Here is a 57,671-nt window from a genome sequence, read left to right on the forward strand (position 1 = left end):
GCAGTTGCCTTATTCATAGAACCATCAACAAGAAGTTTACCATTATAAGAAGCATTGGCATTGTCATTGATCTGGTCTATAGCCTGATTCATATAATCCTGAATGGTATTGCGGTCAAAGGTTGTATTGGTATCATTGGCTGCATCAAGAACTTTTTCCTTCAAGGTTTTCAAGATATCAACTGTTGAAGAAACAGCACCTTCTGCTGTTTTTAACATATTCTGACCGTTTTTGGCATTCTGGTTATCCTGATCCAAAGAACGAATCTGAGTACGCATACGTTCGGAAATAGCATAACCTGCTGGATTGTCTGCAGCACTATTGATCTTCATACCAGAAGATACTTTTTGCAAACTTTTTGACAAAGCGTTGCTGTTTGTTCCCATTATGTTCAGCGTGTTAAGAGCTGACATGTTGTTTTTTACTACTAAAGCCATAAGAAATTTCCTCCTTGAGTTAATTGTTTTATTACCGTTATCATCCTCAACGGTTTTATCTAAAAACCAACTATCGCTGCCGATCGCTCAGGACAGCTGGTTTTCGATCCTATAATTATTATCGGCAATGCAAAAAAAAACTTAATACTTTAAGAAAAACTTTTTTTACATTTTTCGATTCAAGATAAAACCAAGTGACATGATATCAGGGTTATCATACGAATGAACCATATGATTTTTATTTCGTGTACGAATAAGCCACGATTGGGCTAAAGATCGGATCTTCATGTTTATGGGATTAATTGAGGCGATGAGGGCTTTGCCCGCATCGGTTTTCTGATAAGTACGGTTGCCAAGTTGCTCAATTTTTTTTTGGATTTGGATTCTTTGCTGCAAAAGGTCGAAAAATGTATCAATATCATTTCTTTTTATGAAACGATACATCTCTTCCGTCAGAGTATAAAACTTTTTCCATAAAGCAGCAACTACTTGATCATCATTAACCATAATTTCGTCACACATCCCTACCCAGTATACCGCTTGCCATTATATATTTCAATACTTCATTAATGGTTATTATCATTTTTTTCCTTGCCGGCTATTTTCATTGCCTCATGCCAAGTATCACGAAGTTCCGTCAATAATGTTTTGGCTTCTTCTAATTTGGCGGTATTATTTTTCATATTTCCTTCTATTAGAATACGGTAGATATAATTATAAAGCGGATATAACTGCCTAGCTATATCGTAATCCATGTTGAGTGTAGCCATGAATTCTATCATTATATCTTGTGCTCGCAGTAATGCTTTATTTGATTTTATACAATTTTTTTCATTGATAAATTTTATACCTTCATTAATAAATCTTATGCCACCATTGTAAAGCATAAGTGTCAGCATTTCTGGGCTTGCAGTAAGTATTTGCTGCCTTTTGTACGCATCCGCCGTATAGGACGCATTTTGCATAAGTTAATGCTCCCTTCAAAAGCATAAATCAAACATAAACCTTGTACTGTCGATTAGACGATAATATCATATAACTGGTTTATATAATTTTAGCTGCCAAGATAGCTGGAAACAAAGCTATATTGTGAGTTGAGGTTTTGAATTGCTGTTTCCATCGCATCAAATTGGCTGTACAAACTGTCTTGGTATTTATCCATTGCATCTTGAAAGTCAGACATTTTGTCCTTCCAGTTTGTTATTTCCTTACCCCAATAGCTTTGGTCTGCATAGTTACCCGAATCGGTAACACCGGCCATCCCTCTTAAGCCAGTGGCAGTTTCAATGCTTCCTGTGCCTATAGCTGCTGACATAGCTGTATTTAGACGTTTTACCACGCCCTGGGTACTGCTGTCATCTTGATTTGCTGCCGGGTTATTCAAAACCTTGTATGCGGCATCAGGGTCTGCGGATAAAGCTTTTCTCAGTTTATCTTCGTCAAGACTGAGCACACCGCTGTTTTCGCTGGTCCAGTCAGCCGAAACCGATATACCGAGATTGCTTAAGCTGTTGTATTGTCCGCTAATGCCAGAGATAGGCTGATTAACAGCGGAGCGCATATCGCTTATGAGATCTGTTAAGGTGCTGTCTTTATATAAAAGCCCTTGTTTCGCCTTCTTTTCCCACGCAGTTACTTGGTCATCACTCATAGCTTTTTTTTCATCATCCGTCAATGGTTGATAATTTTCATCCGGTTCAGTGTTGACAGCTGTCTTGAGACTGCCGAGTAGAGTATTGTAATCATCAACAAACTGTTTCATATTTTTGATCACTGTATCTATATCAGGATTTACCGATACAGTGGAACTGGCATATGTCGTAGTTGTAACACCATCAACAGTCGTTGTTGTACTCGGACTTTGGGAAACAAGGTTATATGTTACGCCGTCAACGGTGAGCTGATTACTGTTTGTTGTATATGTTTTTCCATCTATTTTTACACTGCCGTCAATGCCGCTATAAGCGTTATCACTATATGCTGTATTTAAATTAGCCGGATCTGCGGGTGTGTCACTGAATTTTGTACCGCTTATGGCACTTCCCAAGGTATCCGTCGTGGCATTATATTGCCCAAGCTGTAATGCACCTAATAAATTTCTGGTATTTTCGTTGCTGTTAACAACTCCTTTAGAAGAAAGGTCATCAGGAAGATCAATTTTATCCACTGTAATGTCGATTAGATTATTATTGCCACCTGTTTTATTATAAATACTGAATGAGTCATTGGCAGTATCATACTGCGCATTTATATTTGTCCCTGAGTTGTTTATCTTAGCAGCCAAATCATTGAGTGTGCCTTCAGCAAGATCACGATAACTGAAAGAAACAGTATAAGTATTTTTGGTTTCTATATTAGTATCAGCATTCGTTGTTGTGCCGCCATCCCTAATGGTAAAGCTAAGTGCAGTTTCGTCCATGGCAGTACCGTCAAGTTCATAATCAGTGCCATTGACGGTATAGGTCAGTTTATCCGTTTGGTTTGTTTTTCCGTCAGCTGAAGTGAGCTTAATGTTTGTTACACCTAGAATATCAGACAACTTAATACTAGTGTTATCAACACCAGTAGGTCTGGTTATCTCAGCTGTTGATTTTAAATATGCGTTTGAAGACATGCTGTTGACAGTTATCTGGTGCGAGATTGCAGCAGCACTGCCTCCTGCAGTAGCCGTTACCACATTACTATTTGAGGTTGTTGCGGTTTTGGGTTGCATGCCGCTGGAAAGTGCATATTTATAAAGAGTATTATTTTGGAAATCACTTAACTTTTGATACCATTCGTTATAGGCATCTTTAGTCCATTCAGCAGCCTTTTCTTTTTTGTACATTGAGTCATATTGACTTTGCTTTGCTGACATGGCTTGTGTAACTAACGATTCAACATCCAGTCCTGAAGAAAGTCCGTATATTCCATTTACACCCACATTTATTACCTCCTGTATAATTATGCATTTTCATCAAGAAATTTGCCAACCCATTCTTTGGTTTTCATTAGTGTTTTCATGACATCTTCAGGTGGAAATGATTTGATCGTTTTTTGTGTATTTATATCAATCATTTTTACACCAAGCTGATCAAGTTCCTTATACCATACAAATTTTAGCTGGAGATTCATGTCGTTCATATCAGTATTCAGTTTATCGGTCATTTTTTTTACGTCGTCAGCAGAAAAATTTGGGGTGGTCCCCTTTTTTACATCATCAATAGCTGTGTTTAGTAAATTTTCTACCTTGTTTCTGTCTGACAATGAACTCAAATTGGTCGTTTCAACCGGTGTTTCTGCCGATTCATCCTTTTTTTGCCCGGTGTAAGAAGACAGATCATTTATCACAGCCTTCACATTACCTGAAATAGCATTTAATACATTATCAAGCATAATCCATTCCCTCCATAGAAAATAACATCCCAATTGAGTAAAATGCCACTGCCGGTGCATTTGGCGCAGATAACAAGAGCTTAGAACAGCTAAAAATGTTTTTCCTGTTAGTCGGTTGGCGAATATTACCCTTTTAAACTTTAATCTGTCGCAGGTTATGCGAGATTTATATAGAACAGTAAAACTGATTCATTATTATCAAAATGGATAAATTTTACTGTAAATTAGCCCAATAATAAAATATTCATTTATCTTTCATGATTTTTGATAAATCAGCATCTGGTGTTTGGGCAGCCGATTTTTTATTTTCTTCCAATATTGCTTCGTATATTTCACCACGGTATATCTTTATGTCACGTGGTGCATCTATTGCCAGGCGAACGTTTGCTCCCTGAACGTCAGAAATATGAATAACAATGTTATCACCTATAGTTATATATTGACCCGGGCGGCGTGTTAAAACAAGCATTATTTATTATCCCCCGTATTTTTATCAGCTACCAATTTATGGTGCGTTGTATAATCCGTATTTTCCAGTATCAATTGTACCCCTTGAAGATTGTTTTGATTTATAATAACAGGGGCTAGCAAATTGGCTGTCGTTTTTTTAACGTCTCCATCGTGTACTGTTAAAAATGAGAAGATTAACAGATCTTCCTGTTTTTCTATTTTTAGGGCTTCCATTACATCATCATTTATAGTAATTTCATAGTCTGCAAAAAAAGCAAAGGGATTAACCATTAAAAATGCCAAATCAGGTGTTATAACTGATTGTAAGAATAAAAATGCCGTTTCCTCTCCATACGGAATAATTATAAATTCATGTTCTGTTTCAAAAGCAGGAATTCCCTCCGTAAATTTAATTATCTTATTTTCATCAATATCGATACAGCCGAACCTAGTCGTGTCTATTTTCTTCAATTGAGAACCTCCAATTATGCGTAAGCATCATAATTATTTTGTGTAGTCCACATCTTTACAGATGCATATTGTTTTACAGAGATGTTAACTTTAGCCGGAAGGTATTGTAATGTATACTTTCCTGGTGTGATTTCAATCGTTGAAATTCCTGGATCAATAGTTCCCTCTATCTTAGATGGTGTGACAGTAATTTGGGGAGCTGGCATTGAACTTACCGTTAAACCTACTTGTTTAGGCATCATATTTTCGCGGCTTATATCAGCCAGAACATTTGTCAATGGACCGTTATTTCGAACTTCACGTCCTTCACGCATTCTTCTTGCGATGCCCTCACTGAGCCCTTCGGCACCTTGTGAGGCAAGTTTTTTTCCAAGTGCGGACACCGTATATAAGCCCAGTGATTCTCTTGCAGCCGTAGAATTAATTTTAACACTTACCGGAATAATCTTCAAATTATTTTTTGGAGCTTCATATTTCCCTTTGCTTGTCGGTTCTGGCATATTGGGATCCACTTTTCCCGGGTCAGCTTTCATTCCTAGTATGAAATTTGTCGTTCTTATATTTAATTGCAGCATCCGTGCATCACACTCCAAAATTGTTGAAAAACGAAGTTTATCAGCTCAAATAATCTGCTATAGATTTAGGTAAAATGTTTTTACCCATTGCGATGGAAATATTATATATTGTCTGCGCGGTAAGTAGTTTGGTCATTACTTCTGCGGTATTTACACCATTAACATTATTTATATTATCCTTGATTACCACATTTTGATTCTGCATGGTATCAATTGCATTGGAATAAGCAAGTTGTCTTGAGGCAAGTGCTGTTTGTGACTTTTGAAGTGTTGTGACCGCATTATTTGCCAGGGTGATACCATCACTTGACAACCATGCCTGGTTACCACCGTCCATTTCTGCAACGACAGTTAATAGGTCATTTAAGGTAGCACTTCCATGTGATGTCCCAAAGATGTCACTTTCACCAAAAACATCTGTACCGGTGAGATTGACACTGTCGCGGGTCTCATCTGCATCTCCGCTCAGCTTAACCATGGATATTTTATTGTCATCACCAGTATAGGAAACCACATATTGGCTTATTGTGTTAAAAGAAAAAGTAAGGCTGGAGCCATTAACGGCTTCTGTTATATTGCTACTACCCTTTAAAGCACCATTATTGGCATTGTCAAAATATTGATTAATAAAATCACTGCGTACATTGGTTGTAAGATTATTATAATCAGTTTGGCTGGCATATGTTGTGGCATTTAAATTGCCAGCTGATAATTCACTGGCATTTGCTGGTAAGTCAGCTAAGGCTGATTTTGTGGTCAGAGTAATTCTGCCTACAGCATCAGCGGCGGTAACGCTAGTTTGGCCGGCGTTTATTTTATCCTTATAGCCATTTTGTACAAAATCCTTAGAGAAGATATAACCTGTACTTGGATCAAGATAGTATTCGCCACCATCACTGCCCTTTAGACTAAGCATTTGATTTAAATTACCGACTTGGGTTCCGCCCTTTACTTTTGTATCTACACCATTTATTTTGACTGTTTTGCCAAAAAAGCTTGACTGATTTTCATCAAGGGTTTTTGTTAGTCCCCGTTCTACTTTTGTATCTGATAGCGTAAATGGTTGTGTTTTATCTTTCTGACCAGCAAAAAGATATCTGTTGCCGAGGTCTTGATTACCTTGACTGATGGTTTCCTGCAAAATGGCAAGCAGCTGACTAGCTGTAGCCGGATTGTCAGTTGTACCGTCATTGGTTCCGTTAGCAGCTTGGTTTACCTGTTCTACAAAAGTATCGAATTGACTTTTTATATTTGTCAAAGCATTGTCACTGGCCTTCATCCATGAGACACCATTTTGCGCGTTTTCGATATATTGTTGGTTTTCAACGTCATTATTTGTATATGATAAATATCTGGAATAATCTACGGGATCATCGGACGGTCTATTAAGTCGCTGCTGAGTAGCGTTTTGTTCTGTGAGCTTTGCCTGCTGCTCATAATTCCCGTTAACTGCGTTCATGTAATTTTGAAGCATCATTGTACTACTTACACGCATCTAATCATCACCTTCCCACTGTTCCTGTGCTGTTTATAAGTTTATCTAACATTTCGTCCATAGTTGTTAAAACTCTAGTGCAGGCTGAATACCCCTGCTGAAATTTAATCATGTTCGTGAGTTCTTCGTTCCAGTTAACTCCGGAAATGGATTGTCTGGAATTGTCAACTTGTGTTACGATCGAGGTCATTTTGGTTACATTATCATCAGTAGTGGCTGAGGCAGTACCTAATACAGCCATTGCGTCAGCATAATAGTCATTTAAAGATGAATTTCCGGTAGAACTTTGTTTTATTACATTTCCGTTGGCATCAAGTACTTGTCCTGCAGCGTTCCGTACAGTATCGCTGATAGCAGCCTCATTTAGTGATGTGTTAAAGAGTGTGCTTAAGGTTACAGCATTTGAACCATCTGCTTCATCAGCAGTTCCATTTTTAGTTGGGATCCTATCAGCATAATCAACTTTATTTCCTGATGCATCGGTGTAATAGGTTTTTCCATCAGCATCTGTGGTTTTATTTGCTCCCTTGGCAGCTATGTAATCTGTACCACCCTCAGCTGTTATTTTTTTGTTAACTGATAGTTCATTAATAAGGTTTATACCGCGCAATTTTTCGATACTACCAGTACTGTCAGTTTTTTCAACATAAGCTTTTTCGTAACCTTCAGCCAGACTATTTTTATCGTCTACCCAGTTGTAAGTATTTGTTGTATCCCCAAAAAAATTGATATCAGTTGAGCCAGCACCGTTATTTGCACCGTCAATACCATATCCTTCTTTATGTTGGGCATTGAAGGTTGTAAGGAAGAAAGCAGAATAATCGGCAAGTTTATCAATGTAACTTTTATTTTCAGCAACGTTATCCTGCACAGCTTTCATTTCTCCGTCAGCAGGATTATAAATTGTTCCAGTTTCTTTGAATATCAGATTGTAATCAGTTATTCCATATTCTGAATTGTTTTCTGCTTGAAGACTTAGTGTAATTTTACTTTTACCATCGACTAAGGTACTGCCATTGCTGTTAACAGTATAAGATCCGTCGCTTTGTATAATTACATCTGTTTTTACATATTTTGATAAATCATCAACAAGTTTATCTCTTTGATCACGTAAATCGTTTGCCATGCCACCGTTGGCTTCCAGCTGCACGATATTCTTATTCAAAGACAATATTTGATCAGTAATTTTGTTGACGTCAGTTACATCTGCCTGCAATTGTCCATAGTTAGAAGTAATTTGTGACTGTACTTTAGAAGCCATGTCTTTTATCTTGTCAGTCATGGTTATAGCCATATCACGTACGTTAATACGGGTATCATTATCACTGGCAGCCGTAGATAATTCTTGCCAAGAAGACCAAAAATCATTTATTGAACTTTTTAGTCCGACATCTTCACTATTTATTTGGGAATCATTAAAGATGTCTTCTATTGTCGTATAATTATTTTGTCGTTCTTCATAATACGATTTAGTAGAGTTTTCATTCCAATAATGTTTATCGGCAAAAATGTCACGGGCTCTTGTTATTGAAGCTGCATTTACTCCAGTTCCTACATAACTGGTACCATATAATGTGCTTTGGTCTAATGCCTTTGTTGCCACCAAATTAACACTTTGGCGAGAATAGCCTTCCGTGCTGTCATTGCTTAAATTTTGGCCAACGGTATCAAGTGCGAGCTGATGTGCTTGAATCCCACTGACCATTGTATTTAATCCTGAAAATGTCGATCTCATTATTCATCATCCTTTTTATATGCTCTGATCAAACATCTTTATTTTTCTCGTACTGTTTGCTGTATCGCCATCAGGTTTATATGATGCACCAGCCACAGCTTGGGTCGCTACATTTATGTTAAACCTTATAAAGTCCATTCTATTTTTTAGCAACAGTGTATTAGCCGTATTGATTTTTTGAATATCTGCTGCTAGAGTTTTTATCTGCCCTAAAAACTGGTTAATAACAGCAGTATTTTCTTTGTCGGTATGTTCTTTTTTTATACTGCGGTCCAGTTTTTTTATTTCATTCATTAATGTTTCCATGTTATGGGTTTCTTCCTGGAAACTTTTGTCATTGAGTTCCGTAAGGTATGTCCTTTGCTGGGCAACACAGAGTTGCAATTGTTTATAATTGTCAAGTTGCTGTTGATATTTATTTATTATGTCATCCATATTGTATCCTCAAATTTTAAGTTCAAAATTTTTCTCATGGGGTGAAAAGTTTTGGGTTCCATTTTTCCCATAGCCGGGATCAGCTTTAATGCCTGCCAGAGAATTTATATTCATGTTAACGGCTGTCAAAGCACCTTGCATTAGAAGTTTGTTTGCTTCACTTATGGAAGAAACTTTTTGTACACTTGCTGACAAGTCATTGTTTACTTTTAGAAAACTATCTTTATATTCTTGTGGACAAAAATGCAGTAAATTTTTGACATTTGAATGTTCATTTATTGGCGAATTATTAACGGCCATTGTTTTTAAAATGTTTTTACGTGTTTGTTCTGCTGTAATTATAGAATTAATAATTGCTTGTTCTTCTTTTATAAGACCTTCCAAAGTATGCATATCTATGTCTAAAACAGCTTTACGTTTTTTTTCGTTAAGCACAAAGAGCTGCGCGTATATTTCTACAAGAGTTTGGATGATATCAATTAATTTTTGCCACATGACAGACTCCTTAATTTAATATTTAGACATTAAAATAAAACATTATTTACAATATTATTTGCAAGTTTATCGGCATCTACCTGATAGTTATTATTGTTTATAAGTGTACGGTAATTTTTTACTAGATCATCCCTGACCTCTGGCATAGCCCTGAGTTTATTTAAAAACCCAGCAAAATCTTGTCCTTCATTGGATAGAACGATTTTATCACCGTCGGCATCACTTTCCCTGCTGTTTTCTGTTCTGGGATTAGTTTTGCTGACATTGTTTACATATATATTGTTCACAACAGAGTGAATGTGACCACTGTTTGAAATCATTATATATCCCCTCCTAAAAAAAATTGCCGATACTTTCTTATAAAGTAATATCGGCAATAACTTTGTTTAAATTAAGGGACAATATCGGATAAATATAACTATTTTTCTCATCCAATATACTATTTTCGAAGATTTTCGTATATTTAGACAGCATGTTATTTTATTTCAGATACATGCCCCGGCTTTTTATGGAACCCTTACCTTGGTTTTCTTTTGCCTGTTTCCTTTGGTTCATAGTATCTTTTATTTTTTTTATGTCCGCTTTTAATTCTTGTGCGCATTTATTACAATAACGGCCTTCTTTAATCATTTTGCCGCATCTTTCACAAGGATAATTAATTTCACCTTTACCGACAAATCTTCCGGCCCGCAGCATACGCATAATAGTTTTTTCTTTTACACCGGTGTTTTCGTATATTTGCTTTATTGTACTGCCGGGATTGTCACGCAGATAGCTGCAGACAACCACTTCATATTGCTCTTCCTTGCGCAAGCAGTCGTTGCACATGCCCGCTCCGGTGTCAATAAATATTTTTCCACATTCGGGACAATTCCTCATTTTATTAGCCATGATATTCCCTCCCCATAGCAACTGTCGTTGTTATTATTATAACTTAGCCGGTTAAATTTAACAATCTATATTATGTACGCACAATAATTTTTTAAGCATCACTGGCCAGAACCAATCCGTATACCGTTGTGGCTCCGTTGTTGCGAAGGACAGCAGCACATGATTCGAGGGTTGCACCTGTAGTATAAATGTCGTCGAGGAGTAAAAAAGATTTTCTCTGGGCTGTAAAATTCTCTTTTAGGGAAAATGCTCCCTGTATATTTCGGAACCGTTCGTTTCTATTTAATTTATGCTGACGCTCCGTAAAATGAGTACGCTTGAGGTATTCTTCAAAGTGGCGGTTTTGGGTGTTAAGCCATTTTTTAAATATCAATTCAGTTTGATTGAAACCTCTTTGCCGTAATCTTTTTTTATGCAGGGGGACACAGATTATATTGTCTATATCTGCTGGTAATGACAGCGATAATGATACAGTGTCTATGTATTTATGAATGCTATGCAGGGCACTTTTTTTCCCATTGTATTTTAAATTTATTATTAAGCTGCGCATCGTTCCATGATAGTTAGCCAAAGCCCAGACCTTGTCAAATATGGAATCAGGTGGAAGCGCTACCAAGTGGACATTCGTTTCTTTTTGCAGGCATGGCGTACACCAATCGCCTTCATGCTGTACATAGCTGTGGCATGAAGGGCAGCGCGGTGGGAAAAGTAATTCCATAAATGCGTTTAAGATATCCATAGTTTAATATTACCTCAAATTTAATTTATGTTATGTGCCAGCCGTTCTGCCAGTAAAGTGTATCTTTTTTGTGTCCGGTTATTCTGCACAGCTGTGTATAAAGCTTTTTTGGAACCGAGCAGGATAACTTTTTCTTTTGCTCTTGTAACTGCTGTATATAAAAGATTGCGCTGGAGCATTATAAAATGTCCATTCGTAAGCGGTAATATAATAATTTTATATTCGCTCCCTTGGCTTTTATGGACACTCATGGCATATGCAAGCATTAATTGGTTGGTTTCAGCCTGTTGGTAATCTACACTATTTTCACCAAAAGTGACGGTGATTTTTTGCGGTGTTATTGCTTTTATAAAGCCTATGTCACCATTAAAGACATTTTTTTCGTAATTATTTTTTATTTGCATTATTTTATCGCCGCAACGAAAGGTCTGGGAGGCTGTTTTGTATTCGTTTTTTTCTGCTGAGGTACTATTTAAAGCATCCTGCAATAATTTATTTAGGTTGCTTACACCACAGGGAAGCCGATGCATTGGCGCAAGTACTTGTGCATCTGTAAGAGGATCAAAACCTGCGGCAGGCAGGTCGTTTTTACACAAAGAGACTATTTTTGCGGCTGTAGTTTCGTCATCTTCTATTTCCAAAAAAATAAAATCACTGCTTGAAGTATAGTCTGGCATTCTGCCGGCATTTATGGCATGGGCGTTATGGATTATTATACTTTCCTGTGCCTGACGGAAAATTTCCTCAAGTCTTAATGAAGAAACAGCGCCCGAACGAAGCATGTCCTTTAATACGGCACCTGGGCCGACAGCGGGCAGTTGGTCGACATCACCTACTAAAACAATACGGCAGCCGTTTGGTATTGCATTGAGAAAGTGTTGCATGAGCACTATGTCTACCATTGATACTTCATCAATTATGATGGCATCAGCTTCAAGTGGTTCATCACTGTCTTTGCCGAAGGTTGATTCGTCACCGGCTCTTATTCCTGTCGCTTCAAGCAGGCGATGGATAGTGCTGGCACTTTGTCCTGTCGATTCTGCCAATCTTTTGGCTGCCCGTCCGGTAGGCGCGCCTAATAGTACCTTTAAACCAAAATGCTGCAATACAAAAAGTATGCCTTGGATCACTGTTGTTTTTCCTGTACCAGGCCCACCGGTCAGGATGAACATGCCGTGTCGCAGCACAGCTTCGATAGCTTCCCTTTGTTTTTGCGCCAATTTTAATTGGCTGCCGGCTTCCCATTCGCTGGTCATCTTTGCCGCGTTTTCGAGAGGAAGCGGTTCGACACTGCTGTCAAGTTCTAAAATTCGCTGGGCAGTTTGTTTTTCCGCAAAATAAAGATAGGGCGGATAAATAAGCTGTTCACCGCCTATGTATTCCGTATATAGATGATCCTGGTCAATTTCTTGTTGTAATTTGGTATGGATGCTTTCTCTTCCTATATTTAAAAGCTTTGCTGTTTTAGTTACGATAAGGTTTTCCGGTGCACAGCAATGTCCATTTGTGGCTATTTGCAGTAATGCGAAATTTATGCCGGCAATTATTCTGCTGTCATCGTTTTTTTCTACACCGAGCTGTGCAGCTACCTGATCTGCTGTTAAAAAACCGATACCGTCAATATCGTGTGCGAGCCGATAGGGATCATTTTCCATTATCTCAATGGCAAAAGAGCCATATTCTTCAAAGATGCGTCCGGCATAAGTGGAGGAAAGCCCATGTGTCTCCAGCCAGATCATAATTTCGCGCAGTTCGCCCTGTTCATTATACGATTCAAAAATTTTCTGCGCTGTTTTTTTACCAATACCGCTGACTTCACAGAGTTTGCCTGGTGAGTTTTCTATAATTTGCAATGTTTCTTTGCCGAACATGGCAACAATGCGTTTCGCCATAGCTGGGCCTATACCGGCAAGTGCCCCTGAAGACAAAAAGCGTTCAATGCCGTCAGAGCTGTCCGGTGCTGTTGCTTTCAGTTTAGCAGCTTTAAACTGTTGGCCGAAACGGGGATGGACTACCCAGCTGCCCTCTACACAGACATTCTGTCCTACTAAAGGAGCGGGAAAACTGCAAGTGACTGTTATTGAAGTACTTTGTTGTTCTGGTTTCAAACGAAATACGCTAAAGCTGCCGGTAGCGTTGGTAAAAATCACCGCTTGGATACTGCCTTCAATCTTTTCCATAATTTTACCCTGCCCACATCATGATATAGTTATTGCATAAGCTTGTCCCACTCTTCGTATTTTGCATCGATTTCAGCCTGTTTGGCGGCATAGGCATTGGCTATTTTGGCGCTTTCCTGTGGATCTTGCTGGAGGCTGGGATCGTTCATCTGCATTTCTAAGGCTTTCAGTTCTGCTTCCAGCATAGCTATTTCCGCTTCACAGCGTTTCAAAACAAGTTGTTTTTTATCTTCACTAAATAAATTTTCTTTTTTATTTTTACTTTTATCTAGCTTATCTTTTACATAAGGTTTCTTTTCTTTTATTGCAGCGGGTTTAGCAGCAGTTTTATCTTTTTTGGCAGAAGGTTGTTTTTCTATAGGTGCAGATGCTTCGTCCAATTTTTTTTGCCGGTAATAGCTGTAATTGCCATCATATTGTTTAAGCTGTCCGTCTGTCATTTCATAAGTACAGTTGGTAACCTTGTCTAAAAAGTACCGATCATGGGATACAACAAGGAAAGTTCCCGGAAAGGTCATCAAGGCTTTTTCTACGGCCTCGCGGGCAGGAATATCCAAATGGTTTGTCGGTTCATCTAAAATTATAAAATTAGCACCGTCCATCATCAGCTTTAGTAGTGCTAAACGTGCTTTTTCTCCGCCGGACAACTCAGCCACTATTTTGTAGACACTGTCACCTTTAAATAAGAATGCCCCTAGATAATTTCGTGCCTGTTCATCTGCAATACCGTAATTATAGGTTATTTCTGCCAATACCGTATTCTGCCCGTTCAGTTCTTCATGGTGCTGGGAGAAATAACCTGTTTTTACACGATTGCCAAGCTTTATTCGTCCTTTATCTGCTTCAAGCTCACCACAAATTAACCTGAGCAATGTTGTTTTACCTGTTCCGTTAGGCCCAATCAGGGCAATGCCATCTCCCTTATGCACTGTCATCGTCAGATGGTTGCAGATTGGAACCGTATCAAAGGAAAAAGATAAATCTTCTATTTCCAACACTTTTTGCGCACATTCCAAGGGTGGATTAAATAGAAAATAATTAAAACCTGCCGGATCGGGGGGAAGTATTATCCTTTTTAATCTTTTTAGCTGTTTTTCCCTGCCGCGTGCCTGTTTTGATTTTATACCGGCTTTATATTTACGAATATATTCTTCCGTTTTTTTTATGTGTTCTTGTTGTTTAACGAAAGCGGACTCTAAAGCAGCGCGTCTATCGGCACGTACACGCATTGCCCTTGAATAATTGCCTTCATAAATGTCTATTTTTTTATCAATTAGCTCTATTATAGAGGTTGTCACTTTATCAAGGAAAAAACGGTCATGCGATATCATTAAGATACCGCCTTTGTAGTTTTGCAAGAAATCTTCCAACCATTCTATCATTGTGACATCTAAATGGTTTGTCGGTTCATCGAGAAATAAAAAATCAGGTTCGCGCAAAAGTGCCTTCGCAAGACAAATACGTGTCTTTTGTCCGCCTGAAAAATGCAAGGGTGATTTTTGCAGGTCGGCATCACTGAAACCCAGGCCAAAAGCTATACGACGAATTTGGTTTTCATATTCGTAACCGCCCAGCCGTTCAAATTCCTCAGAAATTTTTGCATATTCATGCATCATAGCATCTATTTTTGACCGTTGTGTTTCTTGTGCCGTTTCTTTTTCAAGGGCAGTTTTTTTAGCGGCTAATTCCAGCAAATCAGCAAAAACGGTAAGCAATTCTTCATACAGCGTATTCCCAGTAAAACTAGCCTGCTGTTCGACATAACCGATTCTGTCCGCTGCATCCATTTTTACCGTACCACTGTCATAGTCCTCTTTTTCCATAATGCAGTTCATCAGAGTAGTCTTACCTGCACCGTTGGCACCAATAAGGCCAATCTTATCACCCTTAGTTATTTCGAAAGAAACATTGCTGAATAGTTCTCTGATACCATATGATTTTGCTATATTTTCAATACGCAGCAAGCTCAATTTTTCACATCCCAATTTTGTAATTTAGCTGATAATCTGTCTAATACGCACTAATATTTTATATCGTCTTGTTTGTATATTCATGCAAAATAGCGGAAATTCAATTTCCGCTATTTTACAGCTTACTTCTTAAAATCTTTGCCAATATTCAATACAGCCTGTTTTTCTCCGCTGCCGGTCATTATTACACAAGGGAAAGGCATGCCGTAGAAAAGGCCAACTGCATTTTCATTTGTCATTATACGTGTTTTTTCGTTGGCAGAGGTGCGGCCTGTTTCCACGCTGGATATTTTAAAACCCTTATTCATTAATATATCTGCCGCTGCAGCTCCCGCTCCATTTATACCACTCGAATTGATAACCATAACGGTAATATCCTGTGGTTTTACAGGTGCGGCTTTTTTCTCAACCGTCTTCGTTTCACTGTCGCTGTTCTGGTTGGTTTCTGTGGCATCTTCATTTAGCAGTTTCAAACCTTTAGGCAGGTCTTTGGCATATTCTGCTGCTGTTTTATCAGTATCTTGCTGCATCTGTGTTGTGACATTTAGGGACAGCATTTCAGCAATGTCCTGACGCAGTGCTTTTATATCAGGCAGCCAGTAACTGATATCGTCTATATAGGCTGCTTGGCCGGGAAGCATAGAAGAGGTTATTGTGCCGTCTTTTATTTTTGGAATCATTCCCGCGAATTTAAGCATGTCAGTAAACGGCATGTCAGTTTTTACTGTCGCACTCACTTCTTTTATTATCTCAGGTAATTTTGGTAGAACAGACGGCGTTAATACTTTTTCCAAAACAGCCTTTAAAAAATGCTGCTGTCTTGCAACTCTGCCAATATCTCCTTCACCGTCACGAAAGCGGACATACTCTATTGCTTTTTTACCATCCATATGCTGCATTCCCGGATAAAGGTCGATATGCAGCCCGCCGTTATCGTCCCAAGGATCATCGTAATACATCCTTTTTTCGACATCAATGTCTATGCCACCGATAGCGTCAATAATATTTTCAAAAGATTTTATATCTATTAGTACATAATAATTGATTGGCACATCCAACAGGTTTTGCACTGTGTCCTTGCTCAGTTCATGGCCGCCGTAAGCGTAGGCATGATTTATCTTATCATAGCCGTGTCCCTTCATTTGCACTCTGGTATCACGTGGTATTGACATTACGGAAACATCGTCAGTCTTGGTGTCGACGTTAAACAACATCATTGTGTCGCTTCGCCCTACATCGTCGCTGCGACTGTCTATCCCCATGACCATAATAGTGTATTTATCATCTAAGGAAACAGTTGGCTTTGCCGACGTGGCAGCAATACGTTTTGAAAAATTATATGCCAGTACTGTAGCGATAAAGACAAAAAAAACCAACCCTATAATTATTATACGATGATAGCTTCTCTTATATTTTACTTTTTTTTGCTCCAATTTTATTCTCCATAAGTTATTTGCACAAAACATGGGCATAGCTACGCTGCATATGGCTTTTAGTATAACAAAAAACTTTATTATTTTCAATTTTATTAGTATGGATAGCATTAAACATACAAAAGAACTGTAAGGGCAGGCGGTAGTCCAAATGCGGGAGATACACCGGAAATACAGTGTTATTGCTAATCAATCTATTTTATTGTAGAATATTACATATATTTATATTTATTTGTGAAAGGATTAAATAATAATGGCAGTAAAGTTGATCGCTCTGGATATGGACGGCACTACGCTCAACGACGGACATATGGTATCTGACCAAAATCGCGCAGCAATAGATGAGGCTTTAAGAAGAAATATAGTAGTAACGGTTTGTACTGGAAGAAGCAACACTGAGTTAGCACCAATAATAGCAGTTCTTCCTGAAGTGCGATATTTTATAAATGGCAATGGGTGCAAGATTTATGACAAAAAAATGGATAAGGTGATATTATCTGAACCGTTGTCCTTTTCTGCTGCCAATACTATTTACAGGATAGTGCGCGAGTATCCTGTTATGCTTGAAGTATATACAGATAATCAGATTTATACTTCAAAGTCCTGTTATGACCATGCGAATAAATACGTTCCTGCACAATTTCTCCAGCTTATTCTTGATACACGTACGCCGCTGGAAAATTTAAAAGCTCTTTTTCGGCCTGATTGGCAAAAATTAATTTATAAAATAAATATTTTTTATAATAATGTAGAAAATTTTGAAGCCATTCGCGAAAGATGCAAAGATCTACCAGCGGAGATGACAGGTTCCACTGAGGCGAACTTGGAGTTTAACAGTTTGACAGCAAGTAAAGGACGCGCATTATCTAAACTTGCCAGTATTTTAAAAATTGATGCCAGCGAAGTCATGGCTATCGGCGATGGCAGTAATGATATATCAATGCTTAAATATGCCGGTTATTCCATAGCTATGGAAAATGCCATCCCCGAGGCAAAAGCAGCGGCCAAATACCAGACCTTGAATAATAATGAAAATGGTGTAGCCGCGGCTATTAAAAAGTATGCCCTCTGCTGATTTATTCATGACAGATGGCCAATGGGAATTTTGCACCGTGGTTCGTCTGGCTGTAAAGGAAGATATTTTATGAAATACACTATCATACTCGTAGTATTAATCAATATTTTTATTTTATCTGGTGATGCTTATAGTTATAAACAGCTTTATCCTGCTCTTGAGGTAACAACTCATTATACTACCAGTAATCCGGCTTCCGATGCACCACTTCTACGCTGGAGTGAAAATACGAAAGCCGTTTATTATGAGCTGGAAGTTTTTGATAAAATCCCAGATAAATTAAGCAACAATGCTATATCACCAGCGCATGTTTATTTTACAAACCAAGTATTTGTAAATGCATTTAACCTGCCAATGGCTGATATTGCCGGCAATAAAGCAAAAACGCTGTATTGGCGTGTACGGGCAATGGATTTTGACAATAAACCCATTACCAATTTTTCTTCTTTGGAATCACTTTATACTGATGGGCATCCGTCTTCAATTACTTCGCCTGTGCCCAATGCTGAATATAACAGTGGCAATGGTTCAGTTCTTTTGTATCCTGTTTACCAGTGGATTCCCAATGCAGGTGCAACGAAGTTTGAGGTAGAGGTCTTGTCTGCTCCACCGGAAAACCCCAATGGGGTAGAACCTTCCCAATATCGTGTCTTTTCTAACGTGATGGGTTTTTCCTGCGAATATTATGATCCGCAACCACGCATTGGTACGTATTACTGGCGGGTACGCGGCCTCGATGATAATGGGCAGCCTGTAGGCGTTTATTCAGATGCTAAAAAATTCAGCAATGAACCTTCGGCCGGTTATAAGGTCGGTATTTTTGGCGATAGTATAAGCCATGGTGGCGGACATTTATCTTATAGCCCTGCTGATTTTGATTTCAGCTATGCCTCCTATTTAAAAACGCCCTCGATAAATCTTTCGGAGAGTGGCGATACCATCGAAAAGATGGTCAACCGTTTTGATAAGGATGTATTACCTTTTTCTCCTAAATATTTAATTATTATGGGTGCCAGTAACAGTCTGCGGGCAGGCGTCCCTGCCGACAAAGTGATAATAGGTTTGAAAATTCTTCAGCAAAAATGTCAGGAAAATGGAATAAAACCTATTCTTCTTACTTTACCGACGATAAATCCGTATAATATAAATAAAATTTTTGCGGAAGGTACTTCACCGAACTGGGCGCATGAGTTCAACAAAGTTAATAATTATATCCGTACTTGTATCCATATAGATACAGCAGCCGATTTTCCCACTCCACCAGAAGTGCTGCCAACAGAGTTTGCCTTGGATGGGCTGCATCTTGATGATAATGGCAAAGCTATAATGGGGCACACGATAAATGATGGCTGGGATGAAGTAACTGAAGAACTGGCAAAAGAAGATGACGAAGATAAAATTGTTATTACGCCAGAGGAGTTGGAGTTATTTAAAAATACACCAGATGTTACGGATTAATGACGGCTGTCTGTAAATAGATGGTAAAGGGCAGCGAATAATATTGATTTTTATTGTATATAATATGTAACAGATTAATTGTATCTATTAATTACTAGTGTTATAATAATAATAGATTATCTTGTAGAAGGGCAGGGACTATTATGCAGGCAGTTGAAATAAAAAAAGGAATTTATTGGGTTGGTGTTATTGATTGGAATTTGCGAAATTTCCATGGCTATCAGACTGGCAGAGGTTCTTCTTATAATGCTTATCTGATTATAGACGAAAAAATTACACTTATTGATACGGCAAAAGTAAATTTTAAAGATGAAATTATGGAGCGTATATCGTCTATAATTGATCCTGCTAAAATTGATTATATAATTTGCAATCATCTCGAACAAGACCATTCTGGTTCAATTCCTACCATAATGAAAAAATGTCCTAATGCACAAATCTTCACTTGTATGCCAAATGGTTTGAAGAACATCCCTAAGTTTTATGGTGACTTGGCCTATAAAGGCGTAAAAGCCGGAGATTCATTGAGCATTGGCAAAAGAACGCTGCAATTTATCCCTGTACCTATGCTGCATTGGCCGGACAGTATGTTTACCTATTGCCCAGAAGAAAAGATTCTATTTTCTAATGATGGTTTTGGTCAGCATTTTGCGTCCACTGAACGTTTTGACGATCAGGTTGACTTTAGCACCCTGATGTATGAAGCAAAAAAATATTATGCTAATATTTTAATGCTTTATGGGCGTCAGGCGAAAACAGCGCTTTCTGCATTAAAAGATATTGATGTGAAAATGATAGCTACTGGGCATGGTATAATTTGGCGCAGCCATATTTCTGAAATTGTTGAAAATTATAGGAAGTGGTCTGAAGGAGAAACCTCTGATGAGGCTGTTGTCGTTTATGATACCATGTGGCATTCAACGGAAAAAATGGCTAGAACTATTACGGAAGCTTTCGCACGCAGAAATATTCCCGCAAAGATGTATGATCTTAAGGAAAATCACATTTCCGATATAATTACCGAAATACTTACTAAAAAATATTTGGCAGTTGGTTCACCTACGATCAATAATACTATAATGCCAACAGTTGCCTCTTTCCTTTGTTATTTAAGAGGACTCTCGCCTAAAGATAAGAACAGACTTGCTTTTGCTTTTGGCTCATATGGCTGGGGCGGCCAAAGTATCGGAGAAGTTGAAGATGAATTAAAGAAAGCCGGATTTACTATTTGGCTTGATAAAATAAGAATAAAAAACATTCCTTCTAAGGAAGAACTAGAAAATATTACAAAGCTTATTTTGGAAAAATAAGCTAAACGATAAATAGAGGATAATAGAAACATTGCCGCTGATATTTGTATCTACGATACAATACCAGCGGCAATATTTTTAACTTTTTCTAAAAAAATTATGGACATGGGTAAACTTTGGTTTATACTTTGTTTTGTGGAAGCTTAAAATTTGCTGGATAAAGTATATAAGGTTAATTCAAACTTTCATATATTTTGTCTAAGTCATATTTTAAAACTGCAATGTAGTCCATACCATCAGGAATATCTTCAAGTGTATATATTTTTACAGCTTTGGCATTTACTTCATTTGCCAATGTTTCAGAAACTTTAGGACTTACCATGTCTTCTACGAAAATCGTGGTGACATGATTTTCTTTGCAGTAGTCAGTTAATTCTTTTAACTTTTTGGCACTAGGTTCACCGGACAGCAATGCATCTGATACACTGTTTTGCTGTAGGCCAAAATCTCTTGCCAGATAACCGAACGCAGCATGTCCTGTCACGAAATCTTTCCGTTTGGAGTTGGCAAATTTTGCAGCGTATTCTTGTTTTAACTGATCCATATCATTTTTTAAATTTTGGTAGTTCTTTTCGTAGTCATCTTTATTGGCAGGGTCAACTTGGATCAAGGCATTTTTTATATTTTCTGCCTCTAATTCACCGCCCTCAATGCTTAACCAGATATGTGGGTCAGGCAGGCTTGTCCCATTGTCTGCTTTTTCATCAAGCTGCAATGGTGTAGCTCCTTTTGATGCTTCTACTACGGTCAGTTCTTTTTTGTCAATCTTATCAGATACTGTAGAAAGTGATTTATCTAACCAAGATTGTTCGAGGGAAAATCCATTATAAATGAATAATTTCGCATTTTGCAAAGTTGCCAGATTTTGTGCTGTTGGTTCAAAATTATGGGGTTCGCTGCCACTCGGAATGATGTTTTGTACATTGACATGGTCACCGCCGACAGCTTCCGTGATGGCTCTAATAGCATCAAATGAAACTACCACATTTAATTTTTGGCCGTCTGCATTTTGCTGTGCTTCTTTGTTAGTAGTGCCACAACCCCCCATTGTTAACAGAAAAAAGGAGAGGAGTAAATAAATAAGAAAATTTTTTTTCATTGGAACAGTGCCGCCTTTCTAAAATACACAAATAGAAATTTTAGGTTTTATTTATACCTAGATGCAAATGCAAACTATTTGCATTTAGAATAATATAAAGATATAATAGTAAAGAGGAAATGTCAAGTCCGATATAAAAATATACTAATCAAAATGAGAGAAAATACACGGAGGTTATAATGTTAAAAATAAAGCACTTATATTTTTCTTATAGTAATAAGCCTGAGCTTCTGAAAGATATAAATTTTTCAGTAAATAGGGGTGAATATATTTCGATAATCGGTTCCAATGGGTCCGGTAAGAGCACTTTGGTGCGCTTGATTCTTGGTCTGCTTAAACCATCATCAGGCACTATTAGTAATTCTTTTCAAAATATGGCATATGTGCCGCAGCGGTTTAATCAGCTGAATACGCATTTTCCCATTACTGTAAAGGAGATATTGAACTGTTATAAAAATGTTCGGAAAAAACATATACATAAAGAAATAAAGGATGTTTTGACGCTATTGCATATGCCGGAGGAGGAAAATACCTTGATCGGCCAGCTTTCTGGCGGACAATGCCAAAAGGTATTTATTGCCAGGGCACTTTTAGGTGATCCGGATTTGCTTATTTTGGATGAACCATCGAACGGCATAGATAGGCAGAGCCAAATTGATATATATAATTTTCTGGCCAATTTGAACAAGAATGAAAAGATGACAGTGATTTGCGTTGAACATAATTTACAGGCTGCATTGAAAAACTCGACATCATTTTACCATATTGAAAAGGGTAAGGGACATGTTTGTTTGCCAGAGAAATACATAAAGGAATATATTAAAAGTGATTTAGGAGAGAATACAGAGAATGTTTACTTATAATTTTATGCAGAACGCATTTTTAATTTCTATTTTTATTGCGGCATTATGTCCTGTTATTGGTATGTTCCTTGTGTTAAGACGATACTCAATGATGGGTGATACATTATCACATGCCTCTTTAGCCGGTATTGCCGTAGGCATGCTTTTTAACCAAAATCCTGTTTTGAGTGCATTTTTGATGGTTTCTTTTTTTAGTATTGCCATTGAGTGGCTCCGAAAACATTTTCGTACTTATGCCGAACTTATTTTGGTTATTATCTTGTCTCTTTCAATTGGTATAGCCATTACGCTTTTAAGTTCTGGCTTAGTTCATGCCAATATTGATTCATTGATGTTTGGCAGTGTTTTAACTGTCACACGTACGGATTTTTACTGGGTGCTATTTTTTAGTATCGTATCTTTATTTCTGGTATATAAGTTTTATTATGCCCTTGTGTTTATGGTCTTTGATGAAGAAGGAGCTGCTATTGCCGGAGTTAATATAAAGTTTATAAATTATCTTTTTGCGGTGATAGTAGCAGCGACTATTTCCATTTCCATTCGTATTGTAGGAATATTGGTCATAAGTTCACTTATTGCGCTGCCAATCGCCGCAGCACTCCAATTGGAGGTAGGTTTTAAAAAGACACTTTTATATGGTGTATTATTCAGTTATATAGATATTTTTTCAGGGATAATTATTTCATATTGGATAAATGCTGCACCTGGCGGTATTATCGCGATAAATGCAGTATTATTGCTGTTATGTGTCCTCTTTTACAAACATAAAATTAAACATAGGGGGTCTGTTCAAAATGAATGAATGCGACAGTTATAAGCAATATCTGAACCAGCATGGCATGAAGAGTACAAAGCAGCGGAATTTACTGTTATTGATTCTGAAAAAGATACAGGAGCCGCAGACTGCAGAGAAGCTTTATCTGATAGCTAAGGAAACTGATTCGTCTATAAATTTATCTACGGTATATAGAGTTCTGGAGAAATTTACCGAAAAAAAAATAACAATACGCACGTCATTTTTAGATGACAAGTCGGTATATTCACTTTATCCTAAGACGCACCAGCACCAATTGATTTGTCTCCGCTGCAAGAAAATCGTTCTGCTTGAGAATTGTCCGTTGGAGGCGTTTCAGCACAGTGTGGAAAAGTCTACAGATTTTTCCATAGTGAATCATCGGCTGGAATTATATGGATATTGCAGACAATGTCAAAAAATTATAGCAGCAAATTAACAGCAAGTTAATTTTATATTAATATGTATACAGAAATGAAAATTAGCGTTGCATTTTATATTTTTTAGTGATAAGATTGTCCAGTAAACAATTGTATAAGGTTTTGTTAGGTGAGGTTCCTGCAATAAACATAGGCTATTGCCCGGAAACATCGAGAGATGCCAATGGGTAGGACAGGTTTTATCGAAATAAGGTATTACCCGAGATAGCTGAGTATTTATACTCTACGTTATGCAGTGCTAAAACTTGGACGATTAAAAGATTACTATATTTTGCGCTTTCGAACCCTCCTGATTTTATATTGGGAGGGTTTATTTTTTTGCAAAATACTATTTAAACGTATTGGGGAGGTGGTAAGTATGGATGATGGCGAGGGACTGGAAAAGAGAATTAAAAATTTATTTTTAGGAGGAAACCATGGAAGTATTTACCAAATCTTTAGCGAAAAGAAAATTTTCGCTTACGGACGTAATAATAATTGCAGTTATTTTTGTTATTTTATATGCTATTTTAAAATTAAGTGCAGGCATGAATATTCCCTTTACGCAGGGAGACAGGCTTGAGATAGATCTTTCTCCGCTAATGCTGCCTTATTATGCGGGGCGGTCACTGCTGCGCATGTTTATAGCATTTTTCTTTTCCCTTTTGTTTACCTTTATATATGGTTATGTTGCGGCAAAAGTGAAAGCGGCAGGAGCTATAATGATACCTGTCTTGGATATTTTGCAATCTATTCCGGTTCTGGGTTTTTTATCAGCGACCATAATAGCTTTTATGGCAGCTTTTCCCAACAGTCTCATGGGGGTGGAGTGTGCTTCTATTTTTGCTATTTTTACAGGACAGGCTTGGAACATGACTTTTAGTTTCTATCATTCCTTAATAACTATTCCCCAAGATTTGGAAGAGGCAGGGCAGATACTGCATTTTAATCCTTGGCGTAGATTTATTAGCATAGAACTGCCTATTTCGGCTATCGGCCTTATTTGGAATGGGATGATGTCATTTGGCGGTGGTTGGTTTTTCCTTGCGGCCAGTGAAGCTATTAGTGTTTTAGGAGAAGATATACATTTGCCGGGAATTGGTTCATATCTTGCTGTTGCAGTAGAGTCAGGCAATGTGCAGGCAATGCTGTATGCTATGCTGGCAATGCTGATTATGATTTTACTGGTCGACCAACTTTTTTGGCGGCCGCTCGTGGTATGGGGCCAGCGTTTTAAGCTGGAACTTTCTGAAGCTGGTGAACAACCTACTTCCTTTGTTTATGATGTCTTGTATAAATCGTATGTAATGCATTGGTTATACCATCATTTATTGTCACCGTTGGGAGGATTTCTTAATAGCAATATTTTAAAATTCTTTGATGGCGTAGAAAGTAGATCGCAAAAATATCTATATGTGAATAAGAGAAATTATTTAGTAGAAGTATGTAAAATTTTTATCATAATCGTTGTTTTATATAAGCTTTATGCTCCTGCTAAGGAAGCTGCGTTGCTGCTTTATAATATGGGATTACAGGATTTGTCGCAAGCCTTTATGCTGGGCATATATACTGCGGGGCGTGTAATTGCCGCCCTCTTTTTAGGAGCTCTCTGGACTATACCGGTAGGCGTATGGATAGGACTTAATCCAAAGCTGTCAGCAAAGCTGCAACCAGTGATCCAAATAGCGGCTTCATTTCCGGCCAATATGCTTTTCCCATTTTTTACGATATTATTTATTAATTATCATGTTAATTTTGAATATGGGTCTATTTTATTGATGATGCTTGGCACACAATGGTATATTCTTTTTAATGTTATTGCTGGCACTATGAGTATTCCTAATGATCTGCTTGAAGCCACAAATATTTTTGAGCTGAGAGGCTGGAAAAAATGGAAGACTTTGATATTGCCGGGTATTTTCCCTTATTTAGTGACGGGGTTTATTACTGCTTCGGGCGGTGCCTGGAATGCGAGCATAATCTCCGAAATCGTCAGCTGGAAGGAACATACGCTTACTGCTTCGGGTATAGGTGCCTATATTAGTGAAGCTACTATTGCTGGTAATTGGAATGAAATCTTGGTGGGTATAACTGTAATGTGTATACTAGTAGTCTTTATAAACCGCTTCGTATGGCACAAATTATATTATATGGCGCAGACGAAATATCATATGGATTAAGCGGAAGGGGAGAAAAACATGAGAAATTTATTGGAATTAAAAGATATTAAAAAGACATTTAAAATAAAGGATGCCTCTGATTCTGTAGTTTTAGAAGGTATTAATTTACAGGTAAAAGAAGGAGAGTTTTTGGCTGTGCTAGGCCCTTCCGGTTCTGGTAAATCCACGTTGCTGCGCATTATTGCAGGGCTTATACCAAGTTCGGGCGGAACGGTTTCTTATCTGGGAAAAGAAATTCACGGTGTCAATCCGGGTGTGGCCATGGTCTTTCAATCTTTTGCGTTGTTTCCTTGGCTGACAGTTTTGGAAAATGTTATGCTGGGCTTAGAAAGAAAGAAGATGTCTGCGGCGGATAAAAAAGAAAAATCCATGCAGGTATTGGATATTGTGGGGCTGGATGGTTTTGAAAATGCCTATCCGAAGGAGCTTTCCGGCGGGATGCGACAACGTGTGGGAATTGGCAGAGCGCTTGTCAGTGAACCGGATATCTTACTTATGGATGAAGCTTTTTCGGCACTTGATGTCCTTACGGCTGAAAACCTGCGTCGTGATTTATTGGAACTATGGTTGGATAAAAAAATACCTACCAAATCGATTGTACTGATTACGCATGGTATTGAAGAAGCCGTTTATATGGCAGACAGGGCTGTGATTTTATCTTCAGGGCCGGCTACGATAATTAAAAATATCAATATAGACTTGCCCCGTTGGCGTAATAGGAAAACACCGGAATTTTTGGCATACGTTGATGAAATATATTCTATTATGACGAAGAGAAAAACCTCTGTTACTGAACAATTGGTACAGGTTAAAAAGAATTTGATTATTCCACCCGTTTCAGCAGGAGCTTTGACAGGTTTTTTGGAATTATTGGAGGATCTTAATGAAAAAATAGATTTGTATAAACTGGCTAATCGTTTTCTCATGGACATGGAGGATTTTTTACCCTTGATAGAAGCTTCATCCTTATTGGAATTTACAAAGGTTACCGAAGGGGATATTGAACTTACTGCGCATGGTGTGGAATTTGCAAGGGCAACTGTATTGGAAAGAAAAAAATTGTTTTGCCAGCAACTTTTAGCGCATATTCCTTTTGTGCAGAAAATGATAAATATCTTACGCTCTAAATCCAATAGACAAATGAATATAGAATTTTTCGAAGAACTGCTATCGCATATTTTCGGTGAAGAAACAGCAAAAAAGCAATTAGATTTGCTGATTAGCTGGGAACGGTATGCGGAGCTTATCGAATATGATGATAATAAGGAAATAATTTATTTGGAACAATCCAGGTAACGGAATATGGTGAGAACCCCAAAAGATTTTATTAATTATAAAATTAACCGGATATAAGAAACTGCCCTCTATAGATTAGATTTTAAGTCTAATTTTATAGAGGGCAGTTTTTGTATAGGATGGTCTTATATTATTTTATAACGATGTTTACCAATTTTTGCGGCACACAAATTATTTTAATAATATTTTTGCCATTGGTAAGTTCTTTTATATGTGGTAATTCACTTGCCTGTTTCTTTAAGTCATCACGGCTGGTCTGGGAGGAAATCTTAAGCTTGTCACGTACTTTGCCATTTACTTGGACAACTATTTCGATTTCATCGGCGACGGTGGCACTATGGTCGCATTTTGGCCAAGCAGCTTTATGGATACTGCCGGTTTTACCAAGCTTATGCCAAAGTTCTTCTGTTATATGTGGTGAGAAAGGAGCCAGTAACAGTAAAAGATCAGTAGCCGTTTCATTGATCAGGCCGGCTTGCAAATGTTCATCCCTTGATGTATAAAAGGCATTGACCAGTTCCATGATAGAGCTTATGGCTGTATTGAAATTGGAGCGCGCTGCTATATCATCGGTAACCTTTTGTATTGTCAAATGAAGAACGCGGCGCAGTTCTTTTTCCTTGGCTGTCAGCAGAGAAACGTCAGTGGTTTTGTTTTCTTTTATTTCTTCGGCAAAATGGAGAATTATGCGCCAAACACGGTTTAAAAAGCGCCATGCACCTTCTACTCCCTGGTCACTCCATTCAAGGTCACGTTCCGGCGGAGCGGCAAAAAGAATAAACAGACGTGCCGTATCAGCACCGTATTTACCGATTATTTCTTCAGGCGAGACTACGTTGCCGAGGGACTTACTCATTTTGGAGCCGTCCTTGATGACCATGCCCTGTGTCAGGAGGTTTGTAAATGGTTCATCAAAATTTATTAAACCGGCATCTTTTAATACTTTAGTAAAGAATCTGGAATATAAAAGATGCAGGATAGCATGTTCTATGCCGCCGATATATTGATCAACGGGCAGCCAGCTGTCAACAATATCTTTGTCAAAAGGTGCTTTATCATTTTTGGCATCAGCATAGCGCATATAATACCAAGAGGAGCATATAAAGGTGTCCATTGTATCTGTTTCACGTTTAGCGGGACCGCCGCATTTTGGACAGGTACAGTTTACAAATGATTCACTATGCGCAAGCGGAGAAACGACACCAGGATCAAATTTTACATCTTTTGGCAATCTTACAGGCAAATCTTTTTCGGGAACAAGGACGGTGCCGCATTTTTCACAGTAAATGACAGGAATAGGTGCGCCCCAGTAACGCTGGCGAGAAATTAACCAGTCACGCAGGCGATAATTGATACGGCGCTTACCACATTTATTTTTTTCCAGCCAGTCGATCATAGCGGGGATTGCTTTACGGTTGTTCATTCCACTAAATTCGCCGGAATTTACTAGCACACCATCATCTACATAAGCATCTGTCATTGCGTCCAGTGTGAGCTTGCCTTCTTTATCTGTTATAACGATTTTTTTGTCAAGCCCATATTTGCCAGCGAACATCCAGTCACGGCTGTCATGTGTAGGGACGCCCATTACAGCGCCGGTTCCGTATTCAAACAGTACATAGTTGGCTATCCAGATCGGAATTTTTGCGCCGTTGAAAGGATTGATGGCATAGGCACCAGTGAACATGCCTTCTTTTTCGGATTTATCTGAGGTCCGTTCGATTTCACTTTGGTTATGTACACGCTTGATGAAGTCACGTATTTGTGCTTCGTCTGGGCGGCCTTTGATAAGCTTGTCGACAAGTGGATGTTCTGCAGCCAAAACCATGTAAGTTATGCCAAAGGCTGTGTCTGGGCGTGTAGTATATACTGTTACATTTTCCTTAAAGTTCGGAATGTTAAAGATGATTTCAGCACCTTCACTGCGGCCTATCCAGTTGTGCTGCATTGTTTTAACGCGATTTGGCCAGCCTGGCAGCTTGTCGAGGTCTTTGAGCAGGGTATCGGCATAATCAGTTATCTTGAGGAACCACTGGGCCAGGTCTTTTTTGATTACGGGTGAATCACAACGCCAGCAGCGTCCTTCGATGACCTGTTCATTGGCTAGAACTGTTTTACAGGAATCACACCAATTGGCAGTAGCTTTTTTCTTATAGGCTAGTCCTTTTTTGTAAAAGACTTCAAATAAGTACTGCGTCCAACGATAGTAATCGGGATGACAGGTTTGGACGAGTCTGTTCCAATCATAAGAAAGACCCATTTGTTTTTGTTGGCGAATCATGTTATCCATGTTGGCATAAGTCCAGTCAGCTGGTTTTACATTATGCTTAATGGCAGCATTTTCGGCGGGCATACCAAATGCGTCAAAGCCCATTGGATGAAGGACATTAAAACCTTGCATCCTCTTGAAACGCGCGATCACATCGCCGATCGAATAATTTCTTACATGTCCCATGTGCAGATTTCCCGAAGGGTAAGGGAACATTTCCAAGACATAGTATTTTTTTTGGCCAGGCACATTATTAATAGTAGTATAAATGCCATCTTTATCCCATTGTTCCTGCCATTTTTTTTCAAGTTCCTGAGGGCAATATTTCTCCATTGAGATTTCTCCTCCTTAAAATAAAAAAAGCCCCTGGCGTAAAAGCCAAGGACGATAATATCGCGGTACCACCCTGATTAGCAGCAATGCTGCCCACTCAAAGATATTAACGCTATCAACGCCGTTATGCGGAAGTCTCCGCAGCGAGTTCAAAACGGGTATATGCCGATTCACATCAACCACCGGCTTTCTGTAAAATATCCCCTAATTTTTACTATTCTGCATCATAAACTGTTAAAGTATTATTTTTTTAAACTGTTTTTTATTATACTGGCTGCTTTCCGTAAAGTCAAGATAAGTACGAAGGCGGTTTTCTAATGAGGGGGGATATGATAAAATGTTCATATAGAGAATAAAGGAATTAGAGGTAAAGGAGTAAATGCAGGAAATAAAAACACAGAATCAGTTTGTGCATTTGCATGTGCATACTGAATACAGCTTGCTGGACGGTGCAAACCGTATTGAAAAATTGGTGGAAAAGGCAAAAGCTTTGGGAATGCCTGCGATAGCGATAACGGATCACGGCAATATGTATGGAGCTGTAGAATTTTATAAGGCAGCTAAAGCCGCGGGTATTAAACCGATTATCGGCTGTGAGGTCTATGTGGCACCACGTGACCGCCATGAAAATTTTGAAGTAAACGGTGTGAGATATCACCATTTGATTTTGTTGGCAGAAAACGAAACGGGTTATAAAAATCTGGTCAAGCTTGTTTCTTTAGCTAATATTGAAGGTATGTATTATAAACCACGGGTGGATAAAGCCCTGCTGCATCAATACCACGAAGGGATAATTGCCCTGAGTGCTTGTATCGCTGGTGAAATACCGCATTCTATATTGTATGGGGAAATGGCTGATACAGAGAAAATATTAAATGAATATGTATCAATTTTTGGGAAAGAAAATTTTTTCCTTGAATTGCAGAACCATGGTCTTGAGGAAGAACGAAAAGTAAACAGTGTTCTCATTGAACTGGCAGAAAAACACGGGCTGGAGCTTATTGCCACCAATGATGCCCATTATTTGGAAAAAAGTGACAGTGAGTTTCATGATGTGCTTTTATGTATACAAATGGGAAAAATTTTGACAGACACTGATCGTATGAAATTTTCCAGTGATGAATATTATTTGAAGTCGGCGGAGGAAATGCAAGCTCTTTTTTCTGCGGTACCTTCAGCTATTACTAATTCTTTAAAAATTGCCGAACGCTGCAATGTTGAGTTTGAATTTGGCCATTTGCATTTACCTAATTTCCCTCTGCCGGAAGGTGTTACCGATAAGCAGTATTTGCGTGATTTATGCGAAAAAAACCTGCCGCTGCGGTATAAGGAGATAACAGATAAAGTACGGAAACGGCTGGAATATGAGCTGAGTATAATTAACCGGATGGGGTATGACAGTTATTTCCTGATTGTTTGGGATTTTATTAATTTTGCACGCAGTAGTAAGATTGTTGTCGGCCCTGGACGAGGTTCAGCCGCAGGAAGCATTGTAGCGTTTTTGTTGGGCATAACGGATATTGACCCGCTGGCCTATGATCTGCTGTTTGAAAGGTTTTTAAACCCAGAACGTGTGACGATGCCGGATATAGACATTGATTTTTGCTATATCAGAAGAGAAGAAGTTATCGAGTATGTTAAGCGCCGGTATGGAGAGGACCATGTCGCGCAGATAATCACTTTTGGTACGATGGCAGCACGCGGTGCTATACGCGATGTAGGCCGTGTCATGGATGTTCCTTATAATGATGTGGATAAAGTGGCGAAAATGGTACCGACGGAACTGGGAATGACTTTGGATAAGGCTTTAAAGGATTCCCGTGATCTGCGCCATATTTATGAAAATGACCCAATCATTCACCGCATGATTAATTTTGCCAGGGATATTGAAGGAATGCCTCGCCATTCTTCTACCCATGCTGCCGGTGTTGTGATAGCAAGGCATCCGTTGACAGATTATGTGCCTGTGCAGTTGTCGGAAGGAACGCTGGTAACACAATACGATAAAGATTATGTGGAACAGCTCGGCCTTTTGAAAATGGATTTTTTGGGACTGCGTACTTTGACGGTAATCAGTGATGCGGTAAAGAATATTAAGGAAAATACGGGAGTTAGTATCGATATAGGGAAAATACCATTAAATGATGAGGAAACAGCAAAAATGCTTTGCCGTGGTGAAACTTGCGGAGTATTTCAGATGGAATCATCGGGTATGACTACATTGGTTAAGGAACTGCAACCGGAAGGATTCGCTGACCTGATTCCACTTGTAGCCCTTTATCGGCCAGGGCCTTTGGGCAGTGGCATGGTAACAGACTTTATAAACGGGCGGCATGGCAAAAAAAAGGTTACTTATATGCATCCATTGCTCGAACCTATCTTGCGGGAAACTTTTGGTGTTGTCTTATATCAGGAACAGGTTATGCAGATAGTGCAGGTGCTGGCCGGTTTTACTTTGGGGCAGGCAGATATTTTACGCAGGGCAATGGGAAAGAAAAAGCACGATGTCCTGCTGGCGCAGAAAGAAAATTTTTTGCGTGGAACAGCCGCTAAAAATATAGATAAGAGTCTTGCTGAGAAAATATTTGATTTGCTGGTAAATTTTGCTGACTATGGTTTCAATAAATCACATAGTGCTGCTTATGCCCTTGTTGCCTACCAAACGGCATATTTAAAAGCGCATTATCCGCATGAATATATGGCAGCCATGCTGACCAGTTTTATGACAAATGCCGATAAGATTAAGAGTTATATAGAGCAGTGCCAGCATATAGGCATAAAAATATTGCCGCCGGATATAAATCTTTCGGGGGCGGCATTTACCGCTGATCCTAAGCGAAATGGAATAAGATTTGGCTTGGCGGCAATAAAAAATGTCGGTGGCACGGCAATGCATGACATTATTGAAATACGTAAAGAGGGGGGACCTTTTTCCTCAGTCATGGATTTTTGCTGTCGTGTTGATAACCGTGTACTCAATAAGCGTGTTCTGGAATATTTGATACGCGCAGGTGCTTTTGATTCATTCGGTAATAAACGCTCACAATTGCTCAATGTTATTGACCAGTTTGTAGAGACTGCCTTAATAAAAAGAAAAGATGCTGACAGTGGACAGTTGTCCTTATTCGGTGAAGCTTCACCGGAACAGGATGATATTGTTCTGCCAGATATACCTGAACTGCCTTTTATGGAACTACTCAATTCAGAAAAAGAAATAACGGGATTTTATATTACAGGCCATCCGCTTGATCTATACAGGGATAAATTGAAAAACATGAAATCCTTGGCTGAACTAGCGGAAGAAAATGTCAGGGACGGTTCTTATGTAAAATTTGCCGGCCTGATAGCCGGTGTAAAAAAGATGACAACACGCAAGGGTGACACCATGTGTGTATTGCAAGTTGAAGACTTCACACATACAGTAGAAGTTGTTGTTTTTCCCAATGTATTTTATGAATCAGTAAATATCATAATGCCGGAAGCCGCTGTTGTCGTGTCTGGTAAGGTTAATCTGCTCGATAATGGGTTTAAGGTAATTGCGGGTAAATTAATGGCGCTTGCTGATTATAAAGAAACTTTTTGGATACAAATAAATGCCATGCAGGAAAAACAGGATGTTTTGAAGGAATTAAAAGATATACTCATTAAGCACCATGGCCAGTATGTTGTTTGTTTTTATTTTATAACGAGCAATAAAAAAATAAAAGCACAGGAAAAATATTGGCTAGACGGCAGCAAGGAAGCGATTGAGCAGATTGAAGCACTGCTGGGCAAAAATTCGGTTAAGACCAATTAATAGCTTAGTTTTTGCTATTATTGGATAATATACTAAAAGGGGGAGTTCATATGAACTTACAATTTTTCGGTGCTGCGCATACTGTCACAGGTTCCTGTTACTTATTAGAAGTAAATAATAAGAACATAATGATTGATTGCGGAATGTTTCAGGGAGGGCGGCAGTTACGGGACTTGAACTACAAGCCGTTTTCTTTTGCTCCCAAGCAGATAGATGCGGTATTGCTGACACATGCCCATGTAGACCATTGCGGCCTTATTCCGAAGCTCTGCAAAGATGGTTTTAGCGGCAGTATCTATGCTACTAAAGCTACCTGTGATTTGGTGGGAATTATGCTGCCTGATAGTGCCCATATCCAGGAAAGTGATGCTGAGATAACAAATCGCAAAGGACTGCGTACAGGCAGAATACCGGTTGCCCCCTTGTATACAGTAGAAGATGCCCAGAAATCGTTGACACAGTTTGTGCCGTTGCAATATGGTGACAGGATAGACCTGACTCCGGAGGTAAGTGCGGTTTTTCGTGATGCCGGCCATATTTTAGGATCGTCTATCATTGAAGTGTATGTACATGAAACTGGGAAAAAACCTGTTAAGATTGTTTTTTCTGGTGATATTGGACAGCCTGATCAGCCAATAGTAAAAGATCCAGAATTTATAAGTGATGCAGATTGTTTGGTTATCGAGTCAACATATGGTGATAGGGTTCATCAGATTTATGATAAGGAAACCGCGTTGGCCGAGATAATTAACGACACAATGGATCGTGGCGGGAATTTGATTATTCCTGCTTTTGCAGTGGGGCGTACACAGACACTGCTTTATTACTTGTATCGTTTATGGAAGACGCACCGCATTGATGATATTCCTATTATTCTTGATAGCCCTTTGGCAATAGCAGCTACCAGAATTTTTGCAGAAAATATGAAAATTTTTGACGAAGAATCCATGGCAATACTACAGGAAAATGGCAGACTGCCAGCTATGCCGCAAATAAAAATTTGCAGAACGGCGGAAGAATCGAAAGCCTTGAACAGCAGTGAAGGTTCTGCTATAATTCTTTCTGCCAGTGGTATGTGTGATGCAGGGAGAATACTGCACCATTTAAAGCACAATCTTTGGCGTCCTGAATCAACGGTACTGTTTGTCGGTTATCAAGCGGAAGGTTCATTGGGGCGGCGCCTTATTGACGGAGTCAAAAGGGTGAAGATACTCGGTGAAGAAATTGCAGTACGTGCGCGTATAGCGCAATTAGACGGTTTTTCTGCGCATGCGGATTACAAGCAGATACTTGATTGGTTGGGACATGTAAATTTACAAGGCCCTAAACAAATATTTTTAGTGCACGGCGAATCAATGGCGATAAAATCACTTGCCGATAAAATTAAAGAGACCTATGAGTGCAACGTGTACGCACCGTTTTATGCCGATACTGCACATATTGATGCAAATAATTGTGAAATAGTGCCGGCGGATATTCCGCAGGTTGCAGTCGAAAAAGAAATGGAAGAATTCTTGCAGCTGCTTGATGCGGATTATAGACAGTGGCGTAAGAGATTGCTGCTGGCAGTTATTAGGGATCCGCAAATAATGGAAAGCGCAATAAGACAGGCAGAAAAAGGCTGGCGGTATGTAAAGCGTATGTTTAAGGATTTCGGCATAAATTAAAGGAGCAGAATATGAGTGATAATTATAAAGAACCAACAATAGAGTTTGATGAAGATAATATTATTGAGATGATTGATGAGGATGGAGAAACGCATTACTTTTATGAAGAAATGCAATTTGAAGCTGATGGCAATCGTTATGCTATTTTGAGCTTTTTTAACACAGATGAAAAGAATCCAACCAATGAAGAAGATGTTTTGAATGAAAACGAAACGACACTTGCTAAAATAGTAAAGGGAGAAGATGGCGAGGATGAATATCTGACGCCTACTGACGAAGAATTTACCACTGCTGTGGAAGCTTATGAGAAATTTGATGAAAGTGATTTTGAATAAAAAACAGGTTAAATAAGGCTGTCATCCCAATAAAAGGGAGAGGTGCAAAAATCTCTCCCGGCCGGCCTTATCTTATTGTAAGAAAGTGCATGCAGATCAGTAGCGAGAATATCGTAGAATAACATTTGCTGCAAAGCATCTCCTGTTTTTCGCCAAAATTGTTTTTGCGTAGTAAAATTAGTCGTTTTGAGTATAACCGGGAGCGAAGAAGTCGTTTTAAGTTTTTTTAGTATCTTTCTTCCGTTTCGATTGAAGGCAAGTACGCGGATATATGAGGGACCTTGGTGGTCAAAATTGTCGAGGACTGGCTTATTTAAATCCAGCAGGATGTGCAGCAGGCTGCGTTGTAATCTGCTGTAATGGTAATGTCTGCTTTTGATCGTATTGAGCAGGGCGGCAAGGTTGTCAGCCTGTCCGGCGGCCTGCAAAATCTTATACTCCAAGCCATTGTTGATGCCGTTAAAACTTCTGAGCCTATCTATGGAGAGTGACCTAAGCTTGAGTAATAAGCTGCGCGTAAGGTTTTCAGTAAAAGCTATGTCATTGGAACTTTTACATATACTTTGCATATAAAAATAGCAGTTAGCTGGGATGGCAGATGCTATCTTTTGTAAAGCTGTATTTCTTTGGCCTGCCCGGAGTAACTTTCTGATGGAAGATGCACTTGAAAAAAGACCAGTAAATGTACTATTATTATGAAGTGCTTTTTTCCTGTTTATGCTTATAGCAGAAAAATTTGCCTGTGCTCTTTCTATTGCTCTCAAATATTCGATAGCCAGTATTGTATTGGGAGCTTTCAAGGAAAAACCTGACTGTGGCATATGTTCAGCAAGGATTTCCTCCACTGCCGCTGCATAGGGAATTCCTGTCTTTATCTTTTCTCGCAGTATATTATGGTTTAATTGGTGGTTTAAAATATGTGCAGCTTCTTGCAAGGTGTCAAGGTTACTATTTTCACTGCCAAAGCAGAGCATATCTACACAGCCAAGGTTTTGCAATAGGGATATGGCACCATGTGCAAATCCTTCTGCACTTCTGACAGCAAAAACAGTTGGCAGCTCCAGTACGAGATCTACACCGCCAAGTACAGCTAAATGGGCGCGCTGCCATTTGTCAAAGACAGCCGCATCACCGCGCTGCATAAAGCTGCCACTCATTACGGCAATAAAGGCGGCATCCTGATATTTTTCCCTTATTGAATCCAGAAGGTATTTATGGCCATTATGGAATGGATTGAATTCAGCAATTACGGCAAATATTTTCATGTAATAACCTTTCGTAAACATATAATATTATCTATTATATGATGAAAGTATTCTTTATGCCAAAAAATAAAACTAATTTGACAAAATATATGGTGCCCGCTATAATAAGTTGAGGTTGTTGTCTTATGATGAAAATAAAATTATCCGATGTAAACAATGCTAGTGGTGGAAAATACAAATTTGCTTTTGTTATGCCTGCTGGCGAATTTGATTTTCCTACTGACAATTACCGTATTGATGGCACGATAAAAGTGAACGGTACAATTGAAAATACGGGTGCAGGTTATCACGTTGAAGGCAGTATAAATTGTCACAGGTGTTTTATCTGCGATCGTTGTCTGGAAAATGCAGCAGAGGATCAATTGCACACTTTTGATGAGGTTTACGAGACAGAGGATTCTACTGTACAGGACGCGGACGCAGTTGGCAGTGATTCAATTGATATTGCTGATTTGGTGCGCGATATTATCATTGCTGGACAGCCGATAAGTAATATTTGCAAGCCTGACTGTAAAGGCTTGTGTCCTAAGTGCGGCATAAATCTCAATAAAAGTGAATGCGACTGTGACCGTACAGTAATTGATGTACGGTTGGCAGTATTAAAAAATCTGCTGAAAAAAAATTAGCTTAGTATTGGGTCTTTTAAGGAGGTGTTTTTGATGGCAGTACCAAAGCGTAAGATGTCTAAAGCTCGCCGTGATAAGCGCCGTGCTAATTGGAAGCTGGAAGCTCCGGGTTTTGTAGCATGCCCGCAGTGCCATGAACCTAAAATGCCACATCATGTTTGTACAGAATGTGGTTATTATGATGGTAAAGAAGTAATTTCTGCGGAATAATAATTTCTATCGAGCAAGGTATAATGTTGACTATATCTTGCTCATTTTTTTATTTAAATATTTTACGGCTGGAATGTTTTTCAGCCTTTAAAAAATAAATGCTTTTAGTGATACAAAAATTGTGTTTTAAATATCTTTAATGTTTCTGCTTTAGAAGAAAAGCAAGGCCAATTTTAATAATGTACATTATGGATATTTTTAAGCTTTTACTTGATATTTTATTTTAAAGCCAGTATAATAACAAAACGAATGATTCAATCGATTATTATACTTTAACAAGCAATAGGGAGGCTGGACATGAGAATAGCGCTGGATGCAATGGGGGGAGATTATGCCCCTGAACAGATAGTTGCTGGTGCGATTGATGCTGCCCGAGAATTTGGCTGTGAAATAGTGCTTGTCGGAGATCAAGAGAAAATATATAGAGAATTAAATAAATACCCTGACTGGAACAAATTGAAAATTTCAGTACATCATGCTACTGAAGTTATTGAAATGGGTGAACATCCTGTCGCAGCAGTGCGAAAGAAGAAGGACTCTTCACTGGTAGTAGCAGCGCAGCTTGCCAAAAAAGGTGAGTGTGATGCTGTTATTTCAGCCGGCAGCACAGGTGCTGCTGTCACGTCAGCGCTTTTTACATTGGGACGTATTGCGGGAATTGATAGACCTACTATAGCTACACCTATTCCCACCGGCCATGGTGTTACACTTCTCATGGATTCTGGCGCAAATGTGGATAGTAAACCACGGCATCTCGTGCAAAGTGCACTTATGGGTTCAATTTACTCCGAATGTGTTTTCGGTATCAAAAAACCGCGCGTAGGTTTATTGAACATTGGGGAAGAAGCAACCAAGGGAAATGAACAGGTTTTGAACACATATCCTCTTCTTAATCAAATGCACACAATTAATTTTAAGGGCAATGCTGAAGGCAGGGATATCACGGGCGGTTCTTTTGACGTAGTGGTCTGTGATGGCTTTGTGGGCAATATAGTTTTGAAATTTGCCGAAGGCTTGGCAAAGACACTGCTGAAACTTATGCGGGAAGCTATAATGAAAGGTGGCTTACTGGCTAAGGTCGGTGCACTGCTTTTATCGCCTACTTTAAAGAAGTTTGCCCAGCAGATAGATTATGCTGAATATGGTGGAGCACCTTTGCTTGGCGTTGATGGATGCTATATAATAGCACATGGGAGTTCTAATGCAAAGGCAATAAAGAGCGCCATAGGTGTGGCTTGTGAATATGTCAAGCAGGACGTGGTAAGCCGCATACGAGAAAATATAGAGAAAGAGGAGATGCTGGCTGATGACAGGGAGAAATAGCGCCGGTATACTCGGTACGGGCTTTTGCCTGCCAGAGAAGAAGATGACTAATTTTGATCTTGAAAAAATAGTCAATACCAGTGATGACTGGATAGTAGGACGGACGGGAATACACGAACGGCGTATAGCACCAGAAGGAACAGCTACTTCAGATATAGCGTTTGGAGCAGCAAAAATGGCGCTAAAAGATGCCAATGTTAAACCGGAAGATCTTGATCTAATAATCGTGGCAACCATATCTTCAGACCGCATAATACCTTCTACTGCTTGTGTGCTGCAGGATATGCTTGGTGCCAGTCATGCAGGGGCTTTTGATCTGACGGCGGCTTGTTCGGGATTTATATACGCTTCATCCATTGCTGTCCAATTTATCGAATCAGGTGTATATAAAAAAATTCTGGTAATAGGTGCGGAAGCTTTATCAAGATTTGTTGACTGGCAGGATCGCAATACTTGTGTTATTTTTGGTGATGGTGCCGGTGCAGCAGTGTATGGGCAAGTAGACGATGGTTATGGTATGCTTTCTTTTGAACTTGGTTCTGACGGAAGCGGCGGTAATAGTCTCGACATTCCAGGCGGAGGAAGCCTGCATCCCGCGTCGCTGGATACGGTCAAAAACAGGCTGCATTATTTACATATGAACGGTAAGGAAGTTTTCCGTTTTTCTGTAAAGATTATGGGAGAAACAGTTTTAAATTCATTGAAAAAAGCAGGCATGCAGATAGAAGATATTGACTGGCTTGTTCCGCATCAGGCTAATATCCGTATTATCCAGACAGGGGCAAAACGCTTGCATTTATCAATGGACAAGGTCATTGTAAATATAGGTAAATACGGAAATACTTCTGCGGCATCTATTCCTATAGCACTGGCCGAAGCAGCTCATAATAAAACTTTTAAAAGAGGCGATATATTAGCTTTTTCTGGATTTGGTGCAGGGCTTACATGGGCATCGTGCATCATGAAATGGGCTAAGGAGGAATAGTATGTTTGAAAAAAATAAATTATGTAAATTACTCAATATACAATATCCGATATTTCAAGGCGGCATGGCATGGATAGGGACTGCTGAACTTGCTTCTGCTGTTTCTAATGCCGGCGGACTGGGAATTATAGGAGCAGGACATATGCCTCCGGATATGCTTCGCACGGAAATACAAAAAACCAAAAAATGGACGAAGAAACCTTTTGGTGTAAATATTATGTTAATGTCACCGTTTGTAAAAGAAGTCATGCAGGTCGTTTTAGAAGAACGTGTCCCTGTTATTACAACCGGTGCGGGTAATCCAGGAGAATATATTCCGGCGATGAAGGAAATTGGCAGTAAGGTTATTCCTGTTGTCGCTTCTGTAGCATTGGCGAAAAGACTTGTGCGGACAGGTGTCGATGCAGTCATTGCAGAAGGCCTTGAAAGCAGAGGGCATATAGGGGAAATAACGACTATGTCCTTAGTACCACAGATAGTTGATGCTGTAGATGTCCCTGTTATAGCAGCCGGTGGTATAGGCGATGCAAGGGGCGTTTTGGCAGCTTTTGCTTTAGGTGCTGTCGGTGTCCAGATGGGAACGCGATTTGTTTTGTCGGATGAATGTATTGCCCACGAAAATTATAAAAAATTAGTTTTAAAAGCCAGAGATAGATCCACCGTGGTTACGGGTAGATCGACAGGCCACCCTGTACGTGTCTTGGCAAATAAATTGACAAGAAAATTTGAAGAACTGGAAAAAGCTGGTACGGCTCCAGAAGAATTGGAAAAGCTTGGTGCTGGAAAACTCAACCTGGCTACGCATAAAGGTGACGTGGTAAATGGTTCAGTTATGATCGGCCAAATCAGCGGTATGTTAAATGAAATAAAACCGGTTAAACAAATTATTACAGATATAGTTTCACAGATAGATGGTGAACTTAATAGAATTGAAAATAGTTGCAAATAGATATTTATTGGCATTATTAATAGATAAGATTTGAACGTTGTGTATTTTTCCCATTATATTTAAAAGAGGAAAAAGCGGGATAATCGTAAGATAAATTATTACTTATATAAATATTTTAGTAAGATGATGAAGGGACGTCGTTCTTTATGAATAAACTTGCATTTATTTTTCCAGGACAGGGTTCGCAGTCAGTAGGCATGGGAAAAGATTTCTTTGAACACTATGATGTAGCTAAAAAGATGTTTAAAGAAGCTGATGACGCATTAGGTTACTCGATAAAAGATATGTGCTTTAATGGACCGGCGGAAGATTTGAAACTTACAGCCAATACCCAGCCTGCCATCTTAACAGTAAGTGCTATTGCCGCAGCTGTTCTTCGTGAACATGGAATTGAACCGGAAATAGTCGGCGGGCACAGTTTAGGAGAGTATTCGGCACTTGTCGCTGCCGGGGCTTTAGATTTTGCTGATGCGGTGTACCTTGTCAACAGACGTGGCAGTTTCATGCAAAAGGCTGTTCCTGTAGGGGAAGGCGGCATGGCTGCAATTATAGGGCTTGATAGAAATATTATTATTGAAGTATGTGATAAAATCAGCCAGAAAGGTTCTTCTGTGCAGGCTGTCAACTTTAACTGCCCAGGGCAAGTAGTTGTAGCAGGTACTACAGCAGGGGTAAATATTGCGGTAGAAGAATTAAAAAAAGCTGGTGCGAAGAAATGCGTACTGTTGCCTGTAAGTGCTCCTTTTCATAGCAGGCTTATGGAACCAGTCACAGCACAGCTTTCTGCTGAACTTGATAAAATCACGATAAAAGACGCGCGTATACCTGTTACGGCTAATGTGACGGGTGAAACGATGAGTAAAGCTGCTGATATAAAGAAAAACCTCGTAAAACAGGCAGCTAGCCCTGTAAAATGGGAAGATTGTATAGGCACCATGAAGCAATTTGGTGCTGATGTTTATATAGAAGTCGGCCCAGGAAAAGTTTTGTGTGGTTTCAACAAACGTATAGACAGAGCGTTGACTTCTTTGAATGTGGAAAATATGCCTTCTTTACAAAAAACGCTTGATTATTTGCAGGAGGTTCGCTAAAATGCTGTTAGAAGGTAAGGTTGCTTTAGTTACAGGTGCTTCGCGCGGTATTGGCCGTGCTATTGCGTTGTCTTTAGCAGCAGAAGGAGCTTCTGTTGCTATAAATTATGCGGGTAATGTTAAAGCTGCCGAAGAAGTAAAAAAACAGATAGTAGATAATGGCGGTAAGGCTATTATTATCCAAGCGGATGTTTCTGATGCCGAAGCCGTTGAAAATATGATCAACACAGTAATCACCACATATGGTACTATCGATATATTAATCAATAATGCAGGCATCACACGTGATACGCTGTTCGCCAGAATGAAACAGCAGGATTGGAATGCCGTTATAGATACGAATTTGACAGGTGTATATAACTGCACTAAAATGGTTGCAAAGCTTATGATGAAAAAGCGTGCAGGGAAAATAATCAATATGGCTTCTGTCGTGGGTTTGACCGGAAATATCGGCCAGGCTAATTACGCAGCGGCAAAAGCAGGAGTTATAGGTTTAACAAAATCACTTGCACGTGAACTGGCGGCACGCGGTATCACGGTTAACGCTGTGGCTCCAGGATTCATTTCTACTGATATGACTTCAGTCATTCCAGAAAAAGCAAAAGAAAATATCCTGCATGGTATCCCGTTAGGGAAAATGGGCAGTCCTGAAGATGTCGCAAATACAGTGCTGTTTTTGGTTTCTGATGGAGCCGCTTACATAACTGGACAGGTCATAAACGTTGACGGCGGTGTGGTGATGTAATATTGGCATTTATTGAGTTTATTATAGGGGAGGAGGTGAACAACATATGTCGACATTCGAAAAAGTTAGAGATATTGTTGTAGAACAATTGGGTGTAGAAGCAGATGAGGTCAAAATTGATTCCACTTTTATTGACGATTTAGGAGCTGACTCACTGGATATTGTTGAATTGATCATGGCTTTTGAAGAAGAATTTGGTATTGAAATTCCAGATGAAGCTGCTGAAAAAATCAAGACGGTTCAAGATGTTGTAACCTATATAGACCAGAACAAATAAGACTCTTAGTCGGTTTAGAGGGCGATCGCCTTCTAAGCCGATAAAAGCGGAAGTGATAGGAGGAGTTATTTTGAAACTTCCGGAGCTGAAGATTGGCGATAAAATCGCAAAAGTACCGATCGTTCAGGGAGGTATGGCAATAAGATTGTCAACAGCCCGTCTTGCTGCGGCAGTGGCAAATGAAGGCGGTATAGGTTTGATCGCTGCGTCCGGTATGACAAATGACGAATTGAGATATGAAATTCGCTTGGCCCGTTCTTTGACATCTGGGATTATTGGTATCAATATAATGGTAGCTGCTAAAAAATTTAGCGAATTAATGAAGACTGCTATTAAGGAAGGTATAGATCTGGTAGTTGCGGGAGCAGGTTTTTCTCGTGATATGTTTGGGATAGGCAGAGAATCAGGAACGCCTATCGTACCAATTGTATCTTCTGCTAAACTGGCGAAAATTTCCCAACATCTTGGCGCAGCTGCTGTAGTAGTGGAAGGCACGGAAGCAGGCGGACATTTAGGGACAAATATTTCCATAAAAACATTAATCCCAGAAGTCCGTAATGCGGTCAGCTTACCTGTTATTGCGGCAGGTGGTATATTAACCGGTCAGGATATTGTTGATTTTATAAAAATGGGCGCCAACGGTGTCCAAATGGGGTCTAGATTTGCTGCAAGCGAAGAATCAAATGCAGCACCTGCTTTAAAAGATTTTTATTTGAAGGCTAATCCTAAAGATATAGTTGTGATACAGAGTCCGGTAGGGCTTCCGGGTCGTGCCGTACGCAATCCGTTTTCAGAAAGAATAATGCAGGGACCGGTTCCGATTGAACATTGTGACAATTGTCTAAAAAATTGTAAACATAATTTCTGTATTATAAAAGCTTTAGAAAGAGCCCAACAGGGTGATGTTGAGACCGGATTGGTTTTTGCTGGTGAATATATTCATAAAATAAAAGAAATATTGCCAGTCAAGGAAATATTTGCGCGGCTGAAACAACAAGCTGCCGAAGCAAATTAAGGCGAGGTGTATATTTTGGCAGACAGAGTAGTTATTACCGGTCTAGGTGCAGTTACACCTATTGGTATTGGCAAAGATAAATTTTGGGAAAATCTATTAGCTGGAAAATCAGGTATAGGCAAGATTACACATTTTGATGCTACCGAATTTAAAGCTCAGATTGCTGGACAGGTTAATGATTTTGAAGCAACTGATTTCATAGATAAAAAAGAAGCCAGAAGAATGGATAGGTATACGCAATTTGCTATTGCCGCTACCAGAATGGCTTTTGAAGATGCTAAAATTGATTTATCAAAAGAAGATAAAGAACGTATCGGTGTATTTATTGGAACAGGCATTGGCGGTATCGAAACGATGCATGAACAGTACACCGTTTTGTTGGCAAAGGGACCAAATAGAATAAGTCCTTTTTGCGTACCAATGATGATTGCTAACATGGCAACAGGACAGACCTCTATTACCTTTGGTTTGCAAGGGCCTAGTTGCTGTCCAATTACAGCATGTGCTACTGGTACTAATGCTATAGGTGATGCTATGCGCGTCATCCAGAGAGGCGAAGCAGACGTCATGGTAGCTGGTGGAACAGAAGCTTGTATTTCACCTTTGCCAGTGGCTGGTTTCGCTTCCATGAAAGCTTTATGCACCAATATGAATGATAATCCAGAAAAGGCTTCACGTCCGTTTGATAAAAACCGTAGTGGTTTTGTAATGGGTGAAGGTTCTGGGATTGTCGTGTTGGAAAGTTTGACTCATGCTTTGAAACGCGGAGCTGAAATTTATGCTGAAGTTTCCGGTTATGCAGCTACTTCAGATGCTTATCATATAACTAGTCCGGCACCGGCGGCAATTCAGCCGGCAAGATGTTTCTCATTGGCGATAAAGGATGCGGGACTTCAACCGGAAGATATTGATTATATAAACGCGCATGGTACTTCAACACAATTGAACGAAAGAACAGAAACAGCTGCTATTAAAAAAGCTTTCGGTGCCCACGCTTACAAATTGGCTATCAGTTCGATCAAATCAATGATCGGCCATCTTTTAGGTGCTGCCGGCGGAATAGAATGTATAGCCACAGCATTGACTGTGAAAAATGATATGATACCAGCCACTATAAATCTGGAAACACCTGATGAAAACTTAGATCTGGATTATGTACCTAATATAGCCAGAAAAAAAGTTGTCAATGCGGCAATTTCTGATTCCTTAGGATTTGGCGGGCATAACGCGACAATTCTTCTGAAAAAATTTAAATAAGCCGGGTTTAAAAATGAGTATTTCAAAAGAGCGTAAAGAAAATTTATTACTTTTATCCTCATGTCTCGGAGTTGTTTTCAAAGATTTAGCTCTATTGGATACGGCTCTTACACATACTTCATATGCCAATGAAGCTAAAAATGGGATAATTCATAATGAACGCTTAGAATTTCTTGGTGATGCTGTACTGGAACTGGCGTGCAGTACATATCTGTTCAATAGATTTCCCCAGATGCCAGAAGGAGAAATGACAAAGGCACGTGCCTCTGTGGTTTGTGAGACAACGTTGGCAGATTTGTCTGCACAGCTGGGGGTTGGTAAGTATCTTCTGCTGGGCAAAGGCGAACGCTTAACAGGTGGCAGTAAAAGACCATCTATTTTAGCCGATACTTTTGAAGCTGTAATCGGCGCAATATATCTTGACCAAGGTTGGCAGACCGCCAATAAATATATTCTTGCTAAGTTGCACAGCGCACTTGTCGCTGTCGAGCAGGGGTATAATTTGAAAGATTATAAAACAATTTTGCAGGAACTCGTCCAAAGCCAGGGCACCTGCATTGAATATAAACTGATAAACGAAACAGGGCCTGACCATGCTAAATGTTTTTGCTTTGCTGCTGTAGTGAACGGTGAACGAAAGGGATCTGGTAGTGGCAGCAGTAAAAAAGAGGCTGAACAGCATGCGGCTTTTGAAGCTTTAAAAGGGTATGGCGTTTTATAATTTAGATTCTAGCACTTGTATTTTAATTATGTTAAACTCAAAATAACCACAAGAAAGAGCAGGGGATCCCATGCTTTTTCTTGTGGTTATTGTAGTATTATTAATAAAACATCAGGTATTTTTGGCTATTACAGCACCCAGTACAGCAGCAACGATAGCAGTGGTCGTTAATTCTCCGGTAGAATGTCCCTTATCATCATTATTATCTTGGTCCTTTTTATCTACATCTCTTTTATGATGCCAGTCTTTATTATGGTCGTCTTTATGATCCTTTTTGTAATCAGCATTGTGGTCACGGTCACCCCTATGATCTCTTCTGTGGTCAAAATGTGAAGGCGCGTTGTTAGGGTTAGGTGGCGCATTTAGTGGTTGTGCGCTCGCAACAGCTGTTCCCAAGACGGTCATCAACATAAAGGATTAAAGAACAAAAGCTGTTATTTTTTTCAATTTGTGTTTAAACATATTCTTTACACTCTCCTTGTTAGTAATTATTTATTTACTATTCATGTAAGATATTATACTATTATATTGATGGGTATTTGTGTCATTAGTATGACATTTTATGTAACAAAAAATTAAAAATAAAAAGGCGATCCAAAACAGGACCGTCTTTTTATTGCTAGTCAGCTTATACAGCAGAAAAAGTGAATTCACCATTTTCGATACCTATTTTTGCCGTATTGCCTTCTTTAATAGTTCCTTTGATTATTTCCTTACTGAGTTCGGTTTCAATCGTATGTGTTAATAACCGCCGTAATGGACGTGCGCCAAAATGGGGATCGAAGCCATTTGCCGCTAATTTGGCAAGAACTTCATCAGACCATACAAGGCTAATTTTTACTTGTTTTTGTAAACGCTTATTAAGATTTTCAAGTAATATTGCCGCGATTTTTTTGACTTGTTCTCTATCCAAACCTTTAAATACGATGATGTCATCAATTCTGTTGAGGAATTCAGGACGGAAATAATTTTTCAGCAGTTCAAAAACATCTTTCTTGGCTTTGGAAAAATCGGTTTCTTCCAGTATTTCGTGGGAACCGAGATTGGAAGTCATAATAATGACGGTATTTTTGAAGTTTACCACACGTCCCTTACCATCGGTAAGACGTCCATCATCAAGTATTTGCAGTAAAACATTGAAAATATCAGCATGTGCTTTTTCAATTTCATCGAGCAAAATTACGCTGTAAGGACGACGCCGTACGGCTTCGGTAAGCTGTCCACCTTCGTCATAGCCGACGTAGCCGGGAGGCGCACCGATAAGACGCGATACAGAATGCTTTTCCATGTATTCGGACATATCAATACGAATCATTGAACGTTCATCATCAAATAAGGATTCTGCCAATGTTTTTGCCAATTCAGTTTTACCAACACCTGTAGGTCCGAGGAAAATAAATGAACCGATAGGTCTGTTAGGATCCTTGATACCAGCACGGGCTCTGAGAATAGATTCACTGACTGCTTTTACAGCTTCATCTTGGCCGATGACACGTTTATGCAGTTCATCTTCCAGATGCATAAGTTTTTCTCTTTCTCCGGTCATCATCTTTGATACTGGAATTCCTGTCCAGCGACTGACTACTTGGGCTATATCTTCTTCGCCCACTTCTTCTTTAAGCAGACGTGAGTCCTTGTTTTCTGCCAATGTTTTTTCTTGTTCAGTCAATTCCTGCTGCAATGCAGGTAATTTGCCGTATCTGAGTTCCGATGCTTTTGTCAAATCACCATCACGTTCGGCTTTTGCCATTTCATTTTTTATATTGTCAATTTCTTGTTTTATGCCACGAGTACGTGTAATGAGTTGTTTTTCATGTTCCCACTGTTTTTTCCAGCCTGCTTCTTCAGTTTCAGCAGTCTTGATTTCTTCTGTGAGTTTTTGCAAACGTTCTTTGGAAGCATCATCAGTTTCTTTAGTCAGAGCCTGTTGTTCTATTTTCAGCTGTAAAATTTTTCTGCGGATTTCATCGAGTGGAGCAGGCATTGATTCAATTTCAGTACGAAGTTTAGCGGCTGCTTCATCTACTAAGTCGATTGCTTTATCAGGCAGGAATCTGTCAGATATGTAGCGGTCGGAAAGGACTGCGGCAGAGATCAGCGCATTGTCACGGATTCTTACACCATGATGTACTTCATAACGTTCTTTCAAGCCACGCAGGATGGAGATCGTATCTTCTACACTTGGTTCGCCTACCATTACAGGTTGGAAACGACGTTCCAGTGCAGTGTCTTTTTCAATATATTTACGATATTCATTTAAAGTGGTCGCACCGATACAACGTAATTCACCACGAGCCAGCATTGGTTTTAAGATATTTCCGGCATCCATGGCACCTTCAGCAGCTCCGGCACCAACAACGGTATGCACTTCATCAATGAAGAGAAGAATTTGTCCATCTGATTTAGCTATTTCATTAAGAACAGCCTTCAAACGTTCTTCAAATTCACCACGGAATTTAGCACCGGCGACCAAGGAACCCAGATCAAGTGAATACAATGTTTTATTTTTTAATGATTCCGGTACATCACCAGCTACGATACGACGTGCCAAACCTTCGACGATAGCTGTTTTCCCTACACCAGGTTCACCGATGAGGACAGGATTGTTCTTGGTACGGCGGGAAAGAATTTCGATTGTACGGCGAATTTCTTCATCACGGCCTATAACTGGGTCAAGTTTGCCGCGGCGTGCCGCTTCTGTGAGATCCCGACCATATTTTTGTAATGATTTATATTCGCTTTCCGGGTTATCGGAATTGACATTATTTTTTCTGTTCTTTTTAATTATAGATTCTATTTTTGCTTTATTAAGACCAAAGTCCCTGCATAATTTCTGACAATCTTCGTCAGCATCTTCAACAATTGCAAGCAGTAAATGTTCTGTGCTGATATATTCATCTTTCATAGAGTCGGCGATCTGCCGTGCCCGTCCTAAAACACGAGCTAATTCCACACTCATAGAAAGTCTATCCTGTCCTTTTACGGAAGGAATTTTATTTAAAATTTGTTCCAAACGCACTTTCAACATTGGTAAATCTGTTTTGCATTCATCAAAGATTGTTGCTAAAAGACCTTCTGGTTCTTTAGCGAGAGATAAGAGAACATGAGCCGAGGTAATTTCTTGATGATAGTGCAACGCAGCATTTTGTTGGGCATTTTGTAGTGCGGTTAAGACTTTTTGTGTATATTTTTCGTCTGCCATAGTATATACCTCCTGATTTAGAAGTTATTAATTCTTAGTTTATTTGTATCAATTAAGATTACATTGTTATTATAATGACAAAAAGTCAAAAAGTCAAATAAAAAATTAGACTTTTTGACTTTTTATCAAAAAAACTTTCTCTACGCTTATTTTATTGACACAGCCAATGGGTGTCAAGTCCGTTCTTGAGACTGTGGGTCTGCTTTATGGGGAGATCCGCTTGTATTAGTGGTTTTGAGCGTATTGCATAAAATTTATAATAGATAAAGGAGATTTGAAATGTCATTATGTAAAGGTTTTGCCCCTGTAGTAAAAAATGATGCAGAAATTTTAATATTGGGTTCTATGCCAAGTGTAGCTTCGCTTGCCCATGAACAATACTATGCCCATCCGCAAAATAGGTTTTGGCGGCTCATGGCAAAATTGTTAGGGTATGCGAAAATGCCGGAAAATTATCCTGAAAAATTAAAAATGCTTATGGACAACCATATTGCTTTGTGGGATGCCATTGCCTCTTGTGAAAGAGAAGGCAGCCTTGATTCGGCAATACATCGTGAAATCCCCAATGATTTTAGCGAATTTCTTTCTAAATATACGAAGATAAACACAGTTTGCTTTAATGGAGGAAAAGCATATCAATGTTTCAAAAAATATAATAAAAATATTCTCACCAACGATAAGTATAGATTTTATTCTATGCCTTCTACAAGTCCGGCCAATGCCCGCTTTAAAATAGGAATGCTGGAAGATAAATGGAAGGTTATGCTGTCTGCTCCCAAATAACTTCAAGCAAATAATAGGACATAATTACTCCCTAAATATTTGATAGCTATAGATATTTCCAAAGAAAATTTCCGAGGCAAAATAAGCTGTATTATTTTTTAGCAATAGTATTTTTTTGCAGAGGAAAAGATATCGTAAATGTTGTTCCCACGCCCAATTCACTGCTGGCAAATATCCTACCGCTAAATAATTCTACGAGAAATTTGACTAAAGACAGGCCAATACCAGAACCGCCTATATCTTGTCTGGCACGTGATTTGTCGCTTCGGTAAAATCTGTCAAATATAAAGGGCAGATCTGCTTTAGCAATGCCCACACCAGTATCCTTTATGATAAAAATAGCATTCTCCTCATTTTTACTGCACGATAAAGAAATTTTTCCTTTACCAGGTGTATATTTTACTGCATTTTCGAGTAAATTGATAAAAATCTGCTTAAACAGTTCAGGGTTGGCTTTTATGAATATTTCTTTTACCATAAAAGTAGTTTCTAAGGACTGTTTGTTCTGGTTTAGTAAAGGCGTTATCGTTTTTATTATTTTTTCGAGTGTTTCTGTGCAATTTATATTGGTCATGGCAATTTGTTTTTTGTAGTCGGTGCTGTTTAATTTTGCTAATTGCAGCAGGTTTTTTACCAGATATTGCATGCGGCAGCTTTCATCATAAATGATTTTCAAAAAATGGCGAGTTGTTTCCGCTTCTGTCAGGTCGCCGTCCAATAAAGTTTCACTAAAGCCTTTAATTGAAGTCAACGGTGTAGACAGTTCATGGGCCGCATTGGCAACAAAAATATTTTGTCTATCTGTTATTTCCTGCATCAGTGAGATATCATGAAATACACATACAATGCTCTGCTTGGCTTCACTTGTAAAGGGGGCAAAAAAGACAATAAAGGTTTTTTCGGTATTGCCCAGCTTGATGCGAAGCGTTATTTTTTTATTCTTATTTTCCTGGGCGCAGTTTTTTGCTGTATTGCTTATGACTGTACTGCCTATACAATTGATGCTGTATGTTTTTATAATATTAGGGGTTATTTTGAAAATATCTTTTGCTTGTTTATTGGCTTCTGTAATAAGACCATTTTCATTCAACAGGATGACGGCATTATCCATATTATCTAATATTAAAGACAAAGTATGGGCCTTTGCCCGTGAATCATTGATTTTACGAAGTAAACGGCTGGTCAATTTGTTGATGGCCGCAGCGAGAAATTCTAATTCGTCAGCAGTATTTATGCGCATACGGGTATTGAGATCACCGTTGATTATTTTTTGCGCGTCCACAGTCATTTGCCTTATCGGATTAGTAAAACGTCTGGTGAGGATGATGCCGATACTTATAGCTATAATTGTGACTGCAAAAAAGATAAATAAAATATTATTGCGCATATCATCGTATGATTTTTCCAAGGGCGCAATATTGAGTGCTGTGCGGCTAACACCAAGCAATGTACCATTATCATATACAGGAACAGCTACATAAAGCAGATTCTTTTGCAAGGTATCACTGTATCTTATTGATGAACCTGTACCTGCTTGCAGGGCATTTTGGATTTCCGGTCGGGTTTCATGGTTATCCATTGATTCGGTATCATGGGAAGAATCATAGATCACTTCACCTGATGCATTTACTAATGTTATGCGCAGGCCCGTATCGGCACTGATCGATTGTAAAAGGGAAGCATCGGCATTGTCTTCTTCTTGAAAATATATATGTGAGATGGCTGCCACAGTTTTTGCCTGATTTTCTAAGGAACTGGTCTTATCCTGGATGTTTATTTTATAAAAATAATCCACCATATATATGCTGCAAATTAAAAGAGGAAGTATTATCAGGAATAATGAATATATTGTCAAACGTCTGCTGATGCTTGATTTTAGCATGGTAGACCTTCCTTTCATACATAAATAAGTTTTGTTAAGTCATTTCATTTTAGCATACTATACGTATGGATAAAATGTAAAAAACCCCAGCACATTTATGTACTGAGGTTTTTTACCAAGAAAAGCATTATATTTTCTTCGTTTTGCGTATGCGTTCAGCTGTTTCCAAGTATATAACCCATTCTGCAATATTTGTCGCATGGTCGCCTATTCTTTCTAGGTAACGCGAGGTGAAAACAAATTCAGGCATTGTGTTGATCGATGTTTGGTTGGAGATTTCTGTCAAGGTTTTGGCAAAAAGGGAGTCTGCGTTATCATCTTCGATGCAGACTTTCTCAGCCAAGTTTACATCGGCATTTTTATAGGCTTTAATGGACATATTAATCATGGAGATAGCACAATCAGCTAAAGCCTTTATATGGGAATCTTGGAAATCAAAGGCTTTTTTTAAATTGTAAGTAATTTTTGCTATATCAAAGGCGTGGTCACCGATGCGTTCCAGATCTGTAGAGATTTTAAACGAGGTAGCTATAACCCGTAGGTCATGGGCAATAGGCTGCTGCTTGGCAATAAGTAGGATACATGAGTCTTCGATTTCAATCAGTAGTTTATCAATGATATCGTCACTTTCCATAACTTGTGCAGCCAATTTCTTGTCAAAAGTCAACAGTGCCTTTATTGAATTTTTGGCAGCTGTTTCTGCCGCTATCCCCATTTCGACAATTTTCTCTTGTATTCTAGCCAGATCTTCAATATAAGCTTTTCTTGTTACTTGATTTTCCATTACAAGCTCCTTTCTTAACCGAAGCGTCCAGATATATAATCTTCGGTTTGTTTGTCGGCGGGATTAGTAAATATTACGTCCGTTATATCATGTTCAACTAATTTACCATTGAGGAAGAAGGCTGTGTAATCAGATACACGTGCTGCCTGTTGCATATTATGCGTTACCATTACAATTGTGTAATTTTTCTTCAATTCAGCCACAAGTTCTTCTATTTTCATGGTAGAAATAGGATCAAGTGCGGAACATGGCTCATCCATGAGGATTACTTCTGGTTCAACAGCAAGAACGCGGGCGATACAAAGGCGTTGCTGCTGCCCACCGGACATACCCATTGCCGAATCAGTGAGACGGTCTTTTACTTCATCCCATAAAGCAGCGCTGCGAAGGCTTTTTTCGACGACTTCGTTCAGTTTGTTTTTATTTTTTAAACCATGAACACGGGGTCCATAGGCGATGTTTTCATAAATGGACATCGGAAATGGATTTGGACGCTGAAAAACCATTCCGACACGTTTACGTAGATACACTATGTCTGTATCAGGGGCATATATGTCATTTCCATCTAAGAATATATCACCGTCAATGTGTACGCTTTCGATCAGATCATTCATACGGTTAAGTGTTTTGAGGAAGGTGGATTTACCGCATCCGGAAGGACCTATTAAAGCGACGACTTTGTTTGTTGGTACGTTTAGTGAGATGTTATATAGAGCTTGCTTACTGCCATAGTATAAATTTAGATTTTTGGCCTGCATTTTGTATTGCATTTTATTTCCTCCCGCTACATCTTCGTGAAAAATATAGCATATAAAGAGCAGCTGATTGTTAGTTAAATGTTAATTTTTTGTAAATAAAAAGCATAAACGCATTATTTTGCAAAGAATTAACATAAATTATGCTGTATACAAAAAGACACGAAAGAGCATTTCTAAATGCTTAGTCTGTATATTTTTCTAAAAAAAATGCCTGGCTGTCCAATCGTGGCAGTTTCGCAGAAAATTTTTCGTAGTCACCATCTCTGTTGAGAAAACGGGCTTTTACCGTATCACGCCACATGATAAGTAAACTTTGGTAGATGCTTTCTTTTAGGTCAAGATCATAAATCGGGCATGCTATTTCTACACGGTGTTCGGTGTTTCTGGTCATCCAGTCAGCTGAGGATATATATATCTTGGCAGTTTCTCCGCTGCCGAAGCAGAAAATCCGTGAGTGTTCCAAAAATCTACCGACTATACTTATAACTTTTATATTTTCGGTTTTTCCCTTTATTCCCGGTTTGATGCAGCAAATGCCGCGAATAATCATTTTTATTTTAACGCCGGCTTGTGATGCCGTTGCTAAGGCATCAATAAGATCACGGTCTGTGAGTGAATTCATCTTGAGCAGGATATGTGATACTTTGCCCGCTAAGGCATGTTCTCTCTGTTCATTTATAAGGCGTAGTAAATCGGGTTTTAAGCTGTTCGGGGCAGATAAGAAAGAATTGTAATTGCCCTGCAAATTATCTGTGCCCATGTTCTGAAAAAATTGCACAGCATCAAGGCCAATATCATCCGAAGCGGTGAAGAAGGACAGGTCTGTATAAAGTTTTGCCGTTTGGGCATTATAATTGCCAGTACCAATCTGTGTGATATATTCTATTTTGTTGTTTTTGCGGCGCATTATAAGACATATCTTGGCGTGTACCTTGTAGCCTTCTACGCCGTATATTACCTTGCAGCCAGCATCTTGCAGCATTTCTGCCCAATTTATGTTATTGGCTTCATCAAAACGGGCGCGCAATTCCATTAAGACCGTGACATCTTTGCCAAGCTCTGCTGCCATTGACAGCAGCTGGATCAGCTTGGCCTTTCTCTTCCCTATCCGGTATATTGTGATTTTGATGGCGAAAACAGAATCATCATAAACGGCTTCTTTAAGTAGCTGTAAAAATAAATCAAAGCTCTGGTACGGGTAGTTCAGCAGTAAATCTTTGTGGCCTATATATTCAATCATACTAGTATCTTGGGGAATATGACATTTAGAGGAGGGAATAAACGGCGGGTACATCAACGTGCTTTTTTGCTCAACCGTCATTCTTTCATCAAGGGAGAGCAGGTAAGATAGATTTATCGGTGTACGGCAGGTGAAAACCTGTTCTTTTTTTATGTTTAAATGCTCCAGCAGATAAGTGAACATGGAGGAACAGGTTTCCCCATTTATTTCCAGGCGCACTGCGGCAAGTTTTCCCCGTCTTTTAAGGCTTTTCCGCATGTGCTGCAAATAGTCTTCACCGAGTTCAAAGTCTTCGTCGTCAAGGCTTATATCAGCATTGCGGGTCACGCTGATTACTGCTTTTTTTTCGACGGTGTAAAGATTAAAGATTTTTTCGGCATAATGAAGGACTATATCTTCAAGAAGTATATATTTATTTTTTCGGCCAGGCAGGTAAAGCAGCTTGGGGAGGTTTTCGGGAATAGGAATGATGCCCAGTATATCATTCTTTTTTTCCTTTAAAGAAACGGCAATATAAAGTGCTTTGTTTTGCAAGTGCGGGAAAGGATGGCGGACGTTGATCACGAGTGGGGATAATAGAGGCATTATTTGTGTACGGAAATAGTCTTTTACAAATGCTGTTTCTCTTTTTCCCAGTTTTTCAGATTTCTTCCGCTGTATGCCAGCAGCATGGCAGACTCGTTCTAGTCTGGCAGCGAGCACATCTCTTTTCTTATACAATATTTTTGTCGCGGCAAATATTTTTTCTAATTGCTGGGTGGGTGTTAAGAAACTTTTATTATCAAATTTTAATGATTTTTCCAAGGACAGATCATAGAGACTGCCCACACGTATCATGTAAAATTCGTCTAAGTTACTGTTGAAAATAGCCAAAAACTTCAACCTTTCATATAATGGAACAGTTTCGTCTTCAGCTTCTTCTAAAACTCGTTCATTAAACTTGAGCCATGATAATTCACGGTTTTGAGTATATATGGGGTTGATTTTTTTAATCATTTTCCTACACCTCGATATCGTCGAATTCTTTTAATATGATTTTCGCCAAATATCCTTCACGCACACCTGCCCGGCTTATCAAGATCGTTTTTACTTTGAAAAGGTCAACAAGTGTTTCTAAAATAATCATTCCCGGTAAAATAGTACGAATACGGTCGGGAACTATGTCAAGCAATGTGTCAAGAGTGTGCCGATCAATATGGGTCTTGTCTTTTTTGTTTAGAAATTGTTTTATAATGCCACTGATGCTTTCAGCACGGATGCTTTTGTTTCGTGGGCTAAGGCCAAAAAGTGAATTATATACATCTTTGGTAGAGCGTATTGTTCCGCCTACTCCGCAGACATCTTGATAATTTGGGGCGAAATCCTGATAATCTTGTTTTTCTAGTAAATGTAAAACTTTTTTTCTGATTTTTTGCTGTTCTATTTTATTAGGAAAGAAGTGATTGACATATTTACTGTAAGCACTCAGTGAACCTATGGGCAGGCTGACAGCCTGTTTTATTTTCATGTTTTCATAAGCAACCAGTTCTGTACTGGCTCCGCCTATATCAATAAGAAGGCCGCTTTTTAAATTTACGGTTCGGGCAGCGCCGATAAAATCTAATTTGGCTTCTACTTTTCCACTTATGACATGTATTTTTAAGCCTGTTTTTTCTTCAATTTCTTTTACTGCCTGGTCGCTATTCGTAACATTTCTTAGAGCTGCCGTAGCAAAAGCGTAAATGTTTTCTATGCCAAGATCAAGTGCTATTTTTTTCAGCGGCAGTAGGGCATGACAAGCTTTTTCGATACCGGCTGCGCTCATCATCCGATCGTTGACGTAGGAGGCAAGTGCGGCCATTTCTTTCTTATTGAGAAGAATGTTATATGAACCTTTATCTACTTTATAAATTACGAGTCTAATGGTATTGGAGCCAATATCTATTACTGCGTACATTAAAAATCGCCTCACTTGTTTTAAAATTTATATAAAAGTAATAAAGAAGAAAAAGGAGAAAACTATTTCGTAAAGCGGTAACCAACACCACGAACTGTTTTGATGCCGTCACTTATTGAAGGGGCAGCTTGCAATTTAGCACGCAAATGCCGTACATGCACATCAACGGTTCTGGTGTCACCATAATATTCATAGCCCCAAACTTTTTCTAAAAGCTCATCGCGGGAAAAAGCTTTTCCTTCATTAGTTACAAATAATTTAAGCAGGTCATATTCTTTTGGTGTAAGCATGAGCTGTTCATTATTGAGAAAGGCAGTATAGGCATTAAAATTAATTTTGAGAGGACCTATGACCAATTCACCTTCTGGTTGGTCTTTGGTATTGCTGCGTCTCAGAACGGCTTTGATGCGCGCCATTAACTCACGCATACTGAATGGTTTGGTGGTATAGTCGTCGGCACCGAGTTCTAAGCCAAGTACTTTATCAATTTCTTCATCTTTAGCCGTTATCATGATTATCGGGATTTTAGATGTTGCTTTATTCTGTTTGAGCCGCCGGCATACTTCAAAACCATCTATCTGCGGCAGCATGATATCCAGCAGAATCAAGGCAACATCTTCATCTTTGGCAGTTTCCAATGCTGTTAAGCCATTGTCGGCAGTCACGGTATCGTAGCCATTCTTTTGTAAATTAAATACCAGTAATTCACGAATAGGGGCTTCATCATCAACAACTAAAATCTTCATTTAAATTCTCCATTACCATTTAATTTAAGTTGAACTTACATAATACTTTCGCTAAAATTTGTAAATATCCTATTCGCAAATAATAATTCAACAAACACTTAACAAAACCTTAACAAATACGTAACAAGAGACTACAGCAGATAAGATAAAATGAACATAAAGCAGCAGGCCATTAGGTAAATAAAATACAGTTGCTATTTGGTAATAGTCTACTGCGGCTGGAAAGGGTCATACTCCAGTAATGTTTATGTTATTGGATTTTAGAATCATATAAAATTTATTTTGGAGGTTTTAAAATGCTT

The 57,671-nt window shown here is 39.0% G+C and carries 53 protein-coding genes, 1 riboswitch and 1 other annotated feature (2 of these 55 cut by a window edge); of the genes, 24 read left to right on the forward strand and 29 right to left on the reverse strand.

Going from position 1 to position 57,671, the window contains the following annotated elements; translation table 11 throughout:
• The 18 genes from EDC37_RS05255 to EDC37_RS05340 all read right to left on the reverse strand — a co-directional run.
• A protein-coding gene (locus tag EDC37_RS05255) for a flagellin N-terminal helical domain-containing protein (protein WP_132548654.1) crosses the window boundary here: on the reverse strand, positions 1-437 show its 5' end (the start). The gene continues 904 nt to the left of window position 1, outside the view; only the first 437 of its 1,341 coding nucleotides appear in the window; its start codon is at positions 435-437; its stop codon lies off the left edge, out of view.
• Between the two features lie 165 nt (positions 438-602).
• Positions 603-959: a flagellar protein FliT gene (locus EDC37_RS05260; RefSeq protein ID WP_132548656.1), complete on the reverse strand. Its 357-nt coding sequence runs from the start codon at positions 957-959 to the stop codon at positions 603-605.
• A 44-nt stretch (positions 960-1,003) separates the two neighbouring features.
• Positions 1,004-1,402, reverse strand: a complete 399-nt coding sequence (gene fliS / locus EDC37_RS05265; RefSeq protein ID WP_132548658.1) for a flagellar export chaperone FliS — start codon at positions 1,400-1,402, stop codon at positions 1,004-1,006.
• An 89-nt stretch (positions 1,403-1,491) separates the two neighbouring features.
• Positions 1,492-3,360 (reverse strand): flagellar filament capping protein FliD, encoded by a 1,869-nt coding sequence (gene fliD, locus EDC37_RS05270; RefSeq protein WP_132548660.1) that lies wholly within the window; start codon positions 3,358-3,360, stop codon positions 1,492-1,494.
• A gap of 20 nt (positions 3,361-3,380) precedes the next feature.
• Positions 3,381-3,812 carry a flagellar protein FlaG gene (locus EDC37_RS05275; RefSeq protein ID WP_165874461.1) on the reverse strand — a complete coding sequence of 144 codons (432 nt, stop codon included), beginning with the start codon at positions 3,810-3,812 and terminating at the stop codon, positions 3,381-3,383.
• A 244-nt stretch (positions 3,813-4,056) separates the two neighbouring features.
• Positions 4,057-4,281 (reverse strand): carbon storage regulator CsrA, encoded by a 225-nt coding sequence (gene csrA, locus EDC37_RS05280; protein ID WP_132548664.1) that lies wholly within the window; start codon positions 4,279-4,281, stop codon positions 4,057-4,059.
• Positions 4,281-4,733 carry a flagellar assembly protein FliW gene (gene fliW, locus EDC37_RS05285; protein WP_132548666.1) on the reverse strand — a complete coding sequence of 151 codons (453 nt, stop codon included), beginning with the start codon at positions 4,731-4,733 and terminating at the stop codon, positions 4,281-4,283. Before fliW ends, csrA begins: the two co-directional genes overlap by 1 nt.
• A gap of 14 nt (positions 4,734-4,747) precedes the next feature.
• Positions 4,748-5,308, reverse strand: a complete 561-nt coding sequence (locus EDC37_RS05290; protein ID WP_132548668.1) for a DUF6470 family protein — start codon at positions 5,306-5,308, stop codon at positions 4,748-4,750.
• Positions 5,309-5,348: 40 nt separating this feature from the next.
• On the reverse strand, positions 5,349-6,803 hold the full coding sequence (locus tag EDC37_RS05295; RefSeq protein ID WP_132548670.1) for a flagellin: 1,455 nt from the start codon (positions 6,801-6,803) through the stop codon (positions 5,349-5,351).
• 7 nt (positions 6,804-6,810) lie between these two features.
• Positions 6,811-8,538, reverse strand: a complete 1,728-nt coding sequence (gene flgK, locus EDC37_RS05300; protein WP_132548672.1) for a flagellar hook-associated protein FlgK — start codon at positions 8,536-8,538, stop codon at positions 6,811-6,813.
• A gap of 15 nt (positions 8,539-8,553) precedes the next feature.
• On the reverse strand, positions 8,554-8,973 hold the full coding sequence (gene flgN / locus EDC37_RS05305; protein WP_132548674.1) for a flagellar export chaperone FlgN: 420 nt from the start codon (positions 8,971-8,973) through the stop codon (positions 8,554-8,556).
• A 9-nt stretch (positions 8,974-8,982) separates the two neighbouring features.
• Positions 8,983-9,468: a flagellar protein FlgN gene (locus EDC37_RS05310; RefSeq protein WP_132548676.1), complete on the reverse strand. Its 486-nt coding sequence runs from the start codon at positions 9,466-9,468 to the stop codon at positions 8,983-8,985.
• A 29-nt stretch (positions 9,469-9,497) separates the two neighbouring features.
• Positions 9,498-9,788: a flagellar biosynthesis anti-sigma factor FlgM gene (flgM, locus tag EDC37_RS05315; protein ID WP_132548678.1), complete on the reverse strand. Its 291-nt coding sequence runs from the start codon at positions 9,786-9,788 to the stop codon at positions 9,498-9,500.
• A 160-nt stretch (positions 9,789-9,948) separates the two neighbouring features.
• Positions 9,949-10,359, reverse strand: a complete 411-nt coding sequence (locus EDC37_RS05320; RefSeq protein WP_132548680.1) for a flagellar protein — start codon at positions 10,357-10,359, stop codon at positions 9,949-9,951.
• Positions 10,360-10,450: 91 nt separating this feature from the next.
• Positions 10,451-11,098, reverse strand: coding sequence for a ComF family protein (locus EDC37_RS05325; RefSeq protein ID WP_132548682.1), 648 nt, complete (start codon positions 11,096-11,098; stop codon positions 10,451-10,453).
• Between the two features lie 20 nt (positions 11,099-11,118).
• Positions 11,119-13,278 (reverse strand): SF1B family DNA helicase RecD2, encoded by a 2,160-nt coding sequence (recD2, locus tag EDC37_RS05330; RefSeq protein ID WP_132548684.1) that lies wholly within the window; start codon positions 13,276-13,278, stop codon positions 11,119-11,121.
• A gap of 29 nt (positions 13,279-13,307) precedes the next feature.
• Positions 13,308-15,248: an ABC-F family ATP-binding cassette domain-containing protein gene (locus EDC37_RS05335; RefSeq protein ID WP_132548686.1), complete on the reverse strand. Its 1,941-nt coding sequence runs from the start codon at positions 15,246-15,248 to the stop codon at positions 13,308-13,310.
• A 122-nt stretch (positions 15,249-15,370) separates the two neighbouring features.
• Positions 15,371-16,681, reverse strand: coding sequence for an LCP family protein (locus EDC37_RS05340; RefSeq protein ID WP_231039970.1), 1,311 nt, complete (start codon positions 16,679-16,681; stop codon positions 15,371-15,373).
• 253 nt (positions 16,682-16,934) lie between these two features.
• Between EDC37_RS05340 and EDC37_RS05345 the strand changes: the two genes are divergently transcribed.
• From EDC37_RS05345 to EDC37_RS05355, 3 genes are all read left to right on the forward strand, one after another.
• Positions 16,935-17,756: a Cof-type HAD-IIB family hydrolase gene (locus tag EDC37_RS05345; RefSeq protein ID WP_132548688.1), complete on the forward strand. Its 822-nt coding sequence runs from the start codon at positions 16,935-16,937 to the stop codon at positions 17,754-17,756.
• Between the two features lie 69 nt (positions 17,757-17,825).
• Positions 17,826-19,214: an SGNH/GDSL hydrolase family protein gene (locus EDC37_RS05350; protein ID WP_165874462.1), complete on the forward strand. Its 1,389-nt coding sequence runs from the start codon at positions 17,826-17,828 to the stop codon at positions 19,212-19,214.
• 143 nt (positions 19,215-19,357) lie between these two features.
• Positions 19,358-20,524, forward strand: coding sequence for an FprA family A-type flavoprotein (locus EDC37_RS05355; protein WP_132548692.1), 1,167 nt, complete (start codon positions 19,358-19,360; stop codon positions 20,522-20,524).
• 172 nt (positions 20,525-20,696) lie between these two features.
• On the opposite strand, the gene EDC37_RS05360 is transcribed toward EDC37_RS05355, so the two are convergent.
• On the reverse strand, positions 20,697-21,623 hold the full coding sequence (locus tag EDC37_RS05360) for a metal ABC transporter solute-binding protein, Zn/Mn family (protein WP_132548694.1): 927 nt from the start codon (positions 21,621-21,623) through the stop codon (positions 20,697-20,699).
• A 179-nt stretch (positions 21,624-21,802) separates the two neighbouring features.
• On the opposite strand from EDC37_RS05360, the gene EDC37_RS05365 reads away from it, so the two are divergent.
• The 5 genes from EDC37_RS05365 (at position 21,803) to EDC37_RS05385 (ending at position 27,174) form a co-directional block, all read left to right on the forward strand.
• The gene (locus EDC37_RS05365) at positions 21,803-22,486 is read left to right on the forward strand and encodes a metal ABC transporter ATP-binding protein (protein WP_132548696.1); all 684 of its coding nucleotides are present in this window, start codon (positions 21,803-21,805) and stop codon (positions 22,484-22,486) included.
• Positions 22,473-23,288, forward strand: a complete 816-nt coding sequence (locus EDC37_RS05370) for a metal ABC transporter permease (protein ID WP_132548698.1) — start codon at positions 22,473-22,475, stop codon at positions 23,286-23,288. Before EDC37_RS05365 ends, EDC37_RS05370 begins: the two co-directional genes overlap by 14 nt.
• Positions 23,281-23,718, forward strand: a complete 438-nt coding sequence (locus EDC37_RS05375; protein WP_165874463.1) for a Fur family transcriptional regulator — start codon at positions 23,281-23,283, stop codon at positions 23,716-23,718. Before EDC37_RS05370 ends, EDC37_RS05375 begins: the two co-directional genes overlap by 8 nt.
• A gap of 95 nt (positions 23,719-23,813) precedes the next feature.
• Positions 23,814-23,984: riboswitch (M-box (ykoK) riboswitch) on the forward strand.
• Between the two features lie 151 nt (positions 23,985-24,135).
• The gene (locus EDC37_RS05380; RefSeq protein WP_132548702.1) at positions 24,136-25,878 is read left to right on the forward strand and encodes an ABC transporter permease; all 1,743 of its coding nucleotides are present in this window, start codon (positions 24,136-24,138) and stop codon (positions 25,876-25,878) included.
• Between the two features lie 18 nt (positions 25,879-25,896).
• Positions 25,897-27,174: an ABC transporter ATP-binding protein gene (locus EDC37_RS05385; protein ID WP_132548704.1), complete on the forward strand. Its 1,278-nt coding sequence runs from the start codon at positions 25,897-25,899 to the stop codon at positions 27,172-27,174.
• A gap of 130 nt (positions 27,175-27,304) precedes the next feature.
• Here EDC37_RS05385 and leuS read toward each other — a convergent pair whose 3' ends face one another.
• A complete protein-coding gene (leuS, locus tag EDC37_RS05390; protein ID WP_132548706.1) occupies positions 27,305-29,776 on the reverse strand; it encodes a leucine--tRNA ligase in 2,472 nt (823 codons plus the stop codon).
• 44 nt (positions 29,777-29,820) lie between these two features.
• Positions 29,821-30,013 (reverse strand) — a binding site (T-box leader).
• 142 nt (positions 30,014-30,155) lie between these two features.
• Between leuS and EDC37_RS05395 the strand changes: the two genes are divergently transcribed.
• Genes EDC37_RS05395 through EDC37_RS05405 form a run of 3 tightly spaced genes read left to right on the forward strand, consistent with a single transcriptional unit; the run spans position 30,156 to position 35,574 of the window.
• Entirely contained in the window at positions 30,156-33,572 is a 3,417-nt protein-coding gene (locus EDC37_RS05395; RefSeq protein ID WP_132548708.1) for a DNA polymerase III subunit alpha, read from the forward strand.
• A 50-nt stretch (positions 33,573-33,622) separates the two neighbouring features.
• Positions 33,623-35,239, forward strand: a complete 1,617-nt coding sequence (locus tag EDC37_RS05400) for an MBL fold metallo-hydrolase RNA specificity domain-containing protein (protein WP_132548710.1) — start codon at positions 33,623-33,625, stop codon at positions 35,237-35,239.
• 11 nt (positions 35,240-35,250) lie between these two features.
• Positions 35,251-35,574, forward strand: coding sequence for a DUF1292 domain-containing protein (locus tag EDC37_RS05405; RefSeq protein ID WP_132548712.1), 324 nt, complete (start codon positions 35,251-35,253; stop codon positions 35,572-35,574).
• Between the two features lie 8 nt (positions 35,575-35,582).
• On the opposite strand, the gene EDC37_RS05410 is transcribed toward EDC37_RS05405, so the two are convergent.
• The gene (locus EDC37_RS05410) at positions 35,583-36,839 is read right to left on the reverse strand and encodes a nucleotidyltransferase (protein WP_165874464.1); all 1,257 of its coding nucleotides are present in this window, start codon (positions 36,837-36,839) and stop codon (positions 35,583-35,585) included.
• 125 nt (positions 36,840-36,964) lie between these two features.
• Here EDC37_RS05410 and EDC37_RS05415 point away from each other — a divergent pair, with 125 nt between their 5' ends.
• The 11 genes from EDC37_RS05415 (at position 36,965) to rnc (ending at position 46,038) form a co-directional block, all read left to right on the forward strand.
• Complete coding sequence (locus EDC37_RS05415) at positions 36,965-37,465, forward strand: YceD family protein (protein WP_132548716.1); 501 nt, start codon at positions 36,965-36,967, stop codon at positions 37,463-37,465.
• Between the two features lie 33 nt (positions 37,466-37,498).
• Positions 37,499-37,675, forward strand: coding sequence for a 50S ribosomal protein L32 (rpmF, locus tag EDC37_RS05420; protein WP_132548718.1), 177 nt, complete (start codon positions 37,499-37,501; stop codon positions 37,673-37,675).
• A gap of 297 nt (positions 37,676-37,972) precedes the next feature.
• Positions 37,973-38,998, forward strand: a complete 1,026-nt coding sequence (gene plsX, locus EDC37_RS05425; protein ID WP_132548720.1) for a phosphate acyltransferase PlsX — start codon at positions 37,973-37,975, stop codon at positions 38,996-38,998.
• Positions 38,982-39,983 carry a beta-ketoacyl-ACP synthase III gene (locus tag EDC37_RS05430; protein ID WP_132548722.1) on the forward strand — a complete coding sequence of 334 codons (1,002 nt, stop codon included), beginning with the start codon at positions 38,982-38,984 and terminating at the stop codon, positions 39,981-39,983. The genes plsX and EDC37_RS05430 overlap by 17 nt, the downstream gene beginning before the upstream one ends.
• A gap of 1 nt (position 39,984) precedes the next feature.
• Complete coding sequence (gene fabK, locus EDC37_RS05435; RefSeq protein WP_132548724.1) at positions 39,985-40,932, forward strand: enoyl-[acyl-carrier-protein] reductase FabK; 948 nt, start codon at positions 39,985-39,987, stop codon at positions 40,930-40,932.
• A 146-nt stretch (positions 40,933-41,078) separates the two neighbouring features.
• Positions 41,079-42,023 (forward strand): ACP S-malonyltransferase, encoded by a 945-nt coding sequence (gene fabD, locus EDC37_RS05440; RefSeq protein ID WP_132548726.1) that lies wholly within the window; start codon positions 41,079-41,081, stop codon positions 42,021-42,023.
• Between the two features lies 1 nt (position 42,024).
• The gene (gene fabG / locus EDC37_RS05445; protein WP_132548728.1) at positions 42,025-42,768 is read left to right on the forward strand and encodes a 3-oxoacyl-[acyl-carrier-protein] reductase; all 744 of its coding nucleotides are present in this window, start codon (positions 42,025-42,027) and stop codon (positions 42,766-42,768) included.
• A gap of 46 nt (positions 42,769-42,814) precedes the next feature.
• Positions 42,815-43,045, forward strand: coding sequence for an acyl carrier protein (locus tag EDC37_RS05450; protein WP_132548730.1), 231 nt, complete (start codon positions 42,815-42,817; stop codon positions 43,043-43,045).
• Positions 43,046-43,115: 70 nt separating this feature from the next.
• Complete coding sequence (locus EDC37_RS05455) at positions 43,116-44,060, forward strand: NAD(P)H-dependent flavin oxidoreductase (protein WP_132548732.1); 945 nt, start codon at positions 43,116-43,118, stop codon at positions 44,058-44,060.
• A gap of 15 nt (positions 44,061-44,075) precedes the next feature.
• Positions 44,076-45,317: a beta-ketoacyl-ACP synthase II gene (gene fabF / locus EDC37_RS05460; protein WP_132548734.1), complete on the forward strand. Its 1,242-nt coding sequence runs from the start codon at positions 44,076-44,078 to the stop codon at positions 45,315-45,317.
• A 13-nt stretch (positions 45,318-45,330) separates the two neighbouring features.
• Positions 45,331-46,038 (forward strand): ribonuclease III, encoded by a 708-nt coding sequence (gene rnc / locus EDC37_RS05465; RefSeq protein WP_132548736.1) that lies wholly within the window; start codon positions 45,331-45,333, stop codon positions 46,036-46,038.
• 111 nt (positions 46,039-46,149) lie between these two features.
• On the opposite strand, the gene EDC37_RS05470 is transcribed toward rnc, so the two are convergent.
• The gene (locus EDC37_RS05470; protein ID WP_132548738.1) at positions 46,150-46,434 is read right to left on the reverse strand and encodes a hypothetical protein; all 285 of its coding nucleotides are present in this window, start codon (positions 46,432-46,434) and stop codon (positions 46,150-46,152) included.
• Positions 46,435-46,666: 232 nt separating this feature from the next.
• Positions 46,667-49,240, reverse strand: a complete 2,574-nt coding sequence (gene clpB, locus EDC37_RS05475) for an ATP-dependent chaperone ClpB (protein WP_132548740.1) — start codon at positions 49,238-49,240, stop codon at positions 46,667-46,669.
• A 279-nt stretch (positions 49,241-49,519) separates the two neighbouring features.
• Here clpB and EDC37_RS05480 point away from each other — a divergent pair, with 279 nt between their 5' ends.
• Positions 49,520-50,023, forward strand: coding sequence for a DNA-deoxyinosine glycosylase (locus tag EDC37_RS05480; protein ID WP_132548742.1), 504 nt, complete (start codon positions 49,520-49,522; stop codon positions 50,021-50,023).
• A gap of 91 nt (positions 50,024-50,114) precedes the next feature.
• Here the strand turns inward: EDC37_RS05480 and EDC37_RS05485 are convergent, their stop codons facing one another.
• The 6 genes from EDC37_RS05485 to EDC37_RS05510 all read right to left on the reverse strand — a co-directional run bounded on the left by EDC37_RS05485 (position 50,115) and on the right by EDC37_RS05510 (position 57,369).
• A complete protein-coding gene (locus EDC37_RS05485; RefSeq protein WP_165874465.1) occupies positions 50,115-51,905 on the reverse strand; it encodes an ATP-binding protein in 1,791 nt (596 codons plus the stop codon).
• A gap of 127 nt (positions 51,906-52,032) precedes the next feature.
• Complete coding sequence (phoU, locus tag EDC37_RS05490) at positions 52,033-52,689, reverse strand: phosphate signaling complex protein PhoU (RefSeq protein WP_132548746.1); 657 nt, start codon at positions 52,687-52,689, stop codon at positions 52,033-52,035.
• A 14-nt stretch (positions 52,690-52,703) separates the two neighbouring features.
• Positions 52,704-53,459, reverse strand: coding sequence for a phosphate ABC transporter ATP-binding protein PstB (pstB, locus tag EDC37_RS05495; protein ID WP_132548748.1), 756 nt, complete (start codon positions 53,457-53,459; stop codon positions 52,704-52,706).
• Between the two features lie 169 nt (positions 53,460-53,628).
• Positions 53,629-55,683 (reverse strand): polyphosphate kinase 1, encoded by a 2,055-nt coding sequence (ppk1, locus tag EDC37_RS05500; protein WP_132548750.1) that lies wholly within the window; start codon positions 55,681-55,683, stop codon positions 53,629-53,631.
• A gap of 4 nt (positions 55,684-55,687) precedes the next feature.
• Positions 55,688-56,623, reverse strand: coding sequence for a Ppx/GppA phosphatase family protein (locus tag EDC37_RS05505; RefSeq protein ID WP_132548752.1), 936 nt, complete (start codon positions 56,621-56,623; stop codon positions 55,688-55,690).
• 62 nt (positions 56,624-56,685) lie between these two features.
• Positions 56,686-57,369 carry a response regulator transcription factor gene (locus EDC37_RS05510; protein WP_132548754.1) on the reverse strand — a complete coding sequence of 228 codons (684 nt, stop codon included), beginning with the start codon at positions 57,367-57,369 and terminating at the stop codon, positions 56,686-56,688.
• Positions 57,370-57,665: 296 nt separating this feature from the next.
• Here EDC37_RS05510 and EDC37_RS05515 point away from each other — a divergent pair, with 296 nt between their 5' ends.
• Positions 57,666-57,671 carry the 5' portion of a phosphate ABC transporter substrate-binding protein gene (locus EDC37_RS05515; RefSeq protein ID WP_132548756.1) on the forward strand. The gene runs 873 nt beyond the window's last position, so only the first 6 of its 879 coding nucleotides appear in the window; it begins with the start codon at positions 57,666-57,668; the stop codon falls past the right edge of the window.

The organism is Pectinatus cerevisiiphilus, from assembly GCF_004341685.1.
Classification (GTDB): Bacteria; Bacillota; Negativicutes; order Selenomonadales; family Selenomonadaceae; genus Pectinatus; species Pectinatus cerevisiiphilus.

Bases quoted from the DNA above. Each gene is read 5' to 3' on its own strand.
- EDC37_RS05260 (WP_132548656.1), bottom strand. From the start codon at position 959: ATGTGTGACGAAATTATGGTTAATGATGATCAAGTAGTTGCTGCTTTA.
- fliS (WP_132548658.1), bottom strand. From the start codon at position 1,402: ATGCAAAATGCGTCCTATACGGCGGATGCGTACAAAAGGCAGCAAATA.
- EDC37_RS05275 (WP_165874461.1), bottom strand. From the start codon at position 3,812: ATGCTTGATAATGTATTAAATGCTATTTCAGGTAATGTGAAGGCTGTG.
- csrA (WP_132548664.1), bottom strand. From the start codon at position 4,281: ATGCTTGTTTTAACACGCCGCCCGGGTCAATATATAACTATAGGTGAT.
- EDC37_RS05290 (WP_132548668.1), bottom strand. From the start codon at position 5,308: ATGCTGCAATTAAATATAAGAACGACAAATTTCATACTAGGAATGAAA.
- EDC37_RS05295 (WP_132548670.1), bottom strand. From the start codon at position 6,803: ATGCGTGTAAGTAGTACAATGATGCTTCAAAATTACATGAACGCAGTT.
- flgK (WP_132548672.1), bottom strand. From the start codon at position 8,538: ATGAGATCGACATTTTCAGGATTAAATACAATGGTCAGTGGGATTCAA.
- flgN (WP_132548674.1), bottom strand. From the start codon at position 8,973: ATGGATGACATAATAAATAAATATCAACAGCAACTTGACAATTATAAA.
- EDC37_RS05310 (WP_132548676.1), bottom strand. From the start codon at position 9,468: ATGTGGCAAAAATTAATTGATATCATCCAAACTCTTGTAGAAATATAC.
- flgM (WP_132548678.1), bottom strand. From the start codon at position 9,788: ATGATTTCAAACAGTGGTCACATTCACTCTGTTGTGAACAATATATAT.
- EDC37_RS05320 (WP_132548680.1), bottom strand. From the start codon at position 10,359: ATGGCTAATAAAATGAGGAATTGTCCCGAATGTGGAAAAATATTTATT.
- EDC37_RS05325 (WP_132548682.1), bottom strand. From the start codon at position 11,098: ATGGATATCTTAAACGCATTTATGGAATTACTTTTCCCACCGCGCTGC.
- recD2 (WP_132548684.1), bottom strand. From the start codon at position 13,278: ATGGAAAAGATTGAAGGCAGTATCCAAGCGGTGATTTTTACCAACGCT.
- EDC37_RS05345 (WP_132548688.1), top strand. From the start codon at position 16,935: ATGGCAGTAAAGTTGATCGCTCTGGATATGGACGGCACTACGCTCAAC.
- EDC37_RS05350 (WP_165874462.1), top strand. From the start codon at position 17,826: ATGAAATACACTATCATACTCGTAGTATTAATCAATATTTTTATTTTA.
- EDC37_RS05355 (WP_132548692.1), top strand. From the start codon at position 19,358: ATGCAGGCAGTTGAAATAAAAAAAGGAATTTATTGGGTTGGTGTTATT.
- EDC37_RS05360 (WP_132548694.1), bottom strand. From the start codon at position 21,623: ATGAAAAAAAATTTTCTTATTTATTTACTCCTCTCCTTTTTTCTGTTA.
- EDC37_RS05365 (WP_132548696.1), top strand. From the start codon at position 21,803: ATGTTAAAAATAAAGCACTTATATTTTTCTTATAGTAATAAGCCTGAG.
- EDC37_RS05370 (WP_132548698.1), top strand. From the start codon at position 22,473: ATGTTTACTTATAATTTTATGCAGAACGCATTTTTAATTTCTATTTTT.
- EDC37_RS05375 (WP_165874463.1), top strand. From the start codon at position 23,281: ATGAATGAATGCGACAGTTATAAGCAATATCTGAACCAGCATGGCATG.
- EDC37_RS05380 (WP_132548702.1), top strand. From the start codon at position 24,136: ATGGAAGTATTTACCAAATCTTTAGCGAAAAGAAAATTTTCGCTTACG.
- EDC37_RS05385 (WP_132548704.1), top strand. From the start codon at position 25,897: ATGAGAAATTTATTGGAATTAAAAGATATTAAAAAGACATTTAAAATA.
- leuS (WP_132548706.1), bottom strand. From the start codon at position 29,776: ATGGAGAAATATTGCCCTCAGGAACTTGAAAAAAAATGGCAGGAACAA.
- EDC37_RS05395 (WP_132548708.1), top strand. From the start codon at position 30,156: ATGCAGGAAATAAAAACACAGAATCAGTTTGTGCATTTGCATGTGCAT.
- EDC37_RS05400 (WP_132548710.1), top strand. From the start codon at position 33,623: ATGAACTTACAATTTTTCGGTGCTGCGCATACTGTCACAGGTTCCTGT.
- EDC37_RS05405 (WP_132548712.1), top strand. From the start codon at position 35,251: ATGAGTGATAATTATAAAGAACCAACAATAGAGTTTGATGAAGATAAT.
- EDC37_RS05410 (WP_165874464.1), bottom strand. From the start codon at position 36,839: ATGAAAATATTTGCCGTAATTGCTGAATTCAATCCATTCCATAATGGC.
- EDC37_RS05415 (WP_132548716.1), top strand. From the start codon at position 36,965: ATGATGAAAATAAAATTATCCGATGTAAACAATGCTAGTGGTGGAAAA.
- rpmF (WP_132548718.1), top strand. From the start codon at position 37,499: ATGGCAGTACCAAAGCGTAAGATGTCTAAAGCTCGCCGTGATAAGCGC.
- plsX (WP_132548720.1), top strand. From the start codon at position 37,973: ATGAGAATAGCGCTGGATGCAATGGGGGGAGATTATGCCCCTGAACAG.
- EDC37_RS05430 (WP_132548722.1), top strand. From the start codon at position 38,982: ATGACAGGGAGAAATAGCGCCGGTATACTCGGTACGGGCTTTTGCCTG.
- fabK (WP_132548724.1), top strand. From the start codon at position 39,985: ATGTTTGAAAAAAATAAATTATGTAAATTACTCAATATACAATATCCG.
- fabD (WP_132548726.1), top strand. From the start codon at position 41,079: ATGAATAAACTTGCATTTATTTTTCCAGGACAGGGTTCGCAGTCAGTA.
- fabG (WP_132548728.1), top strand. From the start codon at position 42,025: ATGCTGTTAGAAGGTAAGGTTGCTTTAGTTACAGGTGCTTCGCGCGGT.
- EDC37_RS05450 (WP_132548730.1), top strand. From the start codon at position 42,815: ATGTCGACATTCGAAAAAGTTAGAGATATTGTTGTAGAACAATTGGGT.
- rnc (WP_132548736.1), top strand. From the start codon at position 45,331: ATGAGTATTTCAAAAGAGCGTAAAGAAAATTTATTACTTTTATCCTCA.
- clpB (WP_132548740.1), bottom strand. From the start codon at position 49,240: ATGGCAGACGAAAAATATACACAAAAAGTCTTAACCGCACTACAAAAT.
- EDC37_RS05480 (WP_132548742.1), top strand. From the start codon at position 49,520: ATGTCATTATGTAAAGGTTTTGCCCCTGTAGTAAAAAATGATGCAGAA.
- EDC37_RS05485 (WP_165874465.1), bottom strand. From the start codon at position 51,905: ATGCTAAAATCAAGCATCAGCAGACGTTTGACAATATATTCATTATTC.
- phoU (WP_132548746.1), bottom strand. From the start codon at position 52,689: ATGGAAAATCAAGTAACAAGAAAAGCTTATATTGAAGATCTGGCTAGA.
- pstB (WP_132548748.1), bottom strand. From the start codon at position 53,459: ATGCAATACAAAATGCAGGCCAAAAATCTAAATTTATACTATGGCAGT.
- ppk1 (WP_132548750.1), bottom strand. From the start codon at position 55,683: ATGATTAAAAAAATCAACCCCATATATACTCAAAACCGTGAATTATCA.
- EDC37_RS05505 (WP_132548752.1), bottom strand. From the start codon at position 56,623: ATGTACGCAGTAATAGATATTGGCTCCAATACCATTAGACTCGTAATT.
- EDC37_RS05510 (WP_132548754.1), bottom strand. From the start codon at position 57,369: ATGAAGATTTTAGTTGTTGATGATGAAGCCCCTATTCGTGAATTACTG.